The organism is Rhodanobacter thiooxydans, from assembly GCF_021545845.1.
In the GTDB taxonomy this organism is placed as follows: domain Bacteria; phylum Pseudomonadota; class Gammaproteobacteria; order Xanthomonadales; family Rhodanobacteraceae; genus Rhodanobacter.
This window is the reverse complement of the sequence record NZ_CP088923.1, coordinates 3,800,026-3,854,383: the sequence shown is the minus strand read 5'-3', so window position 1 is coordinate 3,854,383 and position 54,358 is coordinate 3,800,026. Positions and strand designations below refer to the sequence as shown.

57 protein-coding genes and 1 tRNA gene (2 of these 58 running past the window's edge) are annotated in these 54,358 nt (G+C 68.5%); 37 read left to right on the top strand and 21 right to left on the bottom strand.

Going from position 1 to position 54,358, the window contains the following annotated elements; all coding sequences use genetic code 11:
- From LRK53_RS17565 to LRK53_RS17540, 6 genes are all read left to right on the top strand, one after another.
- Positions 1-379 carry the 3' portion of a DUF2127 domain-containing protein gene (locus tag LRK53_RS17565; protein ID WP_027493350.1) on the top strand. It extends 125 nt beyond the left edge of the window, so only the last 379 of its 504 coding nucleotides appear in the window; its start codon lies beyond the left edge, outside the window; its stop codon occupies positions 377-379.
- A 201-nt stretch (positions 380-580) separates the two neighbouring features.
- Positions 581-739, top strand: coding sequence for a hypothetical protein (locus tag LRK53_RS17560; RefSeq protein ID WP_185754677.1), 159 nt, complete (start codon positions 581-583; stop codon positions 737-739).
- A 138-nt stretch (positions 740-877) separates the two neighbouring features.
- Positions 878-3,070: a M3 family metallopeptidase gene (locus LRK53_RS17555; RefSeq protein WP_027493351.1), complete on the top strand. Its 2,193-nt coding sequence runs from the start codon at positions 878-880 to the stop codon at positions 3,068-3,070.
- 201 nt (positions 3,071-3,271) lie between these two features.
- The gene (locus LRK53_RS17550) at positions 3,272-4,036 is read left to right on the top strand and encodes a lysozyme inhibitor LprI family protein (protein ID WP_027493352.1); all 765 of its coding nucleotides are present in this window, start codon (positions 3,272-3,274) and stop codon (positions 4,034-4,036) included.
- A 393-nt stretch (positions 4,037-4,429) separates the two neighbouring features.
- Positions 4,430-8,779, top strand: coding sequence for a sacsin N-terminal ATP-binding-like domain-containing protein (locus LRK53_RS17545; protein WP_027493353.1), 4,350 nt, complete (start codon positions 4,430-4,432; stop codon positions 8,777-8,779).
- 201 nt (positions 8,780-8,980) lie between these two features.
- The gene (locus LRK53_RS17540; RefSeq protein ID WP_051257614.1) at positions 8,981-9,391 is read left to right on the top strand and encodes a YbaN family protein; all 411 of its coding nucleotides are present in this window, start codon (positions 8,981-8,983) and stop codon (positions 9,389-9,391) included.
- A 59-nt stretch (positions 9,392-9,450) separates the two neighbouring features.
- Here LRK53_RS17540 and LRK53_RS17535 read toward each other — a convergent pair whose 3' ends face one another.
- Positions 9,451-10,302, bottom strand: coding sequence for an endonuclease/exonuclease/phosphatase family protein (locus LRK53_RS17535; RefSeq protein WP_027493355.1), 852 nt, complete (start codon positions 10,300-10,302; stop codon positions 9,451-9,453).
- Between the two features lie 106 nt (positions 10,303-10,408).
- On the opposite strand from LRK53_RS17535, the gene LRK53_RS17530 reads away from it, so the two are divergent.
- Positions 10,409-12,055 carry an alpha,alpha-trehalase gene (locus tag LRK53_RS17530; protein WP_235642413.1) on the top strand — a complete coding sequence of 549 codons (1,647 nt, stop codon included), beginning with the start codon at positions 10,409-10,411 and terminating at the stop codon, positions 12,053-12,055.
- 363 nt (positions 12,056-12,418) lie between these two features.
- A complete protein-coding gene (locus LRK53_RS17525) occupies positions 12,419-12,799 on the top strand; it encodes a hypothetical protein (protein ID WP_027493357.1) in 381 nt (126 codons plus the stop codon).
- Between the two features lie 36 nt (positions 12,800-12,835).
- Here LRK53_RS17525 and LRK53_RS17520 read toward each other — a convergent pair whose 3' ends face one another.
- Positions 12,836-13,537: a murein L,D-transpeptidase catalytic domain family protein gene (locus LRK53_RS17520; protein WP_027493358.1), complete on the bottom strand. Its 702-nt coding sequence runs from the start codon at positions 13,535-13,537 to the stop codon at positions 12,836-12,838.
- Positions 13,538-13,681: 144 nt separating this feature from the next.
- On the opposite strand from LRK53_RS17520, the gene LRK53_RS17515 reads away from it, so the two are divergent.
- On the top strand, positions 13,682-15,364 hold the full coding sequence (locus LRK53_RS17515; RefSeq protein ID WP_235642412.1) for a L,D-transpeptidase family protein: 1,683 nt from the start codon (positions 13,682-13,684) through the stop codon (positions 15,362-15,364).
- 560 nt (positions 15,365-15,924) lie between these two features.
- Positions 15,925-16,170, top strand: coding sequence for a hypothetical protein (locus tag LRK53_RS17510; RefSeq protein ID WP_027493360.1), 246 nt, complete (start codon positions 15,925-15,927; stop codon positions 16,168-16,170).
- On the opposite strand, the gene tsaA is transcribed toward LRK53_RS17510, so the two are convergent.
- Complete coding sequence (gene tsaA / locus LRK53_RS17505; RefSeq protein ID WP_027493361.1) at positions 16,165-16,737, bottom strand: tRNA (N6-threonylcarbamoyladenosine(37)-N6)-methyltransferase TrmO; 573 nt, start codon at positions 16,735-16,737, stop codon at positions 16,165-16,167. The genes LRK53_RS17510 and tsaA overlap by 6 nt on opposite strands.
- Before the next feature lie 45 nt (positions 16,738-16,782).
- Here tsaA and LRK53_RS17500 point away from each other — a divergent pair, with 45 nt between their 5' ends.
- The 3 genes from LRK53_RS17500 to LRK53_RS17490 are packed head-to-tail and all read left to right on the top strand — an operon-like array spanning position 16,783 to position 18,428.
- Positions 16,783-17,157, top strand: a complete 375-nt coding sequence (locus LRK53_RS17500) for a YciI family protein (protein ID WP_027493362.1) — start codon at positions 16,783-16,785, stop codon at positions 17,155-17,157.
- Position 17,158: 1 nt separating this feature from the next.
- Positions 17,159-17,680, top strand: coding sequence for a DUF6630 family protein (locus LRK53_RS17495; protein WP_027493363.1), 522 nt, complete (start codon positions 17,159-17,161; stop codon positions 17,678-17,680).
- Between the two features lie 25 nt (positions 17,681-17,705).
- The gene (locus LRK53_RS17490; RefSeq protein ID WP_027493364.1) at positions 17,706-18,428 is read left to right on the top strand and encodes an HAD family hydrolase; all 723 of its coding nucleotides are present in this window, start codon (positions 17,706-17,708) and stop codon (positions 18,426-18,428) included.
- Positions 18,429-18,452: 24 nt separating this feature from the next.
- Here the strand turns inward: LRK53_RS17490 and LRK53_RS17485 are convergent, their stop codons facing one another.
- The gene (locus tag LRK53_RS17485; RefSeq protein ID WP_027493365.1) at positions 18,453-18,707 is read right to left on the bottom strand and encodes a hypothetical protein; all 255 of its coding nucleotides are present in this window, start codon (positions 18,705-18,707) and stop codon (positions 18,453-18,455) included.
- A gap of 68 nt (positions 18,708-18,775) precedes the next feature.
- Between LRK53_RS17485 and LRK53_RS17480 the strand changes: the two genes are divergently transcribed.
- Together LRK53_RS17480 and LRK53_RS17475 are read left to right on the top strand one after the other, a co-directional pair.
- Positions 18,776-19,234 carry a putative toxin-antitoxin system toxin component, PIN family gene (locus LRK53_RS17480; RefSeq protein WP_027493366.1) on the top strand — a complete coding sequence of 153 codons (459 nt, stop codon included), beginning with the start codon at positions 18,776-18,778 and terminating at the stop codon, positions 19,232-19,234.
- A 63-nt stretch (positions 19,235-19,297) separates the two neighbouring features.
- Positions 19,298-19,486, top strand: coding sequence for a CPXCG motif-containing cysteine-rich protein (locus LRK53_RS17475; RefSeq protein WP_027493367.1), 189 nt, complete (start codon positions 19,298-19,300; stop codon positions 19,484-19,486).
- A gap of 195 nt (positions 19,487-19,681) precedes the next feature.
- On the opposite strand, the gene LRK53_RS17470 is transcribed toward LRK53_RS17475, so the two are convergent.
- A complete protein-coding gene (locus LRK53_RS17470) occupies positions 19,682-20,332 on the bottom strand; it encodes a nicotinamidase (protein ID WP_027493368.1) in 651 nt (216 codons plus the stop codon).
- Positions 20,333-20,391: 59 nt separating this feature from the next.
- Here LRK53_RS17470 and LRK53_RS17465 point away from each other — a divergent pair, with 59 nt between their 5' ends.
- Positions 20,392-20,826, top strand: coding sequence for a hypothetical protein (locus LRK53_RS17465; protein ID WP_235642411.1), 435 nt, complete (start codon positions 20,392-20,394; stop codon positions 20,824-20,826).
- 7 nt (positions 20,827-20,833) lie between these two features.
- On the opposite strand, the gene LRK53_RS17460 is transcribed toward LRK53_RS17465, so the two are convergent.
- The 5 genes from LRK53_RS17460 to LRK53_RS19275 all read right to left on the bottom strand — a co-directional run bounded on the left by LRK53_RS17460 (position 20,834) and on the right by LRK53_RS19275 (position 25,835).
- Complete coding sequence (locus LRK53_RS17460; protein WP_037090097.1) at positions 20,834-21,616, bottom strand: carboxylesterase family protein; 783 nt, start codon at positions 21,614-21,616, stop codon at positions 20,834-20,836.
- 8 nt (positions 21,617-21,624) lie between these two features.
- Complete coding sequence (gene cls / locus LRK53_RS17455) at positions 21,625-23,019, bottom strand: cardiolipin synthase (RefSeq protein ID WP_027493371.1); 1,395 nt, start codon at positions 23,017-23,019, stop codon at positions 21,625-21,627.
- A gap of 51 nt (positions 23,020-23,070) precedes the next feature.
- Complete coding sequence (locus LRK53_RS17450; RefSeq protein ID WP_027493372.1) at positions 23,071-24,435, bottom strand: FAD/NAD(P)-binding protein; 1,365 nt, start codon at positions 24,433-24,435, stop codon at positions 23,071-23,073.
- Between the two features lie 31 nt (positions 24,436-24,466).
- Positions 24,467-25,042: a cysteine dioxygenase gene (locus tag LRK53_RS17445; protein WP_027493373.1), complete on the bottom strand. Its 576-nt coding sequence runs from the start codon at positions 25,040-25,042 to the stop codon at positions 24,467-24,469.
- Positions 25,043-25,181: 139 nt separating this feature from the next.
- On the bottom strand, positions 25,182-25,835 hold the full coding sequence (locus LRK53_RS19275) for an energy transducer TonB (protein ID WP_027493374.1): 654 nt from the start codon (positions 25,833-25,835) through the stop codon (positions 25,182-25,184).
- Between the two features lie 422 nt (positions 25,836-26,257).
- Between LRK53_RS19275 and LRK53_RS17435 the strand changes: the two genes are divergently transcribed.
- The 3 genes from LRK53_RS17435 to LRK53_RS17425 all read left to right on the top strand — a co-directional run bounded on the left by LRK53_RS17435 (position 26,258) and on the right by LRK53_RS17425 (position 29,550).
- On the top strand, positions 26,258-28,399 hold the full coding sequence (locus LRK53_RS17435) for a TonB-dependent receptor (protein ID WP_027493375.1): 2,142 nt from the start codon (positions 26,258-26,260) through the stop codon (positions 28,397-28,399).
- 159 nt (positions 28,400-28,558) lie between these two features.
- Positions 28,559-29,221 carry a PAQR family membrane homeostasis protein TrhA gene (gene trhA / locus LRK53_RS17430; protein ID WP_027493376.1) on the top strand — a complete coding sequence of 221 codons (663 nt, stop codon included), beginning with the start codon at positions 28,559-28,561 and terminating at the stop codon, positions 29,219-29,221.
- Positions 29,218-29,550 (top strand): hypothetical protein, encoded by a 333-nt coding sequence (locus LRK53_RS17425; protein ID WP_027493377.1) that lies wholly within the window; start codon positions 29,218-29,220, stop codon positions 29,548-29,550. Before trhA ends, LRK53_RS17425 begins: the two co-directional genes overlap by 4 nt.
- A 25-nt stretch (positions 29,551-29,575) precedes the next feature.
- On the opposite strand, the gene LRK53_RS17420 is transcribed toward LRK53_RS17425, so the two are convergent.
- The 4 genes from LRK53_RS17420 to LRK53_RS17405 form a co-directional block, all read right to left on the bottom strand.
- Positions 29,576-30,706 carry an IS5 family transposase gene (locus LRK53_RS17420; RefSeq protein WP_235642382.1) on the bottom strand — a complete coding sequence of 377 codons (1,131 nt, stop codon included), beginning with the start codon at positions 30,704-30,706 and terminating at the stop codon, positions 29,576-29,578.
- Positions 30,707-30,921: 215 nt separating this feature from the next.
- Complete coding sequence (locus tag LRK53_RS17415; protein ID WP_027491576.1) at positions 30,922-32,694, bottom strand: DUF885 domain-containing protein; 1,773 nt, start codon at positions 32,692-32,694, stop codon at positions 30,922-30,924.
- Positions 32,695-32,762: 68 nt separating this feature from the next.
- On the bottom strand, positions 32,763-33,242 hold the full coding sequence (locus LRK53_RS17410; RefSeq protein WP_027491575.1) for a DUF456 domain-containing protein: 480 nt from the start codon (positions 33,240-33,242) through the stop codon (positions 32,763-32,765).
- A gap of 116 nt (positions 33,243-33,358) precedes the next feature.
- Entirely contained in the window at positions 33,359-34,135 is a 777-nt protein-coding gene (locus LRK53_RS17405; protein WP_235642409.1) for a ferredoxin--NADP reductase, read from the bottom strand.
- A 382-nt stretch (positions 34,136-34,517) separates the two neighbouring features.
- Here LRK53_RS17405 and dusA point away from each other — a divergent pair, with 382 nt between their 5' ends.
- From dusA to LRK53_RS17385, 4 genes are all read left to right on the top strand, one after another.
- The gene (gene dusA / locus LRK53_RS17400; protein ID WP_027491573.1) at positions 34,518-35,504 is read left to right on the top strand and encodes a tRNA dihydrouridine(20/20a) synthase DusA; all 987 of its coding nucleotides are present in this window, start codon (positions 34,518-34,520) and stop codon (positions 35,502-35,504) included.
- Positions 35,505-35,587: 83 nt separating this feature from the next.
- A complete protein-coding gene (locus LRK53_RS17395) occupies positions 35,588-35,911 on the top strand; it encodes a PepSY domain-containing protein (protein WP_027491572.1) in 324 nt (107 codons plus the stop codon).
- Entirely contained in the window at positions 35,911-36,603 is a 693-nt protein-coding gene (locus LRK53_RS17390; protein WP_027491571.1) for a response regulator transcription factor, read from the top strand. Before LRK53_RS17395 ends, LRK53_RS17390 begins: the two co-directional genes overlap by 1 nt.
- Positions 36,569-37,990 carry an ATP-binding protein gene (locus LRK53_RS17385; protein ID WP_027491570.1) on the top strand — a complete coding sequence of 474 codons (1,422 nt, stop codon included), beginning with the start codon at positions 36,569-36,571 and terminating at the stop codon, positions 37,988-37,990. The genes LRK53_RS17390 and LRK53_RS17385 overlap by 35 nt, the downstream gene beginning before the upstream one ends.
- A gap of 41 nt (positions 37,991-38,031) precedes the next feature.
- Here the strand turns inward: LRK53_RS17385 and LRK53_RS17380 are convergent, their stop codons facing one another.
- Complete coding sequence (locus tag LRK53_RS17380; RefSeq protein ID WP_037088901.1) at positions 38,032-38,826, bottom strand: M90 family metallopeptidase; 795 nt, start codon at positions 38,824-38,826, stop codon at positions 38,032-38,034.
- A gap of 11 nt (positions 38,827-38,837) precedes the next feature.
- Positions 38,838-39,161, bottom strand: coding sequence for a hypothetical protein (locus tag LRK53_RS17375; RefSeq protein WP_027491569.1), 324 nt, complete (start codon positions 39,159-39,161; stop codon positions 38,838-38,840).
- Between the two features lie 189 nt (positions 39,162-39,350).
- Here LRK53_RS17375 and LRK53_RS17370 point away from each other — a divergent pair, with 189 nt between their 5' ends.
- The 7 genes from LRK53_RS17370 to rocF all read left to right on the top strand — a co-directional run bounded on the left by LRK53_RS17370 (position 39,351) and on the right by rocF (position 44,393).
- Entirely contained in the window at positions 39,351-40,340 is a 990-nt protein-coding gene (locus LRK53_RS17370) for a biotin--[acetyl-CoA-carboxylase] ligase (RefSeq protein ID WP_027491568.1), read from the top strand.
- A complete protein-coding gene (locus tag LRK53_RS17365) occupies positions 40,337-41,080 on the top strand; it encodes a type III pantothenate kinase (protein WP_027491567.1) in 744 nt (247 codons plus the stop codon). The genes LRK53_RS17370 and LRK53_RS17365 overlap by 4 nt, the downstream gene beginning before the upstream one ends.
- 46 nt (positions 41,081-41,126) lie before the next feature.
- A complete protein-coding gene (locus LRK53_RS17360; protein ID WP_027491566.1) occupies positions 41,127-41,816 on the top strand; it encodes an SPOR domain-containing protein in 690 nt (229 codons plus the stop codon).
- Positions 41,817-41,855: 39 nt separating this feature from the next.
- Positions 41,856-41,931: transfer RNA gene (locus LRK53_RS17355), tRNA-Thr, on the top strand.
- 180 nt (positions 41,932-42,111) lie between these two features.
- A complete protein-coding gene (locus LRK53_RS17350) occupies positions 42,112-42,363 on the top strand; it encodes a hypothetical protein (RefSeq protein WP_027491565.1) in 252 nt (83 codons plus the stop codon).
- A gap of 199 nt (positions 42,364-42,562) precedes the next feature.
- Positions 42,563-42,802, top strand: coding sequence for a hypothetical protein (locus LRK53_RS17345; protein WP_027491564.1), 240 nt, complete (start codon positions 42,563-42,565; stop codon positions 42,800-42,802).
- Positions 42,803-43,478: 676 nt separating this feature from the next.
- Positions 43,479-44,393 carry an arginase gene (gene rocF / locus LRK53_RS17340; RefSeq protein ID WP_027491563.1) on the top strand — a complete coding sequence of 305 codons (915 nt, stop codon included), beginning with the start codon at positions 43,479-43,481 and terminating at the stop codon, positions 44,391-44,393.
- 54 nt (positions 44,394-44,447) lie between these two features.
- Here rocF and LRK53_RS17335 read toward each other — a convergent pair whose 3' ends face one another.
- On the bottom strand, positions 44,448-44,777 hold the full coding sequence (locus LRK53_RS17335) for a YegP family protein (protein ID WP_027491562.1): 330 nt from the start codon (positions 44,775-44,777) through the stop codon (positions 44,448-44,450).
- A gap of 139 nt (positions 44,778-44,916) precedes the next feature.
- Here LRK53_RS17335 and LRK53_RS17330 point away from each other — a divergent pair, with 139 nt between their 5' ends.
- The 4 genes from LRK53_RS17330 (at position 44,917) to LRK53_RS17315 (ending at position 48,593) form a co-directional block, all read left to right on the top strand.
- Complete coding sequence (locus LRK53_RS17330; protein ID WP_027491561.1) at positions 44,917-46,278, top strand: tryptophan--tRNA ligase; 1,362 nt, start codon at positions 44,917-44,919, stop codon at positions 46,276-46,278.
- A 33-nt stretch (positions 46,279-46,311) separates the two neighbouring features.
- Entirely contained in the window at positions 46,312-46,641 is a 330-nt protein-coding gene (locus tag LRK53_RS17325) for a hypothetical protein (RefSeq protein ID WP_027491560.1), read from the top strand.
- Between the two features lie 279 nt (positions 46,642-46,920).
- Positions 46,921-47,418, top strand: coding sequence for a hypothetical protein (locus tag LRK53_RS17320; RefSeq protein WP_037088900.1), 498 nt, complete (start codon positions 46,921-46,923; stop codon positions 47,416-47,418).
- A complete protein-coding gene (locus LRK53_RS17315; RefSeq protein WP_027491559.1) occupies positions 47,361-48,593 on the top strand; it encodes an MgtC/SapB family protein in 1,233 nt (410 codons plus the stop codon). The genes LRK53_RS17320 and LRK53_RS17315 overlap by 58 nt, the downstream gene beginning before the upstream one ends.
- A 37-nt stretch (positions 48,594-48,630) precedes the next feature.
- On the opposite strand, the gene LRK53_RS17310 is transcribed toward LRK53_RS17315, so the two are convergent.
- A complete protein-coding gene (locus LRK53_RS17310) occupies positions 48,631-49,014 on the bottom strand; it encodes a VOC family protein (protein ID WP_027491558.1) in 384 nt (127 codons plus the stop codon).
- A gap of 58 nt (positions 49,015-49,072) precedes the next feature.
- Here LRK53_RS17310 and LRK53_RS17305 point away from each other — a divergent pair, with 58 nt between their 5' ends.
- Both LRK53_RS17305 and LRK53_RS17300 read left to right on the top strand, forming a co-directional pair.
- Entirely contained in the window at positions 49,073-49,591 is a 519-nt protein-coding gene (locus LRK53_RS17305; protein ID WP_027491557.1) for a M48 metallopeptidase family protein, read from the top strand.
- Between the two features lie 2 nt (positions 49,592-49,593).
- The gene (locus LRK53_RS17300; protein ID WP_027491556.1) at positions 49,594-50,238 is read left to right on the top strand and encodes a DUF6348 family protein; all 645 of its coding nucleotides are present in this window, start codon (positions 49,594-49,596) and stop codon (positions 50,236-50,238) included.
- Positions 50,239-50,403: 165 nt separating this feature from the next.
- Here the strand turns inward: LRK53_RS17300 and LRK53_RS17295 are convergent, their stop codons facing one another.
- The 3 genes from LRK53_RS17295 to pdhA all read right to left on the bottom strand — a co-directional run bounded on the left by LRK53_RS17295 (position 50,404) and on the right by pdhA (position 53,909).
- Positions 50,404-51,735 (bottom strand): dihydrolipoamide acetyltransferase family protein, encoded by a 1,332-nt coding sequence (locus tag LRK53_RS17295; protein ID WP_235642408.1) that lies wholly within the window; start codon positions 51,733-51,735, stop codon positions 50,404-50,406.
- Positions 51,736-51,839: 104 nt separating this feature from the next.
- Positions 51,840-52,820 carry an alpha-ketoacid dehydrogenase subunit beta gene (locus LRK53_RS17290; protein ID WP_027491554.1) on the bottom strand — a complete coding sequence of 327 codons (981 nt, stop codon included), beginning with the start codon at positions 52,818-52,820 and terminating at the stop codon, positions 51,840-51,842.
- Positions 52,821-52,823: 3 nt separating this feature from the next.
- The gene (gene pdhA / locus LRK53_RS17285; RefSeq protein WP_027491553.1) at positions 52,824-53,909 is read right to left on the bottom strand and encodes a pyruvate dehydrogenase (acetyl-transferring) E1 component subunit alpha; all 1,086 of its coding nucleotides are present in this window, start codon (positions 53,907-53,909) and stop codon (positions 52,824-52,826) included.
- 355 nt (positions 53,910-54,264) lie between these two features.
- Here pdhA and LRK53_RS17280 point away from each other — a divergent pair, with 355 nt between their 5' ends.
- A protein-coding gene (locus LRK53_RS17280; RefSeq protein ID WP_235642407.1) for an iron transporter crosses the window boundary here: on the top strand, positions 54,265-54,358 show its 5' portion. The gene runs 449 nt beyond the window's last position; the window shows 94 of its 543 coding nt (coding positions 1-94); it begins with the start codon at positions 54,265-54,267; its stop codon lies off the right edge, out of view.

The window sequence follows — 54,358 nt, the reverse complement described above, 5'->3', positions numbered from 1 at the left end:
GCTGCAGGCCTGGATCGGCGCGCTGGTTGCGCCGGAGTTGAACCAGGACCCCACTGACTTCATTGCGACGCACGTGCTGCATTGGGCCGCGCAGTTCGACCAGGGCTCGGTGCTGTTCGCGGCGGCCTACCTGCTGTCTCACGGTGTGGCGAAACTGGTGGTGATCGTGGAGATCCTGCGCGGCAGGCTGTGGGCTTACCCGGGCCTGATCTGGCTGACCGCGGCGTTTGCCGCGTACCAGATCTACCACATGGCGGTAGCCGGCCCCTCGTTCGGCTTCGTGGCGCTGACCCTGTTCGACCTGCTGATCATCGCGCTCACCGTGGTGGAGTACCGCCGGCTGCGGCATGCCGCCGGCAAGTCGCGCGCGGCGGGCTGACCGGCGCGCTTCGCCGTCGGGGCTGTCCGGCTGTCCGGCTGTCCGGGCGTGCGGCGGCGGCTGTCCGCGGACAGCCCGCCGACACCGGGCGCGAGTGTGTCCAAGTCAGGCGGCGCAAGGCGTTGCGCGCTTCATGGTGGGTTGGCACGGTGATTGCTCCCTCCGCATCACAGGGAACATTCATTCACGCGGAGACACATCATGAAATTCGAATCCCACATCCTGGCCGGCCTGTTCGTCGTCTGCTTCGCCGTCTGCGCGCTGGTCATGGGCGCCATGCTGACGGCCACCCCGGCTGCGGTGCAGCTGGCTGGCGCGGCTCATGCAGCGGTGGTGGTTCCGGTCGCCTTGGCCGGCTGAAGGGGTGGACGCGCCGGCACGCCGTCCTGTGCAGGCGGTGGCGAGGGCAAATCGCCGCACACCATGCCTTTAGTCATGCATGAAAGCGGCGAGTGTTGGGTAGGATCAGGGGTTTAGCCCACGACGAGATCCGTACCGATGAAGCATCCCATCGCGCTGGCCCTGGCCATTGCCCTGTCCGGCTCCATGGCCGCCTGCACCGACGCCGGCAGCGACAAGAGCGAGTCCGCCGCGTCGCCGGCACAGACCGATACGCTGGCCGTCGATGCCGACGATCCGCTGTTCCGCGAGAGCCCGCTGCCGCTGCACTACCCGCCGTTCGACAAGATCAGGGACAGCGACTTCGCACCCGCCTTCGACCGCGGCATGGCCGAGCAGCTCACGGAAGTGCAGGCGATCGCCGGCAACGCCGAGGCGCCCACGTTCGACAACACCATCGTCGCGCTGGAGAAGTCCGGGCGGACCCTCACCCGCACCTCGATTGTGTTCTTCAGCCTGGTCGGGGTGGACATCAACGATGCGCGCAAGGCGCTGCAGGCCCAGTACGCACCGAAGCTGGCGGCGCACCGCGACGCGATTTCGTTGAACCCGCAGCTGTTCGCGCGCATCCAGCAGCTGTACGACACGCGCGACAGCCTGGGCCTGGATGCCGAGGGCGTGCGCCTGATCGAGCGCTACCACACCAACTTCGTGCGCGCCGGCGCCAACCTGTCCGACGCCGACAAGACGCACCTGAAGGAGATCAACGGCGAGCTGGCGAAGCTGGGCACCGCGTTCAGCCAGAACGTGCTGGCCGAGGTGAACGATTCCGCGGTGGTGGTCGACACCAAGGAAGAGCTGGCCGGCCTCACCGACGAGCAGATCGGCGCCGCCGCGGCCGCCGCGAAGGCGAAGGGCCTGGACGGCAAATACCTGATCGCGCTGCTCAACACCACCGGCCAGCCGCCGGAAGCGCAGCTGCAGAACCGTGCCTTGCGCCAGCGCCTGCACGAGGCGTCGGTCGCGCGCGGCAGCCGCGGCAACCAGTACGACAACACCGCGATCGTGTCGCAGGTGCTGAAGCTGCGCGCCGAGAAGGCGAACATGCTCGGCTATCCCACCTGGGCCGCCTACGTGCTGGCCGACGAGACGGCGAAAACGCCCGAGGCGGTCAACGCCATGCTGACCCGCCTGGCGCCGCCGGCGGTGGCGAACGCGAAGCGCGAGGGCGCGGCGATCCAGGCGATGATCGACAAGGAGCAGGCGGCGAAGGGCGAGCCGACGTTCGCGCTCGAACCATGGGACTGGGCCTACTACACCGAGAAGGTGCGCGCCGCGAAGTACGACTTCGACGAGAGCCAGCTCAAGCCGTACTTCGAGATGAAGAACGTGCTGGAGAACGGCGTGTTCTACGCCGCCGGCCAGCTCTACGGGCTCAGCTTCAAGCAGCGCATCGACCTGCCGGTCTACCACCCCGACGTGCTGGTGTACGACGTGTACAACGCCGACGGCAGCCAGCTGGCGATCTTCCTGGCCGACATGTACGCGCGGCCGTCCAAACGCGGCGGCGCGTGGATGAACGCCTACGTGCAGCAGTCGGGCCTCACCGGCAACCTGCCGGTGGTGGCCAACCACCTCAACATCACCAAACCGGCCAGCGGCCCGACCCTGCTGACCTGGGACGAGGTGACCACGATGTTCCACGAGTTCGGCCATGCGCTGCACGGCATGTTCTCGAACGTGCAGTACCCGTACTTCAGCGGCACCAGCGTGCCGCGCGACTTCGTGGAGTTCCCGTCGCAGGTCAACGAGATGTGGTCCGACTGGCCGAGCGTGCTGGCGAACTACGCCAGGCACTACCAGACCGGCGCGCCGATGCCGAAGGCGCTGCTGGACAAGGTGCTGGCCACCTCGAAGTTCAACCAGGGCTTCGCCACCACCGAGTACCTCGGCTCGGCGATGCTCGACCAGAGCTGGCACCAGCTCGGCGCGGACAGGATCCCCGAAGCGAACGGCGTGATGGCGTTCGAGGCCGCCGCGCTGAAGGCCAACGGCACCGACTACGCGCCGGTGCCGCCGCGCTACCGCACGCCGTACTTCAGCCACATCATGGGCGGCTACGCGGCCGGCTACTACGCCTACATCTGGTCGGAGGTGCTGGACGCGAACACGGTGGACTGGATCAAGGCCAACGGCGGCCTCACCCGCGCCAACGGCGACCGCTTCCGCGCCGCCCTGCTGTCGCGCGGCGGCAGCAAGGACGCGCTGCAGCTGTTCCGCGACTTCACCGGGCAGGAGCCGAAGATCAAGCCGCTGCTGAAGCGGCGAGGGCTGGATGGTGCGTTCGACTGAGCCGGTAGCGCCTGCTGGGAACGAAACCGCCCGGAGCGACCCGGGCGGTTTTTTTTGCGTGATGCCAGGCACAGGAGCAGGTGCCGATTCCCGTAGACTCCATCCAGGCGCAAGCATCAGCGCCGGTTGCCCGCCGCCAGGTCTTCGCCGGAAACGCACGATGCCCTTCACCCCGCTGCTTCGTCGTTTGCGTGCCTTGCCTTGCCGTGCTGGCACTGGCTGCTGCTGGGCGTGTGCTTCGTTGCCGGCGCCGCCACGGGAGCGGTCTCGCCGTCGCAGCTGCAGGGCACGTGGGAAGTGGTACAAGTCGCCGTGGACCGGCGGGACCAGCCGCACTGGGCCTGGTTCCCCGATGACCCGCGGCTGCTCGGCCGCCGCCTGGAGATCGGCGCGGCAAGCATCGCGCTCGACGACGACTCGCGCGCCTGCATGCAGCCGGCGCTGTCGGACCTCGCGCCGGGCAGGTTGCAGGATTTCATCGGCCAGCGTTTTCCGCGCCCTGCACGCTTCGACACGCCCACCGCACCGACCCTGCACGACTTTGGCCTCGACCTGCCGGATGCGGTGGTCACGCCGGTGCAGATCCGCTGCACACTTGGGGCCTCGCCGTGGAACGGCGCCTGGCTGGTGCCACTGCCGCCCGGACGGCTGCTGACCAACTACGACAACGGCGGCTACGTGCTGGTGCTGCAGCGGCGCGAGCCGGGCGAGGCGATCCGCGCCTCCTTCGCCTGCAACAAGGCGCACTCCGCCGTCGAACGGGCGATCTGCGCCTCGCCCACCCTGGCCGGCTACGACCGCAGCGTCGTCGCCGCCTACCGCCGCGCGCTGGGCCTGGCCGGCGACGACGCTGGCGCGGTAAAACAGGTGCAAATCGAATGGCTCAGGAGCCGCGACGCCTGCGGCGCGAATGCCGAATGCCTCAGCCAGGCCATGCGCGAGCGCGTCGAGCAGTTGATGCAGTAGTAGGCGGCGGCAAGGGGTGGCGGGTCCCGGCGTGTCGGCATGCGCTGGTGTGCGAGTGCCGGGATGCATGGGTGGCGAAACCGGAACGGACTGACTATCGCCACCAATTTGGAATGACCAGCCGGCGGAACTGAAGATCTTGTTGCGACGGGCCGCTGCCGGCCAGAAGCTGTCACTCGCCTTGCGGCCAAACGGGAAATGGCGGGGCACCGCCCCCGCTTTTTTGAGTAGCATCTTGGCTTAACCCGGCACCCAACAAACGGCTTTCCTTTATCCGGAATACTCTTTGACTGCTCACTTTTTAGGGTGCCATTGGACATGAATCAAATAGGGGCTCCTCCATCATCTATTGAGTCCGAGCGTGATGCCGACTCGGGTGCACGCTCCGCGCGGATGATCTGGGAGGATCAGCCGGGTGTCGATGATCTGATCGATCCGCGCACTCCCGAATTCGCCAACGCCGTGATCACGGGGTTGGCGAGCGCTTTAGCATCATCGCCCGGTGCCTTAAAAAAAATGATGCGCGGCGCGGCCGCTGCCGCCGAAGATTTGAACGTTGAGCCGTTTCAGGGGCTGACGGAAGTTATCCAAAACGCTGATGATTTACGCGCCTCGGAAGTGCGTTTCGCCTTCCGCGACACGGATGTCGGCCGCGAGCTCTTGATCGTGCATGATGGCCAGCCAGTAGCGTGCCAGCACGTGCTGGGCATGGCGCTGCCGTTCGTGACGACGAAGACTCACAGAACGGATCAGCGAGGGCGGTTTGGCATTGGCCTGAAGACGCTCAAGCGCATCGCGGTTGATCTCGCGATCCATTCGGCGCCTTATCATTTTTCCGGGGATCAACTTTCGGTCCAACTTGTGCGAGCGGAAGGACCACTGCCCGGTTTCTACGATCCCGCGACCGACACGATGATCATCCTCCGCCTGAAACCAGATTTCAGCGAGGAGGGGCTGAAGGCTTGGTTAGCGGAGTGGGAGGACGACGGCCTTATCTTCCTGAGCTGGGTCTCGAGCTTCCGCTGGTGTGATCTAACCGGCGCTACCCTCGAGGGCCGCACCCTGAGCTTCGGCGCGTGGGAAAACGTTGCCCTGGTTGGAGGTCGCGCCCGCATCACGGCGCTATCGAGGCGCGAAATCCAGAGCGCGTCGGCTTCGTGGACCGTGTGGAGCGCGACCTTGCCGGTGCCCGGTCATCTGCATCCGGCTCATAAGGCGCGCGCCGAGGAAACGCGAATTTCCATCGCCGTGCCGAGCGCGGCGGGCGCGGGAAGTCTGTACATCGGATTCAAGACGCGGATCCCGCTGGATTTGCCATTCTCGCTCGACGCGCAATTCGATCCCAGCACCACGCGCGAGGTCTTGATCGAAAGCACATGGAACAACTGGCTCATCGAGCGATGCGGCGATGTGCTTGGCGAGATCGCGCATGGCCGTATGCTGGAGGCGCCCGAGGACGCCTGGCGCTTCGTGCCGGTCGCTGCTGAGTATGTCGGCAACGAAGGGGACCGCTGGCTGCGTGATGGCTTCGCGAAATCATTCGAGACCGCGCGCGATTGGATTGGGGAGCATGCGGCGATTCTGATTGGCGGCGCGCCGGTGGCTTTGTCGGACATCGCCTATGAATACGCCGACCTAAGCGATCTTCTGACCCCGGCCGATATCGAAGCGCTGGCCGAAGGATCGCGGGCGCTGTCGCGCGATGTTCGCGATGCTGGCGGCAGGTGGCGCACAGTGCTCGATCAAATAGGAGTCTGCGCCACTGTAGGAACCACTGAACTCCTTGAGGGCTTCAGGCAATCGCTGTTTCAACCGAAGGGACCAAGCTGGTGGGTGAAAGCCGCGCGCGTGTTGGTGGAAATCCACGCCGATGAGGAACTATTCGATGTGCCGTTCTGGCTGACTGATGAAAGCCGCGCCGTGGTATGCAAGCGCGGAGGCACAACTGCCAAGCCGCTCGTTCTCGGCGGAGAGTTTTCATTGTTTTCGCTACGCTGGAATCTGCTCGATCGCCTGCATGCGGCATACGGTATCGAGGAGGATGGCGATGTCGCGATTAAGTGGCTGGATGAACACGCGGCGTTCCAGACAAGCGTCGATACAGCGACAGAACTCGCGGCCTTCGCCGAGCGGTTCGCGGCCACGCCGCTAGAGATCGCAGACGCGGAATTGCGCGAGCTTCGCGATCGCTTCGATGATCTGAGGGACCATCGCGCGGGTGAGATCGGCCATGCCGTAGGCGCGGCGCTCATGGTGGATGGCTTCGTTTATAAGAATGGCAAGATGCACCGACAGAAGGTGCGTCCGACGGAAGCCTATCTGTGCAAGACGTTGGACAGTGACTTCCCCAACTGGCCCACGGCAGCCGAGAATATACCGGGCATTCATTGGATTTCCGCGGGGTACGATGAGAAGCTGAAGACGGGCGCCACGCGCGCGCACCGTAAGCGCGCGGATGGGACCACTTCGCGGGGGCCACGCAAGTTTTTCGCCCTGCTTGGCGTGGAAAACGCACCGCGACTGAAGCAAACCGGGTTGGTACTTTGGGGTGGCGCGACGCGGACCCGGGAACTTCGCGCGGCGCAGGCCGAGCAAGTGCCAGCTGATTGGATTAGTCCCGATCTCGATCGCGTCCTGGCCACATTCCCCAAGCTCTCCAAGAAGGAACTACGCGAGAGAAGTCCCGCTCTGTTCAAGGCCATCGGGCGTGCCTGGGAGCGGTCTTACGCAAGTCGCAAGATGGTGGCCTCTCAGCACGAGGCGCGCGTCTACGTTTACGCGAAGGCGCCTGTCACAGCGCAATGGCTGATTCAATTGCGTGAGACGCCGTGGATGGCGATCGGCAAGGGCGAGTTGGTGACGCCGAACGAAGCTGTGGTGAAGACTCAAGAGACTCAAACGCTCTACGCCAGCACCGCCTTCGCGGTCGGCATCGACCTCGGCGATTTTAGCGCGGACTTCGCCGCGACGGTTGGGTTGGTCACCTCGGTTCAAGTCAGCGATCTCGTCAAGCTGCTGCGCGACACGCGCGATGGGGTCAAAGACATCGATGACGCGCAAGTCATGGCGATCTATCGCAACATCGCAAAATACGTACCCAGTGCGGCCGTGTGGAACACCCGCATCGGCGACATAACCGTCCAGGAGTTGCGCAGGTTTTTCTCGGAGAACCAAGGTCTTATCCACGTCGGCGGCGATGTTTGGCGAAGGCCAAGCGAACTCATGCGCGGCAAGGACATCTTTCATGACCGCTCGCGCTTCGTGCCGGGCGGGCCGGCCTTGGCGAGCCTCTGGTCAGCCTTAGATGTGCGCGAGCCTACGCTCGATGACTGCCTTACATTCCTGAAGTCGCTGGGGGGGCAAGCGTACGACGTGGGGGTCACGTCACGCCTGATCGACGTATATCGCTATATGGAAGCCCTTTTGGCCAATGCTGAGCGGCGTCACCGCGAGCGCATGAAAACCCTGCCATTGTATTGCGGAGATTGTTGGGAATCCGAGCGGCCCATCTTCCTGGTCGAGGAATCCGAACTTAGATCGCAATTGGCGAATGCGTTGCCCGCCAAGAAGTTCTGGACGCCGCCTTGCGACCTTCGTGAGCTGCCGTCGTTCGTGGCTTTCACAGGCGTGACGCGGAGCGAGCCCACTTTGATCGTCGTGGATGATCGTGGGACGGCCCAGGATCGTGGCGATGGCAAGCGCGCTCACTTCCGGCAGGCGGTCGATCACCTCTCAGATGAACTAGCGCGCAACGATCCAGAGGTGCGCCAGCGCATGGCGATTGGCTGGGATGTGCTGCGAGAGATTCCGTTGTTGGTCCACGCCGGTCCGATCGCGGTTCTGGCGAGGGACGACGAATTGTCGGCGGCGAAAATTCCGATCCAGCTTCAGGCGTTGATCGTGCGCGATCCGCTCGAATTGCATGTCTGGGACGAAGCTCTGCCCAAGCGCGAATACGGTGGGCACGCGATCGCGTCATTGTTCCCGCATGCCTCGCGCCGCGGCATGGAGGCCGAATGGGTGGTGGCCTGGCAGGACGCGCGCGATACTGCGTCCGATGGCATCCGGCTCGCATCGGACGAGGAACACGCCGAGGCGATGGAAGACCGGGCCGCCAGGATTAACGCCGCACTGAAAAAGAAAATCTCAGTGAGCACACCCGGTGGGAAAGGCCCCGCCGTGAAGCCCCGAACCCTTAAGAACAGCGTTGGTCCCATTCTTGGCGCTACGCTGGTGTCGGGCAGCGATCCGAAGACAGCGCCACCACTAGCAAAACCGAAGCTGCACGACACGCCGCCACCGACAAAGCCATCGTATCCTGGATCGCGTACTGCACCGACGGCCTACACCGACCGCGATCTGGAACAACGCGGCTGGGAGTTGCTAAGCCAAGTGTTGGAAACCTCGGCGGAGGAACTGCTGGTTGACTTCCGCAATCGGCATGGCGTAGGTGCTGATGGTGCAATCGATTGGAAGACATTCGTTGAGATGAAAGCGACCGGCCGCGCGCCACAGGGTTCGATCGAAATGTCCAACGCCGAATACGAGCGCGCCAAGGAGCGCGGCAACGATTTCATCCTGGCTTTGGTCAGCGGCCTTGAAGATGGCTATCAGGACGAGGTGAGGTTGATATTCGATCCCGCTAACCGCGCGACCGTCCGCCCATTAAATGGCGTAAAGCTAGTCGCTTTGACAGACGCGCCCCTGGTGCTGATCTCGTTTGGGAACTCATCGGAGGAATGATCCGGCCACTTGCTCCATCGTTCGACGTCAGAGCCAGCCGACTTGGTCATGCTGTAAGTCCGCTTTGGGTCGGTAGCCGCCGTCGATCTAGAAATAATCAGTATGGCAGCGTGCTGGTCAGAATCTTCCGGGGCCGGCGATCCATCCTGTCGGCATGCGCTAGAGTCGATCGGCACCTGCCCCCGAGCCTGCTCCCTGTCCATGTCCGATCCTGTCGTTCCGGAGCCACGCCGCGCCCGCCCCGTATGCTGGCTGCTGTTCGCGCTCGGCGCGGTGTCGCTGGTGCTGGGTGTGGTCGGTACGGTGCTGCCTTTGCTGCCGACGGTGCCGTTCCTGCTGCTGACCGCTGCCTGCTGGTCGCGTGCGTCGCCGCGCTGGCATCGCTGGCTGCTGGCACGGCCGCGGCTGGGGCCGGCGATTGTGCGTTGGGAGCGCGAGCGCACGATCCCGCGGCGGGCCAAGTTCAGCGCGGTCGCGCTGATCGTGTTGTCGATGACCACGTCGATCTGGCTGCTGCACGATCACGCCTGGCTGCCGTGGGCGCTGGCGGGTGCGGCGGTGCCGGTGATCGTGTTCATCCTGCGCCTGCGGGAAACGCGCGACGGCGCGTGAGCATGCAGCGTCCGGCGTGGCCGCGCGCTGCGATGACGACGGTCGGCTGAAGCGGCGACTCAGTGCGCCGGGCCGTGCTGCGGCCAGTGCAGTTCGGCGACTACCGGAAAATGATCGGACGGATAGTGCCCGTCCTGGTGCGTGGTGATCGTGCGCAGTGCCGTGGCGTGCAGGCCGCGGTAGAGGATCCAGTCGATGCGCCGGTCCGGCGTGCCGGTGAAATCGTGGAAGGTGGCTTCCGGGCCACTGTGGGTGTCGGCAGCGAGCCTTGCGTCCTGCAGCAGCCCGGTGAGCAGAGTATGGGCAGGGCTGGCCGGGGTGGTGTTGAAGTCGCCGGTCAGCACGATCGGCAGGTTTGCGGGTACGGCTTGGAGGCGATGAAGGATTTCCTGCGCCGCGCGGGTGCGTGCCGGTTCGTCCTGGTCGCGGTAGGGGAAGTGTGTGTTGGCGTAGTAGAAGCGCTGGCTGCCGGCCTTCAGCTCGAAGATCGCCCAGGTCACCATGCGTGGGAACGGATGGCCCCAGCTGATGCTACCGGGCACGTCCGGCGTGTCGGACAGCCAGTAGTCGCCGGACTCCACCAGCTTGAGCCGGTCGGTGCGGTAAAGCACGCCCATGTGCTCGTCGCCGTCGTCGCCGCGGCGGCCGCGCCCGAACCAGGCGTAGTGCGTGAGCTTGCTGACCAGATAGTCGCCCTGCAGCTTGTACAGCTCCTGTGTGCCGATCAGGTCGGGCGCCTGTTCGCGGATGGTGCGCACCATCAGGTCGCGGCGCAGCTCCCAGCGGTTCGCGCCGTCGTCGGGGCTGGGCAGGCGCACGTTGAAGCTCATCACGCGCAGCGTCTGCGCCGCGGCCGGCGGCAACGGGAGCGACAGCATGACCACGGCGAGCAGCAGCGGGATGAGGCGCATGGCGGTTCCTTCGAACGCATCGGCATGGGAGGGCGTCGCTAGCATAACGGTGCCAGCGGCGTGATGATGCAGGCCACGCCCCTTCCCCGGACGCAAGATCATGTCGATGAAACCGCTGTCCCGAATCTTCCTGTTGCTCGCGTCGTTGGTCTTCGTCACCGCGGCGCCCGCAAAGCAGGCGCCCGATGCGCAGAAGACCGAGGCCTATATCGACCACGCGTGGACCACGCTGACGCGCTCGATGGAAGACTGCTCGGCCCTGCGCGATCCCAAGGTGGGCACGCAGCCGGTGCTGTACCTGCCGGCGAACCTGCCGACACCGCCGGGTCTGGCCGCGGTGAAACAGCGCTGCAACGTCGACGTGCACGTGCTGCCGCGGGCGATCGACCAGCTCGGCGACATCGCGTCGACCTCGCTGCCGCGGCAGGGCCTGCTCTATCTGCCGCATCCGTACGTGGTGCCGGGTGGCTTCTTCAACGAGATGTACGGCTGGGACAGCTACTTCATCGTGCTCGGCCTGGTCGCCGACCACCGCGAGGCGCTGGCGCGCGACATGGTCGAGAACGCGCTGTTCGAGGTGCAGTACTACGGCGCGGTGCTCAACGCGAACCGCACCTATTACCTCAGCCGTTCGCAGCCGCCGTTTCTGAGCTCGATGATCCGTGCCGTGCTGGACGACCCGGACAGCTTCCAGAGCAAGGCCGAAGCGCATGCATGGCTCGAACACGCGTATCCGCTCGCCGTGCGCGACTACTCCACCTGGACGCGCAAGGAGCACCAGGCCGGCGACACTGGCCTGGCGCGCTACTACGACTACGGCGGCGCCGCGCCGGTGCTGGAGATGCGCGACAGCAGCTACCTGCGCGGCGTGATCGACTGGCTGCTCGCGCACCCGTCGGAGGATCCCGGCTACCTGGTCAAGGCCGCCGAGCATCCGGATGCGGCCGAAGCCGCGCGACTGAAGACCGCCAGCTGCGACGTCGAGGCTTCGAAGGTCTGCGCCGGCGCCTGGTCGCAAGGCTATCGTCTGAGCGCCGACTTCTACCTCGGCGACCGCGCGATGCGCGAGTCGGGTTTCGACACCAGCTTCCGCGTGGGTCCGTTCAGCGGCTCCACCCATCACTACGCGCCGGTCGATCTGAACAGCCTGCTGTACCGCTACGAGCGCGACCTGCACGACTTCGCCGTGCAGCTGGGGAACGCGGCGGATGCGGCACGCTGGAACGATGCCGCCGCGGCACGGCGCGCGGCGATCGACAAGTACCTGTGGCGTGCCGACCAGGGCATGTATATGGATTACGACTTCGTGCGCGGCAAGCCGTCCGACTATCACTTCGTCGCCACCTTCTATCCGCTGTGGGCCGGCGCGGCATCGCAGGCGCAGGCCGAATCGCTGCGCGGCAAACTTGGCATCTTCGAGCGCAAGGGCGGCCTGCAGACCAGCGACCACGCCAGCGGCGCGCAGTGGGATGCGCCGTTCGGCTGGGCGCCGACCAACTGGCTGGGGGTGGCCGGGCTGGACGCCTACGGCTTCCACGACGACGCCCGCCGCATCGCGCACGAATTCACCGCCACCATCGACCGCAGCCTCGCCCACGACGGCACCATCCGCGAGAAATACAACATGGCCAGCGGCAATGCCGACGTGAAGATCAGCGCCGGCTACACCGCCAACGTGATCGGCTTCGGCTGGAGCAACGGCGTGTACCTGAAGATGCGGGCGCTGTTGCGCGAGTCCCCCGGCGAGCGCTAGGGAAGCCCTGATTTTGCTCGTCATTCGTGCGAAGGCAGGAAGCGCTTTTCAACAGACGAAGGTCTGGTCATCCAGCGCCCTTGCGTTCAGCAGTTTGGAGGCGCTGGATCCCAGCTTGACCAGCCTCCGGCTGTTGAAAGGCGCCTCGCTGGATGACGAGCGAAATCAGCGCTTCCCTGAAGGGGCGGTGGGCACGGCGGCTTCGGGCATAATCGCCGTGGCAGGGGACAGGGGGATACGCATCGCAGCTTCGGCAGTCCACCGGCTCGACCATCGGGCCGCGGCCGTGCATGCGTCGCCCGTGTCGCCGTGCCGGTAGCGGCGGGCAACCGCCTTGCGTCGTCCATTCACAGGGGAAAGGGAATGAACACCTACAATCCGTACGAGGCGCCGAAGGCCGACATCGCGGCGCCGCCGGCGAGCGACGCCGGCATCGGGCAGGTGGCCAGCGCGCAGAAGCTGATCATCTATTCGATCCTCGCCTATTTCGCGGGCGCCGCCGCGCGGGTCTGGCTCGGTCCGGTCGGTGTGCTGGTGGTATTGGCTGCGGCGCTGATGGGGCTGATCGGCACCTTCCGCCTGTGCTCGGGGTTGGGCTATTCGATGCTAGTGCGGGTGATCCTGATCGTGCTGATGTTCGTGCCGCTGATCAGCCTGATCGTGCTGCTGGTGCTGAACGCGAAGGCGACCGCCAGGCTGCGCGCGGCCGGTTATCACGTGGGGCTGCTGGGGGCGACGCGCTGAAGGCGCCGCGTCGGCGTGCATGCCGCCGGCGCGGCTTCAGGGGGCGGCGAGTCTGGCGGTCATGGCGCGTCCGACGCCACACTTGAGGTAGGGCGAGCTGCCCAGCCAGCGCGCATCGGGGTAGTAGGAGAACACGTATTGGCCGCCCTTGAGCGCGTCGATCAGCGGCCGCGCGATCGCGTTGCGCACCGCCGGGCAGCCGTAGCTGCGGCCGATGCGACCCTGCTGGCGGGCGATGGCCGAATTGACGTAGGCCGCACCGTGGATCACCAGCGCGCGCTCCAGCGCATGATCGTTGGTGCCCGGTTCGAGGCCTTCCATGCGCAGCGAGTAACCGTTGTGGCCGTCATAGGTGCCCAGCGTGCGGAACAGGCCCAGGCTCGATTGCAGGCTCTCCGGCCGGTTCGAGAAGGCCGTCGCCAGGTTCTCGCCGGTGTTGCGTCCGTGCGCCACCAGCTCGTGGTACAGCAGCTTGCGCTTGGCCAGGTCGAACACCCACAGTCGCGGCTCGGTGGAGGGTTTCGAATAGTCGATCACCGCCAGCCGGTCGGTAGGCGGCTGGCCCTGCGCGGTGGCGCATTCGGTGGCGGCCAGCGCCAGAGCGATCACCTTCGGGTTCGCGTGCGGCGCGAGCTTGCTGAGCGCGTCCTGCAACGACGGTTCCGCGGCATGCGCCGTGGCGAAACCGCTGCCGAGAAGCAGCATCAGGACGGCGGCGGGGCGTGGAAATCGGCTCATCGAAACGGCAGGGCTGGGATCGGCTCGGGCATGCGGTGGTCGATCCTAGCAGCCCCTCGTTAAGAACCCGTCGCGCGCGGCCGGCGCTTGCGCCGACCGGCAGCTGTGCTATGACAGGCGGCATCCCCTGCGCAGGATCGTGCCGTGCCGCCAAAAATCCCCCGTGCCGTTCGCGTCATCATCCTGCTGGGCCTGCTGCTGGGAGTGGCCGCGCAGGCGCAGCAGCCCGACGTCCGGCAGGCCGCGGGCGAGCAGCCGCTGAGCCCGGTGGCCGAGCAGATCCGCGAGCGGGTCGAACAGTGGCGCGGCGCGCATGCCGACGCCGATGCCGTCGGGACGCCCGGCGGCGCGGTGGCGGTGTTCTACGAGCAAAACCGTTTCGCGCCGGCGTGGACGCGCCCGGACGACCTCGATCAGCTGCTGGCCGCGCTGCGCGATGTGGCCACGGACGGCCTCGACCCGCAGGACTATGCGCTGGACGAGCTGCAGCGCGGGCGCGCCGTGCTCGTCGACCCGCGCGCCACGCCGCAGCAGCGCGCGCAGTTCGACCTGCTGGCCACCGATGCCTGCCTTGGCGCGCTGCTGCATCTGTATCGCGGCAAGGTCGATCCGGCCACGCTGGACACCCACTGGAACTTCGATCCGCGCCAGCTCGACCAGGCACGGGGCCTCAAGGCGGTGCGCGATGCGCTGGCGCAAGGTACGGTCGGCGAGTTGTTCGCGCGGGCGCGGCCGCAGCATCCGCTGTACGGCCAGCTGCGCACTGCGCTGGCGAAGCTGCGCGAGGTGGCGGCGCAGGGCGGCTGGCCCGCGATTGCGGACGGCGCCACGCTGAAGCCGGGCACGCACGATGCGCGCGTGCCGGCACTGCGCCAGCGGCTGCAGTTGGTCGGCTATGCGGTGGGTGCGGGCGTGGACGACCTGTACGACCCGACGCTGGAGGCCGCCTTGAAACAATTCCAGCGCGAACAGTACCTGACGCCCGACGGCCACCTGGGCAAGGCCACCCTGGCGGCGCTGAATGTGCCGGTCGCGGCGCGGATCGACCAGCTGCGCGTGAACCTGGAGCGCGCGCGCTGGCTGCTGTACCAGCTGCAGGGCGATTTCGTGGTGGTCGACATCGCCGGCTACCAGGTCGCCTACTACAAGGACGGCAAGCCGGTGTGGCGCTCGCGCGTGCAGGTGGGCAAGCCGTACCGCAGCACGCCGGTGTTCAAGTCGAAGATCACCTACCTCACGCTCAACCCGACCTGGACGGTGCCGCCGACCATCCTGAAGAACGACATCCTGCCGAAGGTGCGCAAGAACCGCGGCTACCTTGCCGCCAACCGCATCCGGGTGCTGGACAATCAGGGCCGCGAGCTGTCGCCCTCCAGCGTGGACTGGGCCAACCCGCGCGGCATCGTGCTGCGCCAGGACGCCGGCCCGGGCAATTCGCTGGGCAGGCTGGTGATTCGCTTCCCGAACGACTACGCGGTATACATGCACGACACCCCGCACCAGGAGCTGTTCGCCAACGAGCGGCGCACCTTCAGCTCCGGCTGCATCCGGGTGGAACGTCCACGCGAGCTGGCCGAGCTGCTGCTGGATGATCAGCAGCGCTGGGACCGCGCGAGCATCGACGGCGCGATCGACACACTGAAGACGCAGACCGTGATGTTGCGCAAGCCGGTGACCCTGCTGCTGGCGTACTGGACGGTGGACCTGCGCGAGGACGGCCGGGTCGGCTTCCGTCCCGACGTGTACGACCGCGACCCGCCGCTGCTTGCCGCGCTGGAGCGTCCGCGCGTGTCGCCGTGGCTGCCGGTGGTTGCGACGCCGCCGTGAGGGACCCCCGAAAATCCGGTTTTGTTCGTCATCCCGGCTTGCGCCTGCTGTCCGGAATATTTTCAGAAGCGCGCTCGCCGCGCGCCGCGGCCCGCTGAGGGGTCTTTCCCATGGTCACTGCCCACAGTGTCGAGGCTCCGACAATCCCCCCACTGTCATTCCGGCGAAGGCCGGAATCGCACTTGAACGACAAAGAGAGCCATCACGCGTGAGTCGCCAACCAGAGGTCATGGCCAACACGATGCACCTCTTCACGATTGAAGTGCGATTCCGGCCTTCGCCGGAATGACGAGGGGGGTGGACATTTCGAGTCGAGGCGGCGCTCCATGAAGCAAAAAAAGGCCGCGCCAGGTGCGGAACTGGCGCGGCCAGGGTTGGAACCGATCCACTGCCAATGCACCGGTGCCGGCGGCGGAGCGCTCCGCGCCGGCCCGCGCAGCATGCCGGGCGCGCGTCTCACCGACTGGGATGGCCCTGATCCCGGTCAGGGCGCCCGGGCGGGGCGCCGGTCACCATCGCCGCCGGCGGATAGGCCGCCCTCAACCCTGGAGACCGTACCGATGCTGTTTCAAGTGAAGGATCTTGCCGGCGCCACCGGCGCCATCGCCGCCATCCTGCGTGCCCATGACGCCACCGCGAAGGTCACCGCGGATGCCGTCGCCGGACAGATCGACGTATCGGCACAGCTGACCTCCGGCCAGGTCATCACCGCACTGCAGGAGGCGGGCTATGAGGCCGCACGCGTGTCCGAGCCGCGGCAGATCCACGTCAGCGGCGGCAGCACCTGCTGCGGCAGCTGCTCATGATGCGTTGACGTCGTCGTCCGTGCCGCGTGGCCGCGCCGAACGCGGCTTGCGCGGCCCCGGCGCGGAGCGGCGGCCCTGCGCCGCGTCGATGGTGTCGATCCAGCCCGCGCGTGCCTGCGGGAACGCGTCCGCGTAGGGCACATACGGCTTGATGTCGAGGATCGGCGTGCCATCGAGCAGGTCCACCCCGCGCACGCGCAGCGCGCCTTCCTCCACCGCCACCAGTTCCACCGCGGACAGCCCGATCGCATTGGGCCGGTGCGGCGAGCGCGTGGCCAGCACGCTGCGCTTGCCGCCGCCGCGCGGCGGACGCACCTCGGCCTTCCAGCCCTCGCTGCGATGGAAGGCGAACAGCAGCCAGATGCGCTCGAAGCCGGCGAGGTCGCGGAACGCCGCCGCGGGGAAGCCGGCCACGAACTCGACCACCGCTTCGGCCGCCGCCCCCGTCTCGGTGCCGGCCACCACGGTGGGCTGGTGCGGCGCGTCGATACGCTGCGCATACGGCGAGCGCACGAAGGCGATCGGATGGCAGGACAGGGCGTGCAAGCTATCGGGCGCGGTGCTCATTGCGGCATTATCGCTCCTTCGCCCCGCATCCCCGCCGAGGACGCCATGAAGTTTCTCGTGATGATCTACTGCGACGACGCCTTGCTGGACGCGCTGCCCGAAGGCGAGTTCGACACCTTGATGCACGGTTGCTTCGCCAAGGCCGACGCCTTGCGCGCGAACGGGCAACTGCACGACTCGCAACAGCTGGAAGCGCCGGCGACGGCGCGCACCGTGCGCGTGCGCAACGGCGCCACCAGCGTGGTCGATGGCCCGTACGCCGAGACCAAGGAATACCTGGGCGGCTTCAACCTGATCGAGGCTGCCGACATGGACGAGGCGGTGCGCATCGCCTCGACCTTCCCGTGGTCGCGTACCGGTGCGATCGAGGTTCGCCCGATCCGCGACATGGATGCGGTGCGGCGGCAGGTTGGCGCCTGACATGCGCGACGACGACGATTTCGAGGATGACCGCGACTTCGACGACGAGGACGACTCGGTCGAGGCGAAGGTGTGGCAGCTGCTGCTGCTGATCAATCCCGGCGACGAGGAGACCGCGCTGCAGCAGTTCGGCGAATACCGCGAGGCGCTCGCCGAAGACGGCGACGCCGAGCCGGTGGCGCTGATCGCGCGGGTGATCGACTGGCGCTCGGGCTTCATGGTCGCCGAGGACGACGTGCGCTCGCTGGTGCAGGCGCTGGACGAACTGGCCGCGCGCTGGAACCTGTCGATCGACTGGGGCGGCGACCCGGGCGACGACGACTATTTCGACGATGCCGATGCCGGCAGCCTGCTCGGCATCGCCTACGATCGCCTGGCCGAATCCGGCTACACCTTGTGGACGTGGGAAACCGACGACGATTCGTACGCCGGCTGGATCACCCTGACCCGCGACAACGAACCAATGCGCGAACTGGCCGCGGCGTTGCACATCAATTTGCGCCTGGGTAGCGATTTCGGCTGAGCCGCGCGAGACGAGGGAGGCAGCCATGCTGCAACTGATCGGCTTCGATGGTGACGACACGCTGTGGCACAGCGAGGGCTACTACCGCCAGGCCGGCGAGGCGTTCGCCGCCATCATGGGGCGCTACGTGAACCTCGGCGACCAGCACGTGCATGACAGCATGCTGGCTACCGAACAGCGCAACCTCAAGCTGTTCGGCTACGGTGCCAAGGGCATGGCGCTGTCGATGGTGGAGACCGCGATCGCGGTCAGCGATGGTCGTATCTCGGCGGCCGACATCCATCGCCTGGTCGAGCTGGGCAAGACCGTGCTGCAGCATCCGGTGGAACTGCTGCCGGGTATCCGCGCGGCGGTCGAGGCGGTGGCGGGGAAGTACGAGGTGGTGCTGATCACCAAGGGCGACCTGTTCCACCAGGAGAAGAAGGTGGCCGAGTCCGGCCTGGCCGACCTGTTCCGCCGCATCGAGATCGTCTCGGAGAAGAACGCCGTTACCTACCGCCGCGTGCTGGGCGAGTTCGCGCTGCAGCCGGCACAGTTCGCCATGGTCGGCAACTCGCTGCGCTCGGACATTGAGCCGGTGCTGCGGCTGGGCGGCTGGGGCGTGCACCTGCCGTACCACGTGACCTGGGCGCACGAGCTGGAGAACGGCCTGGCCGCCGACGAGCCGCGCATGCTCACGGTGGATGCGCCGGCGGCGATCCCGGCGGCGGTGGAACGCCTGCGCGAACTGGCGAGCGCCGCCGCGTAGGGCGAACCTTGTCCGCCGCCGCGGCTAGTCGTCGAAGCCGGTGTAGTCGTCCGGGAAGATCGGCGTGCCGTCCGCTTCCAGGCCCTGCATGTCGGCCAGCGCCTTGGCGGCGGCGGCCTCGGCAATGTTCTTGTCGCGGAAGCTGCGGTTCTCGCAGATCGCGTAATACACCGGGAAACCGTGGCGGCGCGGGGTGATCGCCAGCCACGCCGCATAGCGCGAACCTTCCAGTGTGGCGCCGGAGCGGGCCAGGTAGTCGTTGAACTCGCGCTCGGCCATCGGCGGCGGCTCCGGCTGGGGTGGGGCGTGCAGTGTATCGCGTGGCCCGCTTGCCTCATCATGGCGCGATGAACGCCGACGAGCCGCCCGTGCCGCGCATCGTGCTGGACACCAACGTGTGCCTGGACCTGTTCGTGTTCCACGACGCGCAATCCGCCGCGCTGCACGTGGCGATGCAGCGCGGGACGATCGAGGCGGTGACGCGAGCAGACTGCCGCGACGAGTGGCGGCGCGTGCTGCACTACCCGCAGTTGCCGGTCACCGACGCCACCCGGCCGGCGATCGAGGCGGCGTTCGATGTGCTGGTGCGCTGCCTGCCCGACAAGCAGGCCATGGTGCCGGCCGCGCTGCCGCTGCCGCGTTGCGCCGATCCGGACGACCAGAAATTCCTGGAACTGGCGCAGGCCTCGGGTGCGCGCTGGCTGGTCAGCAAGGACAACGAACTGCTGAAGCTGGCGCCGCGCTGCGCGCGCGACGCACTGTTCTGGATCGGCCTGCCGCAGGCGTGGCCGCCGTACGAGCGTTGAGCGTCGCAGCGTCGCCGGTACGGTGCCATGGTGTACTCGCAGACCCGCTTGCCGAGATGCGCCATGCTCACCCCGCACACCATCGACTGCCCCTACTGCGGCGAACCGATCGGGATCCTGGTCGACGCCTCGATCCCCAGCCAGCTGTACATCGAGGACTGCCAGGTCTGCTGCCGGCCGATCACGCTCAGCGTGGAGATCGACGCGGACGGTGAACTGCAGGTGCGCGCGACTGGCGAGGACGAAGCCTGAAGTTGGCTCCTCGCACGGCAGGCGAGGAAGTCAGCGCTCTCTGCTCCTCCCCTGCATGGCAGGGGGAGGTTGGCGACCGCAGGGAGTCCTTCAGGTGAGGGGGTGCTCCATGCGGGCGAAAAAGAGCAAGAGCACCCCACCCCGACCCTCCCCTGCGTTGCAGGGGAGGGAGCCGCGACCTCCAGCTCCTCACCGTTATCCGGTAAATGCCGCCGACGTGACGATGCCGATGCCTTGTGCCTGCAGCGCGGCGCGGGTGGTTTCGTCGCTGGCCGGCGTCACCGGGCGGCTGAGGTGCCACAGCACGCTGGCGCGGAAGCCCAGTGCCTGCGCGTCCTGCGCGGTCCACAGCACGCATACGTTGCGCGCCAGACCGCACACGAACACCTCGTCCACGCCGCGCTCGCGCAGCCAGCCGGCCAGCCCGGTGCTGGGGCGCGCGCCGTGCGGGCCGTGGTTCTCGCGAAAGCCGCTGTAGGAATCCACGGCGCCGTCGCTGCCTTTGCGGATCACCGCGTCCAGCGCCGACCAGTCCACGCCCGGATGCAATGCGGCGCCGGGCGTCCCCTGCACGCAATGGTCCGGCCACAGTGTCTGCGACTGGCCGTACAGCGCGATCTGCTCGAACGGCGCGTGGCCCGGGTGCGAGCTGGCGAACGAGACGTGTCCGCGCGGGTGCCAGTCCTGGGTCGCCACCACGTGACGGAAGCGGCGCGCGCGCAGCAGTGCGTCGAGGCCCGGCACGATCGCGTCGCCCTCGTGGCAGGCCAGCGTGCCGCCGGGCATGAAGTCCGGCTGCACGTCGACCACGATCAGCGCGGCATGGGGTGAGAGGGGCTGGCTCATGGCGTGGCAGGCGCAGGGAGGGTCCGCCCAGTCTAGCGCGCGCGCCGCGATGCGCCGGCATGACCCATAATGCGCGCTGCGGCGGCAATACGAATCAGGGGCAGGCGATGCAGTACGACCAGTCGTGGATGGGTTACGGGATCGTCGGCGGGCTCCAGGCCGGCCTGATCTCGGCGGCGGCGGGACTGCTGCTGTTTTTCGGGTTCCACTGGCTGGGTCGGCGCAACGGCTGGAGCTGGGGCCAGAAGATCGGCTGGTCGTTCCTGCTGGCGACCGCGCTGACCGCCGGTGGCGATCTGTGGAACCTGTTCTATTTCAATTACGGCCGGTTGCAGTCGCTGCAGCTGCTGAAGGTGAAGCTGGCCGAAGTGCACGACCCGGACCACATGGGCCTGCGCGCGCTGTGCGAATTGCTCGGCGTGGCGCTCGGCATCTACCTCGGCTGGGTAGTCGCCAGCGGCGACTGGCGTCGCCGCTTCGGCGGGCGCAGGTAGCGGTTCCTCAGCGCGCCGGCAGGCGGTGCGCGAACATCCACGGCCACAGCGACGCGGTGGCGTAGGCCTGCGGCCAGGAGACGTGGCCGACGCCCGGGAATTCGGTGTGGCGCACCTCGCTGCCGCGCGCCTGCAGCGCGGCGTCCATGCGGCGCGATTCCGCCGGCGGCACCACGTCGTCATCGGCGCCGTTGAAGATCCACGTCGGCAGCGCGCCGATGTGTGCGGCGACCCAGGCGTAGCGGTCGCCGACGTCGGCGGGAATGCCCACCACCTGCAGCTCGAGGCTGTCGTTCGGGTGACGGATGCCGCCGCAGATGATCGCGGCGGCGGCGAACATGCCGGGGTGATCCAGCGCGATCTGCCAGGCACCGTAGCCGCCCATCGACAGGCCGGTGAGGTAGAGCCGCCGGCGGTCGCCGTGCCATTCGCCGAGGCTGTCGTCGAGCGCCTTGAGTGCCATTGCCTCGATCGCACCGTTCCATTGGCTGCCGTCAGGCGCCTGCGGGATCACCACCACGGCCGGGAAATCCGCGCCGTGCTGCACCAGCCAGTGCGGCAGGCCCTGGCTGAGCTGGGCGCGGTTGTCGCTGCCGCGCTCGCCGCTGCCGTGCAGGAACAGCACCACCGGCCAGTCGCGTTTGGCCGTCCAGCCTTCCGGCACGAACACCTGGTAGCGGTAGCTGACGCCGTGCAGCTGCAGCGAGCGTTCCACGAAGCGCGGCGCTTCGCCGGCGCGGGCGGCCACGCCGGTGGCCATCAGGCAGAGCAACAGGACGAGTCGGTGCATGAGTGTTCCTACAGCAGGGGGTCGAACAAGCGTGCCACATGCATGGCCACCCGGTGCAGGTAGGGTGCCTCGCGGTATTCGCGCTCGTCGATCGCTTTGGCGCGGGTGAAGTCGGCGTTGAACATCGCCGCCACCTCGGCGGCGAAGGCATGGTCCACCGCCAGCGCGGCGACCTCGAAGTTGAGCCGGAACGAGCGGCTGTCCAGGTTCAGGCTGCCGATCGCGGCGGTGTCGCGGTCGATCAGCAGCGCCTTCTGGTGCAGGAAGCCGGGCTGGTAGCGGAACACGCGGATGCCGGCGCGCACGGCGGCGTAGGCGTGCAGGGTGGAGGCGAGGAACACGGTGCGGTGATCCGGCCGTGCGGGGATCAGCACGCGCACGTCCACTCCGCGCAGCACGGCCAGCTGCAGCGCGGCGCGCACCGCGTGGTCGGGCACGAAGTACGGTGTGCTCAGCCAGACGCGCTGGCGCGCTGCGTTGATCGCGGCGGCGAAGAACAGCGAGCCGGTCTCCTGCGGGTCGGCCGGGCCGCAGGCCACCACCAGTGCGCTGGCGTTGCCGTCGGCGGGCGGCACCGGGCACAGCGGCAGCGCCGTGCCGGTGATCCAGTGCCAGTCGTCGGCGAACAGCTGCTGCAGGTCGGCCACCGCCGGCCCGGCGAGTTCCAGCTGGGTGTCGCGCCACGGCGCCAGCGGCGGCTTCAGGCCCAGGTATTCGTCGCCCGCGTTGAGCCCGCCGACGAAACCGCGCGTGCCGTCCACCACCAGGATCTTGCGGTGGTTGCGAAAGTTCAGCTGGAAGCGGTTGCGCCAGCGGCGCGTGGCGAAGCGGTGGATCGCCACGCCGCCGGCGCGCAGGGTCTCGACGTACTGCTGCGGCAGCGCGTGGCTGCCGATGCCGTCGAACAGCACGCACACGCGCACGCCGGCGGCGGCGCGCTCCAGCAGCACCTGCTGCAGGCGCCGGCCGAGCGTGTCGTCGTGGATGATGAAGAACTGCACCAGCAGGCTGTGCCGGGCGCCGGCCATCGCGCCGAGCATGGCCTCGAACGCGGCCGTGCCGTCGATCAGCAGGCGCAGCCGGTGGCCGCTGCGGAACGGCCGCCGCTGCAGCGCGCTGATCGCGGCGTAGCGCTCGCAGCCCGGGTCGACCGGCGCCGCGGCGTCGGCCGTGGTGGACAGCGCGGGCGCCGCCGGCGCGCGGTGTCCGGCGCGGTAGCCGAGGAAGCGGCTGGAGCCCAGGTACAGGTAGGGCAGCAGGGTCACGTAGGGCAGCAGCAGCAGGCCGAGCGTCCAGCCAACCGCGCCCTGCGGCGTGCGCATGTGCATCACCGCATGCATCGCCGCGAACAGGCCCAGCAGGTGCGCCGCAGCGATGCAGGCGGTGAGCAGGCTGGCGGTCATCGCGGGCCACTCGATGGCAACGCCGGGCATGTGGAGATCATGAACAGGCGCTCAGCCGCCCAGCAGCTGGTCGGCCAGGTGGCGCGCCTGCTGGCGGATTTCCGGCATCGCGGTGGATTCCCACAAGGTGCCGCGCAGCAGGCTGCCGATGGCGAATAGGTTCGGCCAGCAGCGCTCGCCGTGCCGCAGGTGGCCGTCGCTGTCGGCCTGCACGCCGAGGCCGAGCGGGTCGGGCGCGATATGCGCGTTGGTGAGCAGCTGGCTGAGCAGCCGGTGGTTGCAGCGGCGCAGATCGGTTTCCAGGCCCACGGTCTGGATCACCAGCTCGGCGTCCAGCGTGTGGGTCGCGCCGGCGTGGCCCACGGTCAGTTGCAGCGCATCGCCGGCGAGCTCCACCGCGTGCACGCGTCCGCACTGGCGTTGCAGTCGGGCGTCGCGTTCGAGCGCAGCGATCGCCTCGCGTACCTGCGGCGGCATGCGGTGGCGCACGCGCTCCCATGCCCAGCGCGCGTGGCGCATGAAGCGCGCGCGCTGCTCCGGCGACAGCTCGGCCCACAGTGCCGGCAGGTGCGGGCGCAGGCTGTCGACGACGGTGCGCCACTCGCCTTCCTGCGCGATCGCCTCGCGCAGCAGGCGCATCCAGCGGTGGATCTCCGGCGCGTCGCGCATCGCCTCGACCAGCTCGGCGCCGTCGCCGCTGGGGGCGGCGGCTGCGGGCAGGTGCGCCGCCGGCAAGCTGCCGTGACGGGAGATCGCGACGAATTCGGCCTGCGGCCACTGCATGGACAGCTCCAGCAGCACGTCGACCGCGGTCAGCCCCAGCCCGATCAGCACGACCTTGCGCGGCGGCGGTTGCAGCTCGGCGGCACCGGCCAGCAGCGGCCACGGGTCGACCACGTAGCGACCGCTGGCGAGCGCGGCGGCGCCGACGCCGGCCAGCGGCTGCGGCGGCAGCGCGCCCAGCGCCAGCACGGCGGCGTCGGCCCGATGGCTTTCTTCGCCGTGGATCACGGTGACGCCATCACGCTCGGGCACCAGCGCATCGACCGCGAACGGGATGATGTTGACGTGGTGCCCGCGCGTCTTGCCATGCCGCAGCGCGCGCGCCACCTCTGCCTCGAGGTAGTCGCCATAGCGGCGGCGCGGCAGGAAGTCGGTGCCGGCGACGGCGGGGTCGTCGCGCTGCACGAAATCCAGGAAGCCGCGCGGCCTGCCGGCGAACATGCTCATCGAAGCCGCGCGCACGTTCAGCAGATGGCGCTCCGACATGGTGCCGTAGGCCACCCCGCGCGCCGGCGCGCCTCCGCCGGTGAACCAGTCCAGCTGCAACGGCTGCGCCGCCGCACGCTCCAGCAGCTCGCTGAGCAGCGTGGCGGCCGCGGCGCCGCCGCCGATGATGGCGACCCGTCGAAACATGGACTCCCCCGTGCGTGCGGTGGCGGGCGGGTCAGCCGGACAGGCGGCCGGCGATGGCGTTGCGTCGTGGCGGCGCCATCCAGCGGCCGGCGGGTTCGGCCTGCGTGCCGATGACGTGCCCGGCCAGCTCGCCGCCGTAGACGTGCAGCGAAAGCGCGGTGTCGTGCCGCGACAGGTTGCGGCAGCGGTAGGCCTGCGCGCAGTCGCTCTCGAACCAGAAACCGTCGCCCGGGCCGAGCCAATGGCGGCCATACAGGCTCAGTTCGCCGGAATCGGCGCGGTCGTACGTCTGCACCTCGAGCGCGCCCACCAGGGACATTTCCAGACCCCACCGGCCGCTGTGGTCGTGCACCGGCGTGGCGTGGTTCGGCGGCCAGGCCAGCACCAGCACGCTGACCGGCGGCTTGTTGCGCTCGGCCAGCTGCCAGCGTTCGAAACCGTGCCGGCGCCGCCGCAGGTCGGCCAGCCGGGTGGCCAGCGCCGAGGCATCCTGGTGCACCACGCGACCCAGTTCGCGCGCCATGGTGGCGAGATCGGGGTGTTCGACGCCGGTGTGCTCGAGCGCGATCGCGCGCAGAATTTTCAGGAGATGCTGGTACTTGCCCATGCGTTGAACCTGGCAGGGTGAACAAGTGCCAGTGGAGCATGCATATCGTTAAAGGTGCGTAAGCCAATAGTGTTTCGGCGGCACCGGCGCGGGGCGCCCGGCTGGCGCGTTCGCCGGCCGGGCGCCAGCAGCGAAAGTGCTAGTCGCGCAGGTCGAACGTCACCGGCACCCGCGCCCATGCGCGCACCGGCTGCCCGTCCACCATCGCCGGCTGGAATTGCCAGCCGGCCAGCACCTGTTCGGCGGCGCTGCGGTCGAGCAGCAGGTAGCCGCTGCCACGCTCCACCGACACCTGCACCGGCTTGCCGGTTTCATCCACCAGCACGCGCAGCAGCACCGTGCCGTGCATGCGCTGCTGCAGGGCGCGGGTGGGGAAATGCAGCGGCGCCGAGCGATAGGCCAGGCTGGCCTCGACTGGCGCCGCCGCGGCCGGGCCGGGCGTGGCCGCCTTCGGCAGCAGGCTCGGGGCCGCTGGCGGCGCGGCGACGTTGCCTGCGGCGGCGGGCGCAGCGGCTGGCGGACTGCTCGGCAGCGGCCGCGGGTGCGCGACGGGCGCGGCGGGCGGGTGCGGTAGCGGTTTCATCGTGACCGGCGGCAGAGGCGGGGGCGGCTTCGGTTCGTCCAGACGGAGCGTGGGTATCGGGTTGATCTGTTCGATCGCGTGGAAAAACGCCGGGGCGCTCGGCCGCGAGGCGATCACGATCACGGCCAGGTTGAGTGCGATCGCCGCGCTGATGGCGGCGATGCGGTCGGGGTGGGGACGATGAGCAACGGCCAGGCTTGCGGACGACATGGCGACCTCCTGACAGCGATGGGCTGGATGCATCCGTGCACGCTGCGCGGGGGCGCAGGGGGATCGTGGGGACGCGCCTGCAGGCTATGCCCGGCGCGAATTTCCGCGCAAGTGGCCGTCCAGAAGGCTATTCGTCGAAGGGCGGTTCGGTGCGCCGGCCGGCGCGGCAGGCGGCCGTGCGGACGGCTGGGTGCGGCCCACCGCGAACGGGTTCCGGCTGCGATCACGGACCGGGGCGGGCGTGGATTCGCGGCGGCCGGGCGTGCGGTGCGGTGCCTTGAAGCCAATCGTTGCGCAGCTTCCCGCATGGCGTGGAAGGCGCAAGCGGAGCAATCGTAAGATCTTGCAAACGAGAATAAATATCAATATCGTCCTATGCCCAACCGGGCCGATGTGCCCGCCCATCCACCCAAGGCAGCTCCATGTCCAATCCAAACCCTCTCACTGCGGCGCTCGCTGCGGCGCTGCTTCTCGCGTTCGCCCCGCCCGTCGTCGCCGGATCCGCGTCGGGTCCGGAACAGGCCACCAATCTCAAGCCGGTCAATGTCCGCGCGGCGAGTGTCGACGGCTACGCGGCGGCCGGTACCGACACGGCGACCCGGACGCGTTCCCTGCTGCGCGATATCCCGCAGTCGATCACGGTGGTGACCGGCGACCTGATCCGCGACCTGGCGATGACGAGCATGGCCGACGCCGTGCGCTACATGCCCGGCGTCGGCATGGGGCAGGGCGAGGGCCACCGCGATGCGCCGATATTGCGCGGCAACGGCTCCACCGCCGATCTGTTCATCGACGGCATGCGCGACGACGTGCAGTACTTCCGCGACCTGTACAACATCGAACGGGTGGAGGCGCTGAAGGGGCCGAACGCGATGATCTTCGGGCGCGGCGGTTCCGGCGGCGTGCTCAACCGGGTCAGCAAGGCGGCCGATGGCCAGCAGCACCGCGAGCTGTCGCTGCAACTGGGCGAGCAGCAGCGCCGGCGCCTTACCGCCGACTTCGGCGAGCCGGTCGGGGACAGTGCCGCGTTCCGTGTGACCGGGCTGTACGAGGATTCCGGGAGTTACCGCGACGGCGTCACGCTGAAGCGCTACGGCATCAATCCGACGCTCGCGTTGCGCGCCGGCGAGCGCACCCAGGTGACGCTGGGCTACGAGCACTTCCGCGACGAGCGGGTCACCGACCGCGGCGTGCCGTCATACCGGGGGTTGCCGCTGCCCACCGCCGCCTCGACCTTCTTCGGCGATCCGCGGCAGAGCCCGACCTGGGTCACGGTGGACGCGTTCAATGCCCTGGTCGACCACGATTTCGGCAACGGCGTGAGCCTGCGCAACCGCACCCGCTACGCCGACTACGACAAGTTCTACCAGAATGTATTTCCCGGTGCGGTCAACGCCGCCGGCACGCAGGTGTCGATCTCGGCCTACAGCAATGCCACCCGGCGCCGGAATCTGTTCAACCAGACCGACCTTACGTATGAACTGGTGACCGGCGCAGTCCACCACACCCTGCTCGGCGGACTCGAGCTGGGCCGCCAGAGCACCGACAATTTCCGTCGCACCGGCTATTTTGGCGGACCCGCCTTCGCCGGGACTTCGGCCAGGGTGCCGGTGTCGGACCCGCGCTACACGCTGCCGGTCGATTTCCGGCAGAGCGCGACCGACCCCAGCAATCACGGCATCGCCAAGGTCGCCGCGCTGTATCTCCAGGACCAGATCGAGTTCTCGCCGCAATGGCAGGCGGTCCTCGGTCTGCGCTACGACCGCTTCACGGTCGATTTCCACGACCATCGCAGTGGCCAGGATTTCTCCAGCACCGACAACCTGGTGTCGCCGCGCGCGGGCCTGGTCTACAAGCCGGTTGAACCGCTGTCGCTGTACGCCAGCTACAGCATCGCCCACCAGCCACGCGCGGGCGAGCAGCTCACCTCGCTTACGCTGGGCAACCGCACACTGGAGCCGGAGCGGTTCACCAACCGCGAACTCGGCGCGAAGTGGGATGTGAGCCCCGCGCTGGCGCTGACCGCGGCGGTCTACCGGCTCGACCGCAGCAACGTGGCGGTGACCAACCCGGCCTGGGACCCGGCGACCAACCCGGGTGTGCCGCAGTCGCTGCTGGTGGACGGCCAGCGCATCAAGGGCGTCGAGCTCGGTTTCAGCGGCAGGCTGACTTCGGCGTGGAGCGTCATGGGCGGCTATGCCTGGCAGGAGGGCGAGATCACCAGGCCGTTGTCGCCGAGTCTCCCCGCCGGCACCCGGCTGGCGCAGTTGCCCAAGCACAGTGCCTCGCTGTGGAACCGCTACGACTTCACTCCGATGTGGGGTGCGGGCATCGGCGCGATCCATCAAGGGTCGGTGTTCGCCTCCACCAGCAATAAGGTGACGCTGAAGGGCTATACCCGCTACGACGCGGCGGTGTTCCTGACGCTGAGTCCGCAGCTGCGGTTGCAGCTCAATGTCGAGAATCTTTTCGACAAGCGGTATTTCGTCAGCGCGCACAACGACAACAACATCACCCCGGGTTCGCCGCGCGCGTTCTACCTGGGGGTGAACGTCAGGCTCTGAACCATGGCGAGGCGGGCAGTGCAGGTCCGCCTCGCCGAATGCCATGGCCTTTGGCGGGAGGGGCATGGGGAATCGGTATTCCCGCGTGGGATTGTCGCCGGTAGGCAAGCGCCGGTGCGCCCGCTAAGGTAGGCGCGAACCGGATCCGGGAGCCATGCCATGTCCACCTCCGTCGCGGCGATTCCCCGTTACAGCTTCGGCGACGAGCTGGCCAGCAGCATCGTGCATGGTCTCGGCATCGTGCTCAGCATTGCCGGGCTGGCGACGCTGGTGGCGTTCGCCGCGCTGCACGGCAATGCGCTGACGGTGGTGGCCTGCGCGGTGTTCGGCACCTCGCTGGTGCTGCTGTACACCGCCTCCACGCTCTATCACTCGATCCCCGTGGCGGCCGCAAAGCCGACGCTGCGTGCGCTCGACCACATCGCGATCTACGTGCTGATCGCCGGCACCTACACCCCGTTCACCCTGGTGGCTCTGCCGGGGGCGTGGGGCTGGAGCCTGTTCGTGGCGGTGTGGGCGCTGGCACTGGCCGGCAGTGCGCTGGAGCTGGGCCTGCTCGGGCGTTACCACAGGCTGGCGGTGCTGCTGTACGTGGGCATGGGCTGGATCGGCATGGTCGCGTTCAAGCCGCTCAGCGAGCATCTGCAGACCGGCGGCATCGTGCTGCTGCTGGCCGGCGGGCTGGCTTATACGCTGGGCGTGCCGTTCTACCTGTGGCGGCGGCTGCCGTACCACCACGCGCTGTGGCACGTATTCGTGCTGGCCGGCAGCGTGCTGCACTTCCTCGCTGTGTTGCTGTATGTGATTCCCGACCCGGCATGAGCGTGCCGCCGGGCCTCGCGGCGCTGCGCCGCGAACTGGAAGATGCGGCCACCCACCTGGGCCGTCCGCACGAGTTGCGCTTCCAGCCGATGTTCGGCGCGCTCATGGCCTACCTCGACGAGCAGCCGTGCGCGTGGCTGACGCCAGGCGGGCTGGCCCTGAAACTGGCGCCCGCCGACCAGCCGGTGCTGCTGCGGCTTGCAGGCACCGCGCGGCTGATCGCGAAACCCGGCGCGGCGCCGAGCCGGCACTACATCGTGCTGCCCGCCGCGCTCAGCCGCGACACCGTGCAGCTTGCCGGCTGGCTGGCAAAGAGCGCGCGGCGCTGATGCTCAGAGGGTGTCGACAAAACAATCAGCTTGCGAGTCTAGTGGCGAGGATACGCGCTTCGACTAACCAGACCCAAGCCACCGGTGCCCATGCGGAGCGATCATGGTGCACCATCAGTCGCCGGGCGCGCTCGTTCCAGGCATGGGTGCGCTCAACCACCCAGCGTTTGGCAAGGACGACGAAGCCTTTGGCCACGGGGTCGGGCAGTAGCGGAAGCTGTGCACCCTGCCACGATCCCGTGTTGCGGTTTTGCGGGTGGCGAACGATCTCGACCTTCAAGCTCGGGTGCGCGGCCTCGATGCCTTCCTTGCACTTGCCGGCGTAGGCGCCGTCGGCATAGAGCTTGAGCAGTCCAGGAACCTTGGCAACGGCTTGATCCACAACGGCGGGCGCGGCATCGCGATCCTGCACACTGGCGGCGGTCACGCTCACCGCCAACAACCACCCGAGCGTGTCCACCAACAGGTGGCGTTTGCGACCCTTGACCTTCTTGCCGGCGTCGCGTCCAGTCATGCCGCCTTGCGCGCTGCTGCGGTTGCTTTGTGCGTCGATCACGCCGGCCGTGGGCTCGGGCTTGCGGCCTTCGCGTTCCCGCCACTGGGCGCGCAGACGATCATGCATGGCTTCGAACAAACCGGCCTTCGCCCAGCGGCTGAACGTCTTGTGGACACTGGCCCACGGCGGGAAGCTCTTGGGCAGCAAGCGCCAGGCGCACCCCGTGCGCACCACATAACAACAGGCGTCGACGACGCGTTTGCGCGCATAGCTTACGGGCCGCCCCTGCCCGCCATCGCGCTCGAACAAGTCAGCCACCCACGCCCATTCCGCGTCGGTCAGGTCGGTGTTCATGCCGCTGGCACCTTCCTTGCGCCGATGCCTTGCCGTATAGCCATAGCGTTGGGGTGCACCATCCGCCGGCGTGGGTTCCGGCTTGGCGATGGCAGGCTTCGCCTTGTGGATACCGGCCTGCCGCAGCGCCTTGCGCACCGTGGCCGAACAGACCTTGACCTTCGTTTGCTCACGCAACGCGCCGGTCACCTCGTCCAAGGTCGCGTGCGGCGATGCCTTCACGATGGTACGCAAGGCGGTGACATGCCCTGCGTTCAGGCTCGGCTTGCGCCCTCGTTTCACCGGCGTCGCCTCGGTCTTGCTCATTCAAACCCGCCCAAAGTGCCTGTTTACGGCATGTTCGCAGCCTATTTTTGTTTTGTCGACACCCTCTCAGAGCTTGTGAAGAAAACCACATCCTGTGGTTTTCTTCGATCGCGAGTCCGGTACACGCCCGGACTCGCTCACATGAAACAGTCATGTGTGACTGTTTCATGCCCGGCCCTCGTGGCCGGTCTGAGAGGTTGAATAGTCACAACCTCTCAGTGCTTGCGCTGCGCCGGCACGAACTGGGTGCGCACCGCTTCGGCCAGCTGCTCCGGCGGCAGCAGGCCCTGGCCGATCACGAAGTCGTTGAAGGCCAGGCGGTCGAACTTCGGACCCAGCGCCAGCTCGGTCTGCAGGCGCAGCTGCTGCAGGCGTAGGTAGCCGTAGAAGTACGCGGTGGCCTGGCCGGGCGCGCGGAACGTGTAGCGGTTGATCTCCTGCCGTGCCATCGGCTCGGACAGGCCGACCTCGCGCACCAGCACCTGCTGCGCGCGCTCGGGCGTGATCAGGCCCAGGTTGAGCATCGGATCCAGATACGCGCGGGCGGCACGCTGCAATCTTGCCTGCAGTGCGGCGAACTGGCCGGCCGGCGGCTCATACGGCAGCATCTCGGACTCCGCGTACAGCGCCCAGCCTTCCACGTTGACGCTGTTGAAGGCGAACAGGCTGCGCGCCAGCGATACGCCGCGCTCGACCATTGCGGCGAACTGCAGCTCGTGGCCGGGCCGGCCTTCGTGCGCGGTCAGCGTCCACGCGGCGGCCTTGAAGGTGAAGTCGTCGTAGGCCTGGCTCTTGTCGCCGTTCGCCGCCGGGTTGCCCATGGTCAGCACGAAGGTGCCGCGCTCGCCGTGATTGTTGAGGAACGGCGGCGGGTCCATGTGCGGCGCCGGCTGTGCCGCGGATTCGGCCTCCGAAGCCACGCGCATCTGCATCTGGCGCTGCGGCAGGGTGACGATGTGTTCGCGGCGGATGATGTCCTCGATGTGGCCGAGCACCTCGTGGTACCACGGTTCGACCTGGTCGCGGGCAAGCTGCTGCTGCTTCAGCGCCTTGAACACGTCACGATAGTCGGTGGCGTGGATGCCCTCGGCCTTGGCCACCGCCGGCGCCATCACCTGCATCATGCCGCGCAGCTCCATGAACTCGAGCTCGGCCTGCTTCATCAGCTGCTCGGGCGGGATGTCGATGCCGACCTGCCGCAGGCGGTAGGCGTACAGCGGCTCGGGCAGGCGGAAGTCGGTGCGCGCGTGCGGCAGCACGGTATGGCGCACCCAGGCGTCGTACTGCTTCAGCTGGGCATCGAGCGCGTCGAGCGCGGCCTTGCCCTCGGGCGTGTCGAGCTTGTACTTGGCGAACAGCTGGCGGATGCCTTCGACGTAGCGCGGCGTGTTGGCGAGCTTCTGCTCGACCTCACCCTGGTAGGGGCCGAGCAGCGCCTTGTTGCCCAGCCGGGCCGTGGTCAGCGCCTTGGCCTGCTCGGTGACCGGCGTGCAGCCGGGCGCCTTGCCGACGTAGCACTGCAGGCGCGCGAGCGCGGCGGGACGGCGCGCGACGTCGACGTCGTCCTTGAGCAGGACGAACTCGCCGTTGAAGACCAGCGCGCCGACGTCCTGGTAGGGCAGCAGGTATTTGCGGTCGAGGTCGATGCCCTCGATCCGCTGCGCGGTGGTCTCGATCATGATCTTGAGGTCCCCGCGCACGTTCGGGTCCTGCTCCGTGGCGAGCAGCTTGCCGAGCCTGTCCCTGGCTTGCACCAGCGCGGCGCGCGAGCGCTCGTCGATGCCGGGCTTCAGGTCCGCCACCTTGCTGTCATAGCCGGGCAGGCCGACCTGGCTGGCAAACTCCGGGTTGAAGCGGGCGATGGTATCCAGCAATACCTTGGCGTCGGCGTTGCTGCGCTCGATCCATGCGGCGGGGGCAGCCTGCGCGTGCAGCGCTCCGGCGAAGGTCAGCGTAGCGGCCAGGGCGAAGGCCGGGATCTTGCGCATGGGTTTTCCTCCGTGGATGACCGGCGCAGCGTAACCGGTGGCGGCCGCGGCGCGCCCGTGCCGGAGGTCTAGAACAGCATGGCCAGGCCGAACAGGCCGACCATCAGGAACGAGATCACCAGCTTGACCAGGGTGCCGGCGAGCAGCCCGAGCCAGGTGCCGGCGCCGACGTGGGTAGAGCGCAGCACGCTGGCGCCGGCGCTGAGCTCGCCCAGCAGCGCGCCCACGAACGGCCCCAGGATCAGCCCCGGGATGCCGAGGAACATGCCGACCACGGTGCCGAGCGTGGCGCCCCACAACGCGCGCGGACTGGCGCCGACCCGCTTGGCGCCCAGCGTGCCGGCGACGAAGTCGACCAGCACGCCGAGCGCACCGAGCACGCCGATCACCAGCAGCCAGGCCAGGCCCAGGTGTTGGTAACCATCGAGCGCGGCGACCAGCCAGATGCCGCCGAAGATCATCGGGATGCCCGGCAGCATCGGCAGCACGGTGCCGGCGAGGCCGCCGAGGATGAGCAGTGCAGCGAGCAGGTAGAGCGCGATTTCCATCGGCAGTTTTCCCGGTTGGTCGCGCCCGATGTGCGGGTGTTTGCCCGCGTGGACAAGCGCCGCACCCAGGCGGAGCGCAGCGGGGCTGTGGATGGGCCGTTGAAGCGTACCGCGCCCTACTTCTCCACGAACGCCCGCTCGATCACGTAGTCGCCCGGCTCGCGTGTGCGCGACGAGGCGTGGAAGCCGCGGCCGTCGAGCAGGGCGCCGAGATCCTCCAGCATGGCCGGGCTGCCGCACAGCATCACGCGGTCGGTGGCCGGGTTCAGCGGCGGCAGGCCGGTCGCCGCACCCATCGTGCCGTCAACGGTCGCATCGGTGATGCGGCCCTGATGGCGGAACGGCTCACGCGTCACGGTGGGGTAGTAGATCAGCTTCTCGCGCACCAGTTCGCCCAGGTAGTCGTGCTGCGGCAGCTGATTTTCCAGGTAGTCGGCGTAGGCGAGGTCCTCGACCCGGCGCACGCCGTGGGCCAGCACGATGCGGTCGAAGCGCTGGTAGGTGTCCGGGTCGCGGATGATGCTCATGAACGGCGCCAGCCCGGTGCCGGTGCCGAGCAGGTACAGGTACTTGCCGGGCTTGAGGTCGGTCAGCACCAGCGTGCCGGTGGGTTTGCGCGTGACGATCAGTGGGTCGCCGGGTTGCAGGTGCTGCAGGCGCGAGGTCAGCGGGCCGTTCGGCACCTTGATCGAGAAGAACTCCAGGTGCTCCTCCCAGCTGGCGCTGGCGATGGAGTAGGCCCGCATCAGCGGACGGCCTTCCGTCTCCAGCCCGATCATCACGAACTGGCCGCTGTCGAAACGGAAGCCGGGGTCGCGCGTGGTGCGGAAGGAGAACAGGCTGTCGTTCCAGTGCCGCACGTCGATCACGTGCTCGGTTGCCATTGCCACCATGGTTGGTCGTCTCGCCTTGTTGCGCTGTCGGATGCCGGGGAAGTCGTACGCCAGACCACCCGGCAGGCCGGTGGCGGGGACTCGCGGGGAGGGCGGCCGTGGCCGCGGTGCCTTGCGAGCGCCGGGATGGACGCGGCGACAACTGCCTAGGATACGCGAGCGACCAGGAACGCGCCTGCCCGGCCGCGATGGCGAGGCGATCCGCGACATCGTGCCGCGTCGCCGCCCCTGGTTCGAATCGCTGTGCAGTTGCCGCAGGCGAATACTGCGGTGAGAAAGACCGCGAAGGCGGACAGGTAGGTACGGCGGAGCGCGCGGGAATAGGAGCAAACGCCGGGGTGACGTAGCATTCATCCCGCAAGCCTCCTCGAGATGTTCCGACATGACCGAAAACCACCGCCGTGCCTCGCCCTGGCAGCTTTCGGTGGCCCCCATGATGGACTGGACCGACCGCCACTGCCGCTACTTCCACCGGCTGCTGTCGCCGCGCGCGCGGCTGTACACTGAGATGGTGACCAGTGCGGCGCTGGTGCGCGGGAAACAGCTGCGCCTGCTCGAGCACAGCCAGCAGGAACACCCGCTGGCGCTGCAGCTGGGCGGCAGCGAGCCGCGCGAGCTGGCGCAGGCGGCGCGCTTCGGCGCCGAGGCCGGCTACGACGAGATCAACCTCAACGTGGGCTGCCCGTCGGACCGCGTGCAGTCGGGCCGCTTCGGCGCCTGCCTGATGCGCGAGCCGGTGCTGGTGGCCGACTGCGTGAAGGCGATGCGCGATGCGGTCAGCGTGCCGGTGACGGTGAAGTGCCGCATCGGCGTGGACGACCAGGACGCCTATGCCGATCTGCAGCAATTCACCGAGCTGATGCTGGAAGCCGGCGTCGGGGTGCTGGTGGTGCACGCACGCAAAGCGTGGCTGAAGGGCCTCAGCCCGAAGGAGAACCGCGAGGTGCCGCCGCTGGACTACGAGCGGGTGTACCGGCTCAAACGCGAGTTTCCGCAGCTGGTGGTGGTGATCAACGGCGGCATCACCACGGTGGCGCAGGTGCGTGCGCACCTGATGCGGCTGGACGGGGTGATGCTGGGCCGCGCGGCGTACCACGACCCGTACCTGCTGGCCCAGCTCGAGCATGCGCTGCACGGCGAGCCGCTGCCTGATCGCGAGAGCGTGCTGCAGCGCCTGCGGCCGTACGTGGAGGCCGAGCTGGCGCGCGGCACCGCGCTGAAGCACATCAGCCGGCACCTGCTTGGCCTGTACCAGGGCGAGCCGGGCGCGCGCACGTTCCGTCGCACGCTCAGCGAGGGCGCGCACCTGCCTGGCGCCGGCTGGGCGCTGCTGGAGCAGGCGATGGCGCCGTGCGCGGCGGCGGCGTGACAGCCACCGCCCGTCCGGTCAGTATTCAGGCCTGATTGTCTAGGCTGGCCGCACCGGCAGTTGCCGGGGCGGTGACTTTACCCATGACGACGCACAAAAACTTCATCCCTGCTCTGCTGATATCGCTGCTTGCCGGCGCTGCCGGGCTGGCCGTGGCGCAGTCGGCCGAGTCGACGGTGACGCTGGACCAGGCGGTGCTCCAGGTGCAGCAGGAGACCGGCGGCAAGATATTGTCGGCCGAGCAGCGGGGGGTCGGGCGCCGGCAGGAGTACCGCATCAAGGTGCTCACCGCCGACGGCCACGTCAGGGTGATGGTGGTCTCCTCCGAATCGGGCAAGAATCCGTCATCCGCCCAGTCAACCAAGAACCCGCCCGCCAAGAGCGCGGGCCGCAAGGAGAAACGCTGATGCGCATCCTGTTGGTGGAGGACGAGGCGCCGTTGCGCGAGACGCTTGCGGCGCGCCTGAAACGCGACGGCTTCGCCGTCGACGCGGCGCAGGATGGCGAGGAGGGCATCTACCTCGGTCGCGAGGTGCCGTTCGACCTGGCGATCATTGACCTGGGCCTGCCCAAGATGTCCGGCATGGAGCTGGTCAAGGCGCTGCGTGAACACGGCCAGCGCTACCCGATCCTGATCCTCACCGCGCGCGGCAGCTGGCAGGACAAGGTCGAGGGGCTGAAATACGGCGCCGACGACTACCTGGTCAAGCCGTTCCACGTCGAGGAACTGCTGGCACGCATCAACGCGCTGGTGCGCCGCGCCAGCGGCTGGTCGAAGCCGATCCTGGCCTGCGGCATGATCAAGCTGGACACCACCGCGCAGACGGTGACGGTGCAGGGCAGGCCGGTCGACCTGACCAGCTACGAGTACAAGGTGCTGGAGTACCTGATGCTGCACGCCGGCGAGCTGGTCTCCAAGGCCGACCTCACCGAGCACATCTACCAGCAGGATTTCGACCGCGACTCCAACGTGCTGGAAGTGTTCATCGGCCGCCTGCGGCGCAAGCTCGATCCGGACGGCACCCTCAAACCCATCGAGACGGTACGTGGACGCGGATACCGCTTTGCCATCCCGCGCACCGACGGCGACGACGAATGAGCGTGGATCGCCGCGCCGCCCGCTGTCGCTGGCGGCACGCGCGGCGATCGCCACCACGTTCGTGCTGGCCGGGTTCCTCGGTCTGGTCGGGCTGACCCTGACCCAGACCAACAAGGCGCGCGCGCTGCGCACGCTGCACGACCGGCTGGAGAATTTTGCGATCGCGTACATCACCGGCACCGACGTGAACCGGTACGGCCGGCTGCTGCCGCCGGAGACCTTGCCGAACCCCAACTTCTCGCGGCCGGGCTCGGGCCTGTACGCGGTGGCGCTGGGCGACCATGGCTTCCACTGGGAATCGTCCTCGGCGATCGGCCGCGACTTCACCTTCCTGAAACTGCTGGAGCCGGGCCAGAGCCAGTTCGTGGGACCGGTCGAGACCCGCATGGGCCGGCTCTACTACTACAGCTACGGCGTGGCGCTGGACACCGTGGAAAAAAAATCGGTGCGGCTCACCGTGATGGTGGCGCAGACCGAGGACCAGCTCGAGGGCGAGAACGCGGTGTTCCGCCATACCCTGGTGATCTGGCTGTCGATCCTCGGCGTGATGCTGATCGCGCTGCAGCTGCTGCTGCTGCGCTGGAGCCTCACTCCGCTGCGCAAGGTGGCCAGCGACATGAGCCGGGTCGAGCGCGGTGACAGCGAGCAGCTGGACAGCCAGTATCCGCTGGAGCTGACCGGCCTGACCGAGCGCATCAACGCCTTCATCACCAACGAACGTGAGCAGCGCACGCGCTACCGGCACACCCTGGCCGACCTCGCGCACAGCCTGAAGACGCCGCTGGCGGTGATCCGCTCGCAGCTGGAATCGCCGACGGCGGGCGACGAGGCGGCGCGCCGCGCCAGCGTGCTCGACCAGGTGCGGCGGATGAACGAGCTGGTCGCCTACCAGCTGTCGCGCGCGGCCACCTCCGGCCGGCAGACCTTCGCCAGTGCGGTGCCGATCGCCGGCCATGCCGAGGATCTGGTGCAGGGCCTGGAGAAGGTTTACGCGGCCAAAAATGTTCTCTGCGAATTCGACATCGAGGACGGCGCGGTGTTCTACGGCGAGCAGGGCGACCTGCTGGAGCTGATGGGCAACCTGCTGGAGAACGCGTTCAAGTGGGCCGGCCATCGCGTGCTGCTGGTGGTGAAGATGCAGCCGCGGCCCGGGCGCCAGCGGCCCGGCCTGTGGCTGGGCGTGGAGGACGACGGCCCGGGCATCGCCGAGGACCAGATCGAGAAGGTGCTGCAGCGCGGCGTGCGCGGCGACGAGCGGGTGCAGGGCCACGGCATCGGCCTGTCGATCGTGCAGGACATCGTGCATGCCTACCAGGGCGAGCTGGTGGTCGACCGTTCGCCGGAACTCGGCGGCGCGCGCTTCAGCGTGAAGCTGGCGGCGAGCTGAGGCGACAGAGCGGAGCGGTTGCGGATGCTCCGTCGCGGCGCTCAACGCGCGCGGCAGTAGCCCGCCGGCGCGCGGCCCTCGGCCGGCGAGCGGCCATAGAACATTTCCAGCAATTCGGCCACCGCCGGTTCGGCCTCGCGCAGCAGCGCCGGTTGCGAGTAGTGCATCTCGCTGACCACGGCGAAATACTCGGCGGCGCTTTCGGTGGCGTAGTGGTCGATCGGGCTGTTGCAGTGCTCCGCCGGCGTGGCGACCAGGCGGTCGTAGGCCTGCTGAAACTGCCCGATCCAGCGCCGCCGCGGGATGTCCACCAGCGGCGGCACGCCATCGGGCGGCCCGTCGAGCATGTCCAGCTTGTGCGCCATCTCGTGCACGACCACGTTGTAGCCGTCCCACGGCTGCTCCAGGTCCAGCTGCACGTCGGCCAGCGACAGCACCAGCGGGCCGCGTTCCCACGCCTCGCCGATGCGGATCTCGTCGCCCTCGGTGACCACTCCGGTGCGGTCGTCGTGGTGGCTGCGGCGCACCTTGAACTCGCCGGGGTAGATCAGCACCTCGCGCCAGCCGCGCAGGCTGGCGCCGCCTTGCCGCAACGCCGGCAGGCAGGCCTGCATGGCGATCAGCAGGCGCCAGTAGTCGTCCAGCACGGCGCCGGCCAGGGCATGGAAGTGCTTGCGCGCCAGGAACAGGGTGGACAGCTGGCGCAGCTGCTGCTGCCGTTCGGGGTCGAGCCGGTGTGCCAGCGGGCAGCCGGCCAGTGCGCGCCGCCACAGTGGATCGGCGATCGGCGCCGGTTCAAAACGCGCCTGCAGCGATTGCCACCATGGACCCGGCATGACGCCGAGCGTTACTGGATCGAGCCTGGCAGCAGCGATTGCCAGCCCAGGTGCGGCCGGCGGGCCGGCGTTGGCGTGGAGGAGCCGCCGCCGGAACGGGTGTTGCCGTTGCCGGAGCTGCTGCCGGTACTGTCGTTGTTGCCGGCCGGCGGGCAATCGCGGTTGAGCCCCAGCACATCGCCGCCGCTGCAGCTGGCGTCATGCGAGCTGGCGTTGTCGAGCGTGGCGTGTGAGGAGCTGTCCAGGTCCTGGGTGGCGTCCAGGCTGCTGGCCGTGGCACCGCCCAGCCCCGCAACGCACAAGGCGCAACCGATAAGCCAATGGGTGGCACGCATGGCGATCGAACTCCCTGACCTTCAAGCGAAGACTCCGATCGTCGCAGAAACACCGAGGCCGTACCAGTGCTGCCGAGCCGCCCGCGGCTGCCGCAGGGCCGGTCGGGCGGGCTAGAATCCGCCGATGTCCGAGCTGCCCCGCCATCCCCCACATTGTCCCTCGCCCGCTGCTGCTGGCGGGGCCGACTGATGCAGCCGGCGCAATTGCTGGCCCTGCTGGCCGAAGGCGAGTCGTTGTCCGGCGCCGGCCTTGCCGCACGGGCCGGGGTGACCCGCGCGGCGATCTGGAAGCAGGTCGAGGCTCTGCGCGCCCGCGGCGTGCCGGTCGAGGCACGGGGCACGGCCGGCTACCGGCTGCCGTGGCCGCTGCAGATGCTGGATGCGGGCCAGATCCGCGCCGCCCTGCCGGCACCGCTGGCGCGCTCGCTCGGTGCGCTGGAGGTGCATTGGGAGCTCGATTCCACCTCCAGCGAACTGCAGCGTCGCGGCCACGCGGCGAAGGACTTCAGCATCGTGCTGGCCGAGACCCAGCAGGCTGGCCGCGGCCGGCGTGGGCGCGGCTGGCTGTCGCCGCCCGGGCTGAACCTGTACCTGTCCTGCCTCAAGCGTTTCGAGTCCGGATTTGCCGCGCTGACAGGGTTGTCGCTGGCGGTCGGCGTGATCGTGCTGCGCGCGCTGGAGACCCTGGGCATCGCCGGGGCCGGGCTGAAATGGCCGAACGACCTGCTGGCCGCAGGCGAGCGCCACGGCGGCGGCAAACTGGGCGGCATCCTGGTCGAGCTGAGCGGCGAATACCAGGGCCCCTGTGCGGCGGTCATCGGCATCGGCCTCAACCTGCGGCTGACCCCGGCGTTGCGTGAACAGGCGGGCCAGCCGGCTTGCGACCTGGCGACTCTCGCCGGCGGCACGCCGCCGGATCGCAACCGTGCGGCGGCGGCGTTGATCGCCGCCCTGGTCGAGGGCTTGCGGCAGTTCGAGCGCGACGGCTTCGCCGCGTTCAGCGCCGACTACGCGCGCCACGATCTGCTGCGCAGTCAGCCGCTGCGGCTGAGCGGGGCGCTGGGCGCGTTCGACGGCGTGGGCGCCGGCGTAGACGGGCGCGGCGCGCTGCAGGTGCGCATGGCCGACGGCAGCGTGCGCCGGATCGACAGCGCAGACGTCACGGTACGCCGCGCATGAGGCTGCTGCTCGACCTCGGCAACACGCGGCTGAAGTGGGCGCTGCAGGCGCCGCCGGAGGGCTGGCTGGCGCGCGGCGCGGTGGATTGGCAGGAAGCTGACCCGATGGCCGCGCTGGCATCAGCCTGGGCCGGTCTGCCGCGGCCGACGCGGGTGCTTGCGGCATCGGTGGTCGATGCCGCGCGCGAAAGCCAGGTGGCCGCGACGACACAACGGGTGTTCGGCTGCGCGCCGACCTGGCTGCGCACCCCGGCGCGAGCCTGCGGCGTGCGCAACGCCTACGCCGAGCCGCAGCGGCTCGGCGTGGATCGGTTCCTCGCGATGGTGGCGGCGCATGCCGACGGCCACGCGCCGTGCGTGCTGGCCGGCGTCGGTACCGCACTCACGCTGGACGCCCTGGCGGCCGATGGCCAGCACCTGGGCGGCCTGATCGCGCCGGGTCCGCTGCTGATGCAGCAGTCGCTGCGGGGCGCCACGGCGCAGGTGCGACCGGAGCGGCCGGGCGCGATCGTGGATCTGGCCGACAACACCGCCGATGCGGTGGCCTCGGGCTGCTGGCACGCGGCGGCAGCGCTGGTCGAGCGCTTCACCACGCGTGCGGCGGCGCGGCTGGGTACCACGCCGCAACTGATCCTCGGCGGCGGCGACGCCGCTTCGCTGCTGCCGCTGCTGTCGCTGCCGGCGCGGCTGGGTCCGGACGGCGTGCTGCGCGGCCTTGCCGTGTGGGCCGATGCGCCATGACGTCGTCCGTCTAGAATGATGGCCGCTGCCGTTTGATGGAGGTTCGATGTTCCTGCGCCTGCTGTTCGTGTTGTTGACCGCGCTGAATATCGCGGTGGGCGCCTGGCTGTTGCTGGGGCAACCGTATGCCCGCGGCGGCATGCCCAGCGATCCCGGCGTGACGGAACTGCGCCTGCTGTCGGAATTGCCGGTTCCCGGTCCGGCGGCGGCGGCGACGGCGGCGATCCCGGCGGCGGCAACGGCAGCCGTCCCGGCCGCGGCGACCCCGCCGCGCCATCTCAGCTACAGCTGCCTTGCGCTCGGCCCGTTCGCCACTCCGCAGGATCTGCGCAGCGCGCGCCAGGCGCTGTCCGCGCAGACCGTGCGCATGCGCTCGCGCCAGGAACAGGCCAGCCAGACCAGCGGCTGGTGGGTCTACCTGCCGGCCGCCGGCAGCCGCGCGCAGGCGCTGGCGGTGGCGCGCCAGCTGGCGGCGCGCAACATCGACGACTACTTCGTGGTCAGCGCCGGCGACCAGCCCAACACCATCTCGCTGGGTCTGTTCAAGGACCCGGCCAATGCGCGCAAACGCCGCGACGAGGTCACCGCGGCCGGCTTCCCTGCGCGCATGAGCGAGCGCAGCGAGAGCGTACCCGAGTACTGGCTGGACCTGGTGGTCGCCGACGGCGGCAACTTCGACTGGCGCAGCCGCGTGCGTACCGCGGGCATCGATGCGCGCGGCACCGGCTGCTTCTGAACCGCCCCGCGATGCGGCCTGCTAGAATCCCCCGGCCTCGCCGGCATAGCTCAGTTGGTAGAGCAACTGATTTGTAATCAGTAGGTCCCCAGTTCGAATCCGGGTGCCGGCACCACTTCGCAAGCATCCGCACTCCACTCGAGTGGACTTTGCCGTGCCGACAGCCTTGTGGCAACCGCATCGCCGCGTGCTCCAGGCTGAACGCTTCACGCCGGCCTTAACGAGATCGTCGCGGTCTGTCTACTTTCGCCCATTCAGGCTCGGCATCGCCGGGGGGTACGCGCGAGGGCACATCATGGGTACGCTTTACGTGGTGCAGGGCTTTCACGAGGTGGACGGCGACATCGTCGCGGACAAACCGATCCTTCACGGCATGGAACAGCTGGCGCGCACGCGCGGCGAGATGTTGGCCGGGCAACTTGACGGCGTGCTGGTTTATGCACAGGCGGCGGACGTTGACCGCGGCGAGTATTCGGAGCCAGTCATCCTCGCCCGTTATGGCTGGGTGCCGCATCCCGAACAACAGAGTCTTTGCCAGGCCGGCTGAGCCAAGGCAACCAAACGGCAGCCGGCCATCGGCCGGGTCTCCCCTCGAGGGGCCGGGTGCGTACATCGGTCGTAGGGGTGCGCCGACATACACGGCGCGCCGCCCAATGCAGACTGGACAAATACCGGAGTCGCCGATCATCCGTCGGCCGGGGGCGCACGGGTGGGACTCCGGCACCGCTGGCCCTGGGAGTGCGGCGATGCGCATGGTTCTGACGATCAAGGAAAACCGCCACGGCATGTGGTGCATCTGCAGCGGGGAGGCAGTGCTGTATGACAAGCTGCCCTTCGCACGTGCGATCCGGCTGGCGCGCGGACTGGCTCGTGAGGAGCACGCCAGCTCCGGCTGCGTAGCCAGTGTCGAACTGGCCTGCTCGGAATTCACCATCGCCCTGGCGCACTATGTGGGCGGCGTCAGCCCGCGCCGCGTCGCGGCCTGACGGCGCCGATTCGTCGCGGTACCGTGTGTCGTCGCACCATGTATCGCCGTCGGCGGTGCCAGATGGGGGCTGCTGCCGGCGGTGACTGGCGGTTGCTGCGCGTGAACATGCGCGTGGCGTAAAAGCTTGCTAGGATCGACACCGTGGCTGCGCAGGGGCAGTCCGGGGTGATTGACATGCAAACACTTATTACGCATTCCGCCTTCTGGCGTGGAGTGTCGTTGTTTGCAGGGACGCTGTTGGCGAAAGTGGTCCGGAATACCAGATCCGCCGTTTCACCGTCCCGGAGTGCCAGGGAGCTGGTGTCATGGAATCCGGGGGCGCATTCGCGTCGCGAGGACGAACTGGCGCGAAGTCGCCAGACGGAATGCCACTGACGGGCTGCGTCGGCCGGACTGGCGCGCCGTTTCGCAGGAGCTGACGCACTGACGCACTGGTCGTGAATACGACCGCCGCGATCGTGCGCGGCGATCCGGCAACGTCGCCGGTTGCGTTCCGCTAAACTTCGGCTTGTTCGCGGCGCTTCATGCCGTGGGCATCCTTCTCACAGGGACGGCGGTGACTCGTTCGGGACAGTGGCAGACGGTCCCCTTCGCCGGCGGCCGTCCCGACCTCGGCGGCGAGCGATGGCCCAGGCCGTGCGACCGCCGCGACACATGGCGGGTAACCACGGATCATGGGCAAACAGAACGTTTCATTGATCGGCGTGCCGACCGACATCGGCGCCGGCCACCGCGGCGCCGCGATGGGGCCGGAGGCGCTGCGGGTGGCCAACCTGGCGGAGAAGCTGGGGCGGCGCGGATTGAAGGTGATCGACCGCGGCAACCTGCAGGGTCCGCTCAATCCGTGGCTTCCGCCCGAGCACGGCTATCGTCATCTGGACGAGGTGGTGGCCTGGAATACGGCCGTCTATACGGCCATTCACCAGGAACTGCAGGCCGACCGCCTGCCGATCATGCTCGGCGGCGACCACAGCCTGGCGATCGGCTCGATCTCGGCGGTGGCGCGCCACTGCCACGACGAGGGCAAACGCCTGCGCGTGCTGTGGCTGGATGCGCATACCGATTTCAACACCGCGCAGGCCACTCCCAGCGGCAACATCCACGGCATGCCGGTGGCCTGCCTGTGCGGGATCGGCCCGGCCGGGCTGATCGACCTGGGCGGCAACGTGCCGGCGACCCCGCCGGAGGTGTTCCGCTACATCGGCATCCGTTCGGTGGACGAGGGCGAGAAGCAGCTCGTGCGCGGGGCGAACATGCGGGTGCACGACATGCGCCACATCGACGAGATCGGCATGAAGCGCGTGATGGAAGAGGCGCTGGCGGGCGTCGACGAGAACACCCACCTGCACGTCAGCTTCGACGTCGACTTCCTCGACCCCAGCATCGCGCCGGGCGTGGGCACCACCGTGCGTGGGGGGCCGAATTACCGCGAGGCGCAGCTGTGCATGGAGATGATCGCCGACACCGGTCGCATGGCGTCGCTCGACATCGTCGAGCTGAACCCGGCGTTCGACAAGCGCAACCAGACCGCGAAGCTGGCGGTGGACCTGGTCGAGTCGCTGTTCGGCAAGTCCACGCTGATCCGCTGAGGCGGCCCGGCGACGCCGGTGCGGTCGTTCGGCGCGCGCCGGCGGCAGGTTCGTTTACCCCTCGATGAGCTTCGCGTCCGCCGCGTTCGCCATCACCGAGGCGATGCCGGCGTCGCGCGAGTGCTCGCTCTCGTACATCTCGCTGCTGCCGATGACCTGATGGTTGGCGGCCTTCAGGTTGAAGTGGAACTTGCCGTTGACCGAGGTCTTCTTCTCGTAGCGCGCCGCGTCCGGCGCGTTCTTGCGTACCGACTCGATGCCGTTGTGCGCGCTGGCCTTGTCCCTGTATCCCTCGCTCTTGAGGATGATTTCGCCGTTGCCGGCCTTGAGGTTGAAGTAAGTCTCGCCGTTCTTGCCGGTAAACAGGGTGAACTTGCCGCTCATGAGCTTCGGTCTCCTGCTGCGACTGGGGTCGACGGAATCTGTACTGGCACATGTGATTTTTTTGGCAAGGGCTGCAGCCCGGCCGGTCGAGCTGTTTGGCGGGATGTCGTAGACTGCGCTTTTCCTTGCGCGGCGCAGCATGAACACCCGAGTCCTCACCGGCATCACCACCACCGGTACCCCGCACCTGGGCAACTATGTGGGCGCGATCCGTCCGGCGGTCGAGGCCAGCCGGCGCGACGACGTGGATGCGTTCTTCTTCCTTGCCGACTACCACGCGCTGATCAAGAGCGACGACGCCGCACGCATCGAACGTTCGCGGCTGGAGATCGCCGCCACCTGGCTGGCCGCCGGCCTGGACCCGCAGCGGGCAACCTTCTATCGCCAGTCGGACATCGCGGAAATCCCCGAGCTGACCTGGTTCCTCACCTGCGTTGCATCGAAGGGCATGCTCAACCGCGCGCACGCGTACAAGGCGGCGGTGGACAAGAACGCCGCGGCGGGCGAGGACGCCGACGCCGGCATCACCGCCGGGCTGTACATGTACCCGGTGCTGATGGCCGCCGACATCCTGGCGTTCGACGCCAACCAGGTGCCGGTGGGACGCGACCAGATCCAGCACATCGAGATGGCGCGTGACCTCGGCCAGCGCTTCAACCATCTGCATGGGCACGAGTTCTTCGTGCTGCCGGAGGCGCTGATCGAGGAACAGGTGGCCACCCTGCCGGGGCTCGACGGCCGCAAGATGTCAAAGAGCTACGACAACACCATCCCGCTGTTCGCCGGCGGCGCGAAGCAGCTGCGCGAGGCGATCATGCGCATCGTCACCGACTCGCGGGCGCCCGGCGAGCCGAAGGATCCGGACAACTCGGCGCTGTTCACCATCTTCCGCGCGTTCGCCGGCGAGGCCGAGACCGCGGCGTTCCGCCAGGCGCTGCTGGGCGGCATCGGCTGGGGCGAGGCGAAGCAGGCGTTGTACGAGCGCATCGAGGCCGACGTGGCGCCGATGCGCGAGCGCTACGAGGCGCTGATGGCCGACCCGGCCGCGATCGAGGCGACCCTGCGCCAGGGCGCGCAGAAGGCGCGCGCGATCGCCACGCCGAAGCTGGCCGCGCTGCGCGAAGTGCTGGGCCTGCGCGCGATGACCACCGCACCAGCGCGCGCCGGACAGGCACAGGCCGCGGCAAAGGCAGACCGGGCTCCGCGCTTCGCGAGCTTCCGCGATCACGATGGCCGCTTCCGCTTCCGGCTGTTTTCCGCCGATGGCGAGGAGCTGCTGCTGTCGAAGCCGTTCGCCGATCCGAAGGCCGCCGGCGCGCTGCAGAAGCGGCTCAAGAGCCTGGGCGCGGCTGCCGTGCTGCAGGTCCAGGCGCAGGGCATGAGCCTGGAGCTGGACGGCGAGGCGGTCGCCAGCACGCCCGACTATCGCGACGAGCAGGCGCGCGATGAAGCGCTGGCGCAGTTGCGCGCGACGCTGGACCAACTCGCCGCGCAGGCATGAGGCGCGGCGCCACACTTTCCGGGTGATCGACCGATGCGTTACCTCGCCATCCTGCTGCTTGCGCCCTTGCTGCTGATCCTGTGCTGGGGCTACTGGGCGTACCCGAAGAGCCTGCCGCGCACGTCCGGCCGGCGCATCTTCGATGCCGTCGCGCTGCTGCTGGCGCTGATCGCCGCGGTGCAGTTCGCGGTGTTCGGCTTCGACACCGTCGAGCTGCCCGCGGTCGACGGCTTCGGTCGCGCCAGCGGCGCGATCTGGCAGCAGGTGCTGCCGGCGTTGTACGGCTACGGCGCGTTCGCCGCCGTCGTCGTGCTGGCGATGCTGCTGCGCCATGTGCTGTGGGGACGCCGTCGGCGCAGCTGAGCGGGCGGCGCACGTTCGGGGCGGAGCGCCGGTCACCAGCCATGGCGTGACTTGTGGCGGTCGAAGCGGCCGCGCGCAGACGGCGAGCTGGGCGTCACCCGGCGTCGCCTCGCGCCGCCGCCCCGCGGAAATTTTTCAACATGCGCCTGGCATGCCTGCTGTTCGTTACCCTGGCTGCGCTGTCGGCACCGGCGCCGGCCGTCGAGATCGACGGCCACCTCGGCGCCGATGAGTGGAAGGGCGCGCAACACGTCAGCGACTTCCACCAGACCCAGCCAGATGCGTGGCGGCTACCGGGTGCAGGCCAACGACCGGGCCGCCGCCAGCGACGAGCCGGTCGACGACTTCGCCGTGCGCAACCTCGGCCTGCAGATCCGCTACCGCTACGAGCTGGCGCCGCTGTCGTACCTGTACGTGGTCTACAACCGCGGCGGCTGCGCCATGGACGAGCAGACGCGCGACGCCGGCGACCTGTTCGGCCGCAGCCTCGCGCTGCGCGACGACGAGCAACTGCTGGTGAAACTGAGCTACCGCTTCGACATCTGGCCGCTTCCGGCGGCAGGCCGCCGCACGGCGCCATCGCGCAAGCCCTCGCGCCTCTCGACGGGATGGCCCATGCGCTGGCACAGGTTGTCGCGTCTGCGCGACTTTCCGCGGGTGCTCCGGCATGATCGCGCCGAGGCCGGAATGCGGCCGCGGCTCGTCACGTGTGAGGCTTCATGGGTGTCGACTTTTCCTGGACCGGTTTTGCGGTCGCGCTGGGCATCGGCCTGTTGATCGGCGCCGAGCGCGAGCGGCGCAAGGGCGGCGACGGCGATGCGGTCGCCGGTATCCGCACCTTCGCCGTGGTGGCGCTGCTGGGCGCGGTCGGCGCGAGTTTCGGTACCGCGACGCTGCTGCTGGCGTTGGCGGCGGTGGCGGGGCTGCTGGCGATTGCCTATGCGCGCGATTACGGCAGCGACCGCGGCCTGACCACCGAGGTCAGCCTGCTGCTCTGCCTGCTGCTGGGCGCCATGGCCATTCAGCAGCCGCCGCTGGCGGCCGCGCTGGCGGTGGCGCTGACCATCCTGCTGGCGGCGCGCGAGCCCATGCATCACTTCGTGCGCGGCGTGCTGACCGCGGAGGAGCTCAACAACCTGCTGGTGCTGGCCGCGGCCACGCTGCTGGTGCTTCCGCTGCTGCCGGATCGCCCGCTTGGACCGTTCGACGCGATCAACCCGCGTGCGTTGTGGCTGATCGTGATCCTGATCATGTCGATCGGTGCCGCCGCCCATGCGCTGCTGCGGCTGGTGGGCAGCCGCGTCGGCCTGCCGCTGGCCGGCTTGCTCTCCGGCTTCGTGTCCAGCGTGGCCACCATCGGCGTGATGGGGGTGCAGGCGCGCGACCAGCCGGCGCGGCGGCGCTCGGCGATCGCGGCGGCGGTGCTGTCGACCGTGGCCACCTTCGTGCAGATGGCGGCGGTACTCGCGGCCACCGACCTGGCGACGCTGCGCGTGCTCGCCGTGCCACTGGCCTGCGGCGGCGTGACCGCGGCGCTCTACGGCGCGTTGTGGACATGGAAGGGCTTGCGCCTGAGCACACCGGACCCGGTGCAGGGCAGCGTGGTATTCAGCGTCAGGGCCTCGCTGGCGCTGGGCCTGATGATCGCCGTGGTACTGCTGGTGTCCGCCGCGATGCGCGCCTGGCTGGGCGACCGCGGGCTGGCTATCGCCACAGCCATCGCCGGCTTCGCCGACACCCATGCGGCGGCGGTATCCGTGGCGGCGCTGGCCGCCACCGGCAAGATCGAGCCCGCAGCCACGGCGCTGCCGATCCTGATCGCGCTGAGCAGCAACAGCCTGTCCAAGGCGGTGATCGCCCGCGCGAACGGCGACCGCGACTTCGCGCGACCGGTGCTGCTGGGCCTGGCGCTGGTGCTGGCGGCCACCTGGCTGGGCTGGTGGCTGGGCTGATTCGCCCGATGCGCGCTGGCGCGCCGGCGATAATGCGTCAGTCCCAGCGGTTGAGGTGCGGCCCGAACGCCTTGCGCTGCGGCTGCACCACGCAGAAGCGGTGCCCGCTGGGCGCCTCCAGCACCCACCAGCGCCCGCGCACGAACGCGCTGCGGCGTGCGCCGAGGCGTTCCAGCCGCGCCACCTCGGCGTCGAGATCGTCGGTCTCGATGTCCAGGTGCACGCGGCTGGGGTGGTCCACCTTCTGCAGCAGGATGATCGGCTCGTCCGCGGCGGTCTGCAGCTCCGCGTACTTGCCGTCGCCGTCCTGGTCGACGCTGGCGATCGGCTTGCCCAGCGCCTGGCTCCAGAAATCGGCGACCGGGGCCAGTTCGTCGACCTGGCAGTCGATGACGATGGTGCTGAGTCGACTGTGGTGCATGGGAGTGTCTCCGTCGAATGACGCCACGCCTGCGGCGATGCAGTGCAAGAATAGCCGCATGGTTGCGCTCAAGTATCTCCAGGCTTACCCCGCCCCGCTGCAGGACAAGGTGCGCGCGCTGATCGTGCAGGAGCGCCTGGGCGAGCACCTGGCCAGGCGTTATCCGGCGCGCCACGACGTGCAGAGCGACAAGGCGCTGTACGCGTACGTGGCCGCGTTGAAGCAGCAGCACCTGAGAAATGCGCCAGGCATCGACAAGGTGCTGTACGACGCCAGGCTCGACGTGCTGCGCAACGCGCTCGGCCTGCACACCGCGGTCTCGCGCGTGCAGGGCGGCCGGCTCAAGGCGAAGAAGGAGATCCGCGTGGCCAGCCTGTTCAAGGCCGCCGCGCCGGAGTTCCTGCAGATGATCGTGGTGCACGAACTGGCGCACCTGAAAGAGATGGATCACAACAAGGCGTTCTACCAGCTGTGCACGCACATGTTGCCGGACTACCACCAGCTGGAGTTCGACCTGCGCGTCTACCTGACCTGGCGCGAGCTGCCGTCAAGCGACACCACCCACTTGCAGGCATGACGATGGACAGCGCAGCGCTGCAGAAGTACCTGTTGCGCCTGTTCGAGCGCCACGACGTCGAGCTGGAAGCGGACGAGGACGGCTGGCTGGTCACTGACGGCGACTTCCCCGCGATCCGCGCTGCCTGGCATGAGGGCGCGGCAAGTGAACCCGGCCGGCTCGACGTCGACGTGGTGCTGAGCGAGGAGCGCTACATCGAGGAGAGCTTCGCCGGCGATGGCGGCGGCGACGCCGGTTGCTGCGATGCCTTGCGCGCGTTCGAGCACGACGTGTTCCATCCCCTGTTGGCCGCGTGCTGGTACGTCACCGACGAGCGCCGCATGCGGATCGCCGCGTGGGACATCGGCGTGCGCAGCTGGGACGTGTTCATCGGCCCGAGCAGCGCACGCGGCGCGGATGCGGCGCGCATGCCGGTCGAGGTGCTGGCGTCGATCGAGGGCGCCTTGAAGCGCGAGGCGCTGACGCCCGAGTTGCACTGGCTGCGGCTGCTCTACCGCCATGCCGCGGACGGCGATTCATGCTGCGAGGCGCTGCTCGACAACGAACCGTGGACGGCCGGAACGCTGGCGTTGACCGCCGTGCCGTGGCCACACGGCGGCGATTACGTCGCGCGCCGCTTCCTGCTGCTGGATGTGCGTGACTATTGATCCCGTCGGGTAGGAGCCCGCTCGCGGGCAATGCTTTTGCTCTTGCGAATCCCGAATCCCGAATCCCAGCTTTCAAAGCATCGCCCGCGAGCGGGCTCCTACGAAGCTGGAAAAAGCGAACGGGCGCATGGCGCCCGTTCGTTCAACGCATGATCGTGGATACGATCAGTTCGGCAGCGACAGATCGTCCAGCAGCGCCTTCAGGAACCTTGCCGCTTCGCCGCCGGTGGCGGCGCGGTGGTCGAAGGTGAGGCTGATCGGCATGCGCCGGTGCACCTCGATGCCGCCCATCACCGCCACCACGTCGTGGCTGAGCTTGCCGGCGCCGACGATGGCGACGGTCGGCGGCACTACCACCGGCGTCGCGTAGCGGCCAGCGAACATGCCGAAGTTGCTGAGGCTGATGGTGTAGCCCGACAGCTCCGAGGCCGGGATCGAACGGTCCTCGACCTGCGTGCGCAGGCGCTTGATCGCGGCGCGGATGCCGGCGGCGTCGAGCACGTCGGCGTTGCGCAGCGCCGGCACGAACAGGCCGTCGTCGGTGTCCACCGCGATGCCGATGTCCACCTGCGGATGCAGCGTGCGGCTGAGGTTCTTGCCGTCGAACCAGGCGTTCAGCGCCGGCACCGCCTGGCAGGCGGCGACGATGGCGCGGATCAGCCGTGCGGTGATGTCCTGCTTGCCGATCCAGCCGTGCAGGTCGGCGTCGTCGACCAGCGTGGTCGGCACCACCTGGGCGTGGGCGTCGGCCATCACGCGGGCCATGTTGCGGCGTACGCCCTTCAGCTGTTCCGGCTGGCCGTTGGCCTGTACCGACGGCGGTGCGGTGCGCACCGGCTTGCCGGCGAGCGAGACCGGGCCGCGTTGCGGCTCCGGTTGCGGCAGTTCCGGCGCCAGGTGACGGCCGGCCGAGGCGGGGACCGCGCGTGCCGGCGCGGCACCGAGTGCCGCGGAGCCGTTCGCGGCGGCGTCCTTCACATCCTGCATGGTCACCACGCCGTCGGCGCCGCTGGGGCGCACGCGGGCGAGGTCGACCTTGAGCTTCTTCGCCAGCGCGCGCACCGCCGGCACCGCCTTGACGCCGCCGATGCTGGCGGCCTGCTCGACATGCACGGTGTTGCCGCTGACCATCGCGCCAACCACGGTACCCTCGTCCTCGCGCTCGGCCTTGGCGGCTGGCTTCGCTTCCTCGGCCTTCTTCGGGCCGTGGTGATGGCCGGTGGCTTCGGCCTCGGCGCGCTGCTTCGCGTTCGGATCCGGCTCGAAATCGGCCAGCGCGGCGCCGGTTTCGATGATGTCGCCGGGCGCGCCATACAGCTTGACGACCTTGCCGGTGTACGGCGAGGGCACGTCGACCACCGCCTTGGCGGTCTCCATCGAGCACAGCGGGGCGTCGAGCTTGATGCTGTCGCCGACCTTCACGTGCCACTCGACCACGGTCGCGTCGGGCAGGCCTTCGCCGAGGTCGGGGAGATAGAACGTCTTGATGTCAGCCATTTTCTTGTCCGGGATTTGGGAGACGGGATTCGGGATTCGGAAAGCGGAGCGGGCTTTGGCTTTGCCCAATCCCGAATCCCGAATCCCGATTCCCAGCGGTCAACTCAGCTTGCCGCCAGCGTGCGCTTGGCCGCGTCGACGACGCGTTCCACGCTCGGCAGGTATTTCATTTCCAGGCGGAACAGCGGGATGTGCGTGTCGAAGCCAGTGACGCGCTCGACCGGGGCGAGCAGGTCGTACAGGCATTCCTCGGCGATGCGGGCGGCGATCTCGGCGCCGAAGCCGGCGGTCTTCGGGGCTTCGTGCACGATCACGCAGCGGCCGGTCTTGGCCACCGACTCGGCGATGGTGTCGAAGTCCAGCGGGGTCAGCGTGGCCACGTCGATCACCTCCGCGCTGATGCCCTCGGCGGCCAGTGCGTCGGCCGCTTCCAGCGCTTCCTTTACCTGCGCACCCCAGCTGACGATGGTCACGTCGGTGCCGTCGCGCAGCACGAAGCACACGTCCAGCGGCAGCGCCTCGCCGTCGTCCGGCACCTCTTCCTTGTACTGGCGGTAGATGCGCTTGGGCTCGAAGAACATCACCGGATCGGGATCGCGGATCGCGGCCAGCAGCAGGCCGTAGGCGCGCGCCGGCGACGACGGCAACACCACCCGCAGGCCGGGGATGTTGGTGAACAGGTGCTCGTTCGCCTCGGAATGATGCTCCGGCGCGCGGATGCCGCCGCCCCACGGCGCGCGCCACACGGCCGGCACGGTGAGGCGGCCACGGGTGCGGTTGCGCATGCGCGCGGCGTGGCAGGCGATGTGCTCCATCATCGGGTAGATGAAGCCCTCGAACTGCGCCTCGGCCACCGGCTTCATGCCCTGCACGGCCATGCCCACGGTGACGCCGGCGATGGTCATTTCGTCCAGCGGCGTGTCGATCACGCGCCATTCGCCGAATTTTTCCTGCAAACCTTGCGTGGCGCGGAACACGCCGCCGTTGACGCCCACGTCCTCGCCGAGCACCACGACGGATGGGTCGTGCGCCATTTCGTAGGCGAGCGCCTGGGTGACTGCTTCGATGAGAGTGATCTGTGCCATGACTCAGTGGGCCTTGTTTTCGAGCGAGAGGACGTAGTCGCGCTGTTTCGCGAGATCAGCGGGGACTTCGGCGAAGATGTAGTCGAACATCGCCGTGACCGGCTGGGTCCTGGTTTCGAGGTAGGCGTTCACCTCGTTGTCCATCCAGTCGTCGCACTCGGCCTTCCAGGCTTCTTCCTTGGCGTCGTCCCACACGCCCTTGGCCACCAGCCAGTGCTTCAGGCGCTTCATCGGTTCCTTGGCCCAGGCTTCGTCGACCTCGTCCTTGCCGCGGTAACGGCGCGCGTCGTCGGCGGTGGTGTGGTCGCCGAGACGGTAGGTGACCAGCTCCAGCACGCTGCCGCCCTGACCGCTGCGCGCACGCTCCAGCGCATCCTCCATCGCCTTGCGCACGGCGATGATGTCGTTGCCGTCCACCTGGATCGAGTAGAGGCCCGCGGCGATGCCTTTCTGTGCCAGCGTCTGCGAGCCGGACTGGATCTTGCGCGGCACCGAGATCGCCCACTGGTTGTTGACGATGGCGATCACCAGCGGCAGTTCGCGCGCGCCGGCCATGTTGATGGCGCCGTAGAAGTCGCCCTTGGAGGAGCCGCCGTCGCCGATGGTGGCCACCGCCACGCGCTTCTCGCCGCGGATCTTGAACGCCAGCGCACTGCCGGCCGCATGCAGGCACTGCGTGGCGATCGGTACGCTCCAGGCGAAGTCGTGCCGCGCCGGTTCGTTTTGGTAGTCGTTGCCGCGCTCGTCGCCACCCCAGTACATGTAGACCTCGCGCGGCTGCACGCCGCGGTACAGCTGCGCGCCGTATTCGCGATAGCTTGGCGCGTAGACGTCTTCCGGCCGCATCGCGCTGCCGATACCCACATGCGCGGCCTCGTGGCCGAGGCAGCTGGCGTAGGTGCCGAGCTTGCCGGTGCGCTGCAGCGCGATCGACTTGGCGTCGAATACGCGGGTGGACAGCATCAGCTTGTATAGCTCGACCATGTGGCCGAGGTCTTTCGCGAACTCGGGCAGATCATCACGGACCTGCTTGCCCTCGGCATCGAGGTATTGCAGGTATTCGATTTCAAACTTGGCGGCGATGGTCACGACGCGCTCCCGGTTGGGCGAAGAGGAATGGGGGCGGCGGCCCATCCAGCGGGGCCTGACGCGCAGAGTCTTTCAGCCAGTGCCGCGTCCCGTGGCGACAAAACGGCCCGAAAAATCCGCCGAAAACTAGCAGGCGCACCGGTTCGCCAGCAAGGTACGGTGCAGCATGTGGGGGCGCAATCCGGCTCCTCTCGTGCCCGACGCGCGATTCCGCTCATGGACTCCGATGCCCGCGCGCACTGTCTGAACCCGCTGACAGCGCGCGGCACACGGTTGACAGGCGAATATACCAATACTTATAGTGAGAATGATTCGCATTACTAAATTATTCCTCGCCCACGTAGAGAACCTGTCCATGTCATGCGTTCGATCCGCTGTTGTCACTCTCGTTGCACTGACCGCGCTCGCCGCACAGCCTGCCCGTGCCGTCGAGTACCCCATCGGTACGC

Bases quoted from the DNA above. Each gene is read 5' to 3' on its own strand.
- LRK53_RS17560 (WP_185754677.1), top strand. From the start codon at position 581: ATGAAATTCGAATCCCACATCCTGGCCGGCCTGTTCGTCGTCTGCTTC.
- LRK53_RS17555 (WP_027493351.1), top strand. From the start codon at position 878: ATGAAGCATCCCATCGCGCTGGCCCTGGCCATTGCCCTGTCCGGCTCC.
- LRK53_RS17545 (WP_027493353.1), top strand. From the start codon at position 4,430: ATGATCTGGGAGGATCAGCCGGGTGTCGATGATCTGATCGATCCGCGC.
- LRK53_RS17540 (WP_051257614.1), top strand. From the start codon at position 8,981: ATGTCCGATCCTGTCGTTCCGGAGCCACGCCGCGCCCGCCCCGTATGC.
- LRK53_RS17535 (WP_027493355.1), bottom strand. From the start codon at position 10,302: ATGCGCCTCATCCCGCTGCTGCTCGCCGTGGTCATGCTGTCGCTCCCG.
- LRK53_RS17530 (WP_235642413.1), top strand. From the start codon at position 10,409: ATGAAACCGCTGTCCCGAATCTTCCTGTTGCTCGCGTCGTTGGTCTTC.
- LRK53_RS17525 (WP_027493357.1), top strand. From the start codon at position 12,419: ATGAACACCTACAATCCGTACGAGGCGCCGAAGGCCGACATCGCGGCG.
- LRK53_RS17520 (WP_027493358.1), bottom strand. From the start codon at position 13,537: ATGAGCCGATTTCCACGCCCCGCCGCCGTCCTGATGCTGCTTCTCGGC.
- LRK53_RS17510 (WP_027493360.1), top strand. From the start codon at position 15,925: ATGCTGTTTCAAGTGAAGGATCTTGCCGGCGCCACCGGCGCCATCGCC.
- tsaA (WP_027493361.1), bottom strand. From the start codon at position 16,737: ATGAGCACCGCGCCCGATAGCTTGCACGCCCTGTCCTGCCATCCGATC.
- LRK53_RS17500 (WP_027493362.1), top strand. From the start codon at position 16,783: ATGAAGTTTCTCGTGATGATCTACTGCGACGACGCCTTGCTGGACGCG.
- LRK53_RS17495 (WP_027493363.1), top strand. From the start codon at position 17,159: ATGCGCGACGACGACGATTTCGAGGATGACCGCGACTTCGACGACGAG.
- LRK53_RS17490 (WP_027493364.1), top strand. From the start codon at position 17,706: ATGCTGCAACTGATCGGCTTCGATGGTGACGACACGCTGTGGCACAGC.
- LRK53_RS17485 (WP_027493365.1), bottom strand. From the start codon at position 18,707: ATGGCCGAGCGCGAGTTCAACGACTACCTGGCCCGCTCCGGCGCCACA.
- LRK53_RS17480 (WP_027493366.1), top strand. From the start codon at position 18,776: ATGAACGCCGACGAGCCGCCCGTGCCGCGCATCGTGCTGGACACCAAC.
- LRK53_RS17475 (WP_027493367.1), top strand. From the start codon at position 19,298: ATGCTCACCCCGCACACCATCGACTGCCCCTACTGCGGCGAACCGATC.
- LRK53_RS17470 (WP_027493368.1), bottom strand. From the start codon at position 20,332: ATGAGCCAGCCCCTCTCACCCCATGCCGCGCTGATCGTGGTCGACGTG.
- LRK53_RS17465 (WP_235642411.1), top strand. From the start codon at position 20,392: ATGACCCATAATGCGCGCTGCGGCGGCAATACGAATCAGGGGCAGGCG.
- LRK53_RS17460 (WP_037090097.1), bottom strand. From the start codon at position 21,616: ATGCACCGACTCGTCCTGTTGCTCTGCCTGATGGCCACCGGCGTGGCC.
- cls (WP_027493371.1), bottom strand. From the start codon at position 23,019: ATGACCGCCAGCCTGCTCACCGCCTGCATCGCTGCGGCGCACCTGCTG.
- LRK53_RS17450 (WP_027493372.1), bottom strand. From the start codon at position 24,435: ATGTTTCGACGGGTCGCCATCATCGGCGGCGGCGCCGCGGCCGCCACG.
- LRK53_RS17445 (WP_027493373.1), bottom strand. From the start codon at position 25,042: ATGGGCAAGTACCAGCATCTCCTGAAAATTCTGCGCGCGATCGCGCTC.
- LRK53_RS19275 (WP_027493374.1), bottom strand. From the start codon at position 25,835: ATGTCGTCCGCAAGCCTGGCCGTTGCTCATCGTCCCCACCCCGACCGC.
- LRK53_RS17435 (WP_027493375.1), top strand. From the start codon at position 26,258: ATGTCCAATCCAAACCCTCTCACTGCGGCGCTCGCTGCGGCGCTGCTT.
- trhA (WP_027493376.1), top strand. From the start codon at position 28,559: ATGTCCACCTCCGTCGCGGCGATTCCCCGTTACAGCTTCGGCGACGAG.
- LRK53_RS17425 (WP_027493377.1), top strand. From the start codon at position 29,218: ATGAGCGTGCCGCCGGGCCTCGCGGCGCTGCGCCGCGAACTGGAAGAT.
- LRK53_RS17420 (WP_235642382.1), bottom strand. From the start codon at position 30,706: ATGAGCAAGACCGAGGCGACGCCGGTGAAACGAGGGCGCAAGCCGAGC.
- LRK53_RS17415 (WP_027491576.1), bottom strand. From the start codon at position 32,694: ATGCGCAAGATCCCGGCCTTCGCCCTGGCCGCTACGCTGACCTTCGCC.
- LRK53_RS17410 (WP_027491575.1), bottom strand. From the start codon at position 33,242: ATGGAAATCGCGCTCTACCTGCTCGCTGCACTGCTCATCCTCGGCGGC.
- LRK53_RS17405 (WP_235642409.1), bottom strand. From the start codon at position 34,135: ATGGTGGCAATGGCAACCGAGCACGTGATCGACGTGCGGCACTGGAAC.
- dusA (WP_027491573.1), top strand. From the start codon at position 34,518: ATGACCGAAAACCACCGCCGTGCCTCGCCCTGGCAGCTTTCGGTGGCC.
- LRK53_RS17395 (WP_027491572.1), top strand. From the start codon at position 35,588: ATGACGACGCACAAAAACTTCATCCCTGCTCTGCTGATATCGCTGCTT.
- LRK53_RS17390 (WP_027491571.1), top strand. From the start codon at position 35,911: ATGCGCATCCTGTTGGTGGAGGACGAGGCGCCGTTGCGCGAGACGCTT.
- LRK53_RS17380 (WP_037088901.1), bottom strand. From the start codon at position 38,826: ATGCCGGGTCCATGGTGGCAATCGCTGCAGGCGCGTTTTGAACCGGCG.
- LRK53_RS17375 (WP_027491569.1), bottom strand. From the start codon at position 39,161: ATGCGTGCCACCCATTGGCTTATCGGTTGCGCCTTGTGCGTTGCGGGG.
- LRK53_RS17370 (WP_027491568.1), top strand. From the start codon at position 39,351: ATGCAGCCGGCGCAATTGCTGGCCCTGCTGGCCGAAGGCGAGTCGTTG.
- LRK53_RS17365 (WP_027491567.1), top strand. From the start codon at position 40,337: ATGAGGCTGCTGCTCGACCTCGGCAACACGCGGCTGAAGTGGGCGCTG.
- LRK53_RS17360 (WP_027491566.1), top strand. From the start codon at position 41,127: ATGTTCCTGCGCCTGCTGTTCGTGTTGTTGACCGCGCTGAATATCGCG.
- LRK53_RS17350 (WP_027491565.1), top strand. From the start codon at position 42,112: ATGGGTACGCTTTACGTGGTGCAGGGCTTTCACGAGGTGGACGGCGAC.
- LRK53_RS17345 (WP_027491564.1), top strand. From the start codon at position 42,563: ATGCGCATGGTTCTGACGATCAAGGAAAACCGCCACGGCATGTGGTGC.
- rocF (WP_027491563.1), top strand. From the start codon at position 43,479: ATGGGCAAACAGAACGTTTCATTGATCGGCGTGCCGACCGACATCGGC.
- LRK53_RS17335 (WP_027491562.1), bottom strand. From the start codon at position 44,777: ATGAGCGGCAAGTTCACCCTGTTTACCGGCAAGAACGGCGAGACTTAC.
- LRK53_RS17330 (WP_027491561.1), top strand. From the start codon at position 44,917: ATGAACACCCGAGTCCTCACCGGCATCACCACCACCGGTACCCCGCAC.
- LRK53_RS17325 (WP_027491560.1), top strand. From the start codon at position 46,312: ATGCGTTACCTCGCCATCCTGCTGCTTGCGCCCTTGCTGCTGATCCTG.
- LRK53_RS17320 (WP_037088900.1), top strand. From the start codon at position 46,921: ATGCGTGGCGGCTACCGGGTGCAGGCCAACGACCGGGCCGCCGCCAGC.
- LRK53_RS17315 (WP_027491559.1), top strand. From the start codon at position 47,361: ATGGGTGTCGACTTTTCCTGGACCGGTTTTGCGGTCGCGCTGGGCATC.
- LRK53_RS17310 (WP_027491558.1), bottom strand. From the start codon at position 49,014: ATGCACCACAGTCGACTCAGCACCATCGTCATCGACTGCCAGGTCGAC.
- LRK53_RS17305 (WP_027491557.1), top strand. From the start codon at position 49,073: ATGGTTGCGCTCAAGTATCTCCAGGCTTACCCCGCCCCGCTGCAGGAC.
- LRK53_RS17300 (WP_027491556.1), top strand. From the start codon at position 49,594: ATGGACAGCGCAGCGCTGCAGAAGTACCTGTTGCGCCTGTTCGAGCGC.
- LRK53_RS17295 (WP_235642408.1), bottom strand. From the start codon at position 51,735: ATGGCTGACATCAAGACGTTCTATCTCCCCGACCTCGGCGAAGGCCTG.
- LRK53_RS17290 (WP_027491554.1), bottom strand. From the start codon at position 52,820: ATGGCACAGATCACTCTCATCGAAGCAGTCACCCAGGCGCTCGCCTAC.